Annotated in this window: 51 protein-coding genes (2 of these 51 cut by a window edge); 19 read left to right on the plus strand and 32 right to left on the minus strand. The window is 42.5% G+C overall.

The window, feature by feature from the left end:
* Window positions 1-45, plus strand: the final stretch of a protein-coding gene (locus tag AB8P51_RS05305; protein ID WP_369747744.1) for an inorganic phosphate transporter. It extends 2,247 nt beyond the left edge of the window; the window shows 45 of its 2,292 coding nt (coding positions 2,248-2,292); its start codon lies beyond the left edge, outside the window; its stop codon occupies window positions 43-45.
* 70 nt (window positions 46-115) lie between these two features.
* On the opposite strand, the gene AB8P51_RS05310 is transcribed toward AB8P51_RS05305, so the two are convergent.
* Window positions 116-1,888: a Na/Pi cotransporter family protein gene (locus AB8P51_RS05310; protein WP_369747745.1), complete on the minus strand. Its 1,773-nt coding sequence runs from the start codon at window positions 1,886-1,888 to the stop codon at window positions 116-118.
* 81 nt (window positions 1,889-1,969) lie between these two features.
* On the opposite strand from AB8P51_RS05310, the gene AB8P51_RS05315 reads away from it, so the two are divergent.
* The gene (locus AB8P51_RS05315; protein WP_369747746.1) at window positions 1,970-2,713 is read left to right on the plus strand and encodes a DUF6503 family protein; all 744 of its coding nucleotides are present in this window, start codon (window positions 1,970-1,972) and stop codon (window positions 2,711-2,713) included.
* 117 nt (window positions 2,714-2,830) lie between these two features.
* Window positions 2,831-3,337: a nicotinate-nucleotide adenylyltransferase gene (locus tag AB8P51_RS05320; RefSeq protein WP_369747747.1), complete on the plus strand. Its 507-nt coding sequence runs from the start codon at window positions 2,831-2,833 to the stop codon at window positions 3,335-3,337.
* A 98-nt stretch (window positions 3,338-3,435) separates the two neighbouring features.
* On the opposite strand, the gene nadD is transcribed toward AB8P51_RS05320, so the two are convergent.
* Genes nadD through AB8P51_RS05350 form a run of 6 tightly spaced genes read right to left on the minus strand, consistent with a single transcriptional unit; the run spans window position 3,436 to window position 8,191 of the window.
* On the minus strand, window positions 3,436-4,020 hold the full coding sequence (nadD, locus tag AB8P51_RS05325; protein WP_369747748.1) for a nicotinate (nicotinamide) nucleotide adenylyltransferase: 585 nt from the start codon (window positions 4,018-4,020) through the stop codon (window positions 3,436-3,438).
* Window positions 4,021-4,031: 11 nt separating this feature from the next.
* The gene (gmk, locus tag AB8P51_RS05330; protein ID WP_369747749.1) at window positions 4,032-4,640 is read right to left on the minus strand and encodes a guanylate kinase; all 609 of its coding nucleotides are present in this window, start codon (window positions 4,638-4,640) and stop codon (window positions 4,032-4,034) included.
* Entirely contained in the window at window positions 4,637-5,494 is an 858-nt protein-coding gene (locus AB8P51_RS05335) for a YicC/YloC family endoribonuclease (protein WP_369747750.1), read from the minus strand. The genes gmk and AB8P51_RS05335 overlap by 4 nt, the downstream gene beginning before the upstream one ends.
* Before the next feature lie 60 nt (window positions 5,495-5,554).
* Window positions 5,555-6,367, minus strand: coding sequence for a DUF1080 domain-containing protein (locus AB8P51_RS05340; RefSeq protein ID WP_369747751.1), 813 nt, complete (start codon window positions 6,365-6,367; stop codon window positions 5,555-5,557).
* A gap of 1 nt (window position 6,368) precedes the next feature.
* On the minus strand, window positions 6,369-7,130 hold the full coding sequence (locus tag AB8P51_RS05345) for a DUF1080 domain-containing protein (protein WP_369747752.1): 762 nt from the start codon (window positions 7,128-7,130) through the stop codon (window positions 6,369-6,371).
* 8 nt (window positions 7,131-7,138) lie between these two features.
* A complete protein-coding gene (locus tag AB8P51_RS05350; RefSeq protein ID WP_369747753.1) occupies window positions 7,139-8,191 on the minus strand; it encodes a sugar phosphate isomerase/epimerase family protein in 1,053 nt (350 codons plus the stop codon).
* 135 nt (window positions 8,192-8,326) lie between these two features.
* Between AB8P51_RS05350 and AB8P51_RS05355 the strand changes: the two genes are divergently transcribed.
* Complete coding sequence (locus tag AB8P51_RS05355) at window positions 8,327-10,045, plus strand: GMC oxidoreductase (protein ID WP_369747754.1); 1,719 nt, start codon at window positions 8,327-8,329, stop codon at window positions 10,043-10,045.
* An 11-nt stretch (window positions 10,046-10,056) separates the two neighbouring features.
* The gene (locus AB8P51_RS05360) at window positions 10,057-10,524 is read left to right on the plus strand and encodes an ASCH domain-containing protein (protein ID WP_369747755.1); all 468 of its coding nucleotides are present in this window, start codon (window positions 10,057-10,059) and stop codon (window positions 10,522-10,524) included.
* A gap of 9 nt (window positions 10,525-10,533) precedes the next feature.
* On the opposite strand, the gene AB8P51_RS05365 is transcribed toward AB8P51_RS05360, so the two are convergent.
* From AB8P51_RS05365 to AB8P51_RS05380, 4 genes are read right to left on the minus strand one after another with little or no spacing between them, the layout of a single operon-like run.
* Entirely contained in the window at window positions 10,534-11,670 is a 1,137-nt protein-coding gene (locus AB8P51_RS05365) for a Gfo/Idh/MocA family protein (protein WP_369747756.1), read from the minus strand.
* Between the two features lie 8 nt (window positions 11,671-11,678).
* Window positions 11,679-12,908 carry a nucleoside permease gene (locus tag AB8P51_RS05370; RefSeq protein WP_369747757.1) on the minus strand — a complete coding sequence of 410 codons (1,230 nt, stop codon included), beginning with the start codon at window positions 12,906-12,908 and terminating at the stop codon, window positions 11,679-11,681.
* 18 nt (window positions 12,909-12,926) lie between these two features.
* The gene (locus AB8P51_RS05375; protein WP_369747758.1) at window positions 12,927-13,370 is read right to left on the minus strand and encodes a DinB family protein; all 444 of its coding nucleotides are present in this window, start codon (window positions 13,368-13,370) and stop codon (window positions 12,927-12,929) included.
* 15 nt (window positions 13,371-13,385) lie between these two features.
* On the minus strand, window positions 13,386-14,381 hold the full coding sequence (locus tag AB8P51_RS05380; protein ID WP_369747759.1) for a sugar phosphate isomerase/epimerase family protein: 996 nt from the start codon (window positions 14,379-14,381) through the stop codon (window positions 13,386-13,388).
* Window positions 14,382-14,609: 228 nt separating this feature from the next.
* Between AB8P51_RS05380 and AB8P51_RS05385 the strand changes: the two genes are divergently transcribed.
* Genes AB8P51_RS05385 through AB8P51_RS05395 form a run of 3 tightly spaced genes read left to right on the plus strand, consistent with a single transcriptional unit; the run spans window position 14,610 to window position 17,906 of the window.
* A complete protein-coding gene (locus tag AB8P51_RS05385) occupies window positions 14,610-16,328 on the plus strand; it encodes a GMC oxidoreductase (RefSeq protein ID WP_369747760.1) in 1,719 nt (572 codons plus the stop codon).
* Window positions 16,328-16,975, plus strand: a complete 648-nt coding sequence (locus tag AB8P51_RS05390; protein WP_369747761.1) for a gluconate 2-dehydrogenase subunit 3 family protein — start codon at window positions 16,328-16,330, stop codon at window positions 16,973-16,975. Before AB8P51_RS05385 ends, AB8P51_RS05390 begins: the two co-directional genes overlap by 1 nt.
* A gap of 10 nt (window positions 16,976-16,985) precedes the next feature.
* A complete protein-coding gene (locus AB8P51_RS05395; protein ID WP_369747762.1) occupies window positions 16,986-17,906 on the plus strand; it encodes a hydroxypyruvate isomerase family protein in 921 nt (306 codons plus the stop codon).
* A gap of 351 nt (window positions 17,907-18,257) precedes the next feature.
* Here the strand turns inward: AB8P51_RS05395 and AB8P51_RS05400 are convergent, their stop codons facing one another.
* The 4 genes from AB8P51_RS05400 to AB8P51_RS05415 form a co-directional block, all read right to left on the minus strand.
* The gene (locus AB8P51_RS05400; RefSeq protein ID WP_369747763.1) at window positions 18,258-20,744 is read right to left on the minus strand and encodes a ribonucleoside-diphosphate reductase subunit alpha; all 2,487 of its coding nucleotides are present in this window, start codon (window positions 20,742-20,744) and stop codon (window positions 18,258-18,260) included.
* Between the two features lie 122 nt (window positions 20,745-20,866).
* Window positions 20,867-21,853 carry a ribonucleotide-diphosphate reductase subunit beta gene (locus AB8P51_RS05405; RefSeq protein WP_369747764.1) on the minus strand — a complete coding sequence of 329 codons (987 nt, stop codon included), beginning with the start codon at window positions 21,851-21,853 and terminating at the stop codon, window positions 20,867-20,869.
* A gap of 487 nt (window positions 21,854-22,340) precedes the next feature.
* Entirely contained in the window at window positions 22,341-22,508 is a 168-nt protein-coding gene (locus tag AB8P51_RS05410; protein WP_369747765.1) for a hypothetical protein, read from the minus strand.
* Window positions 22,509-22,647: 139 nt separating this feature from the next.
* Window positions 22,648-23,229, minus strand: a complete 582-nt coding sequence (locus AB8P51_RS05415) for a DUF3109 family protein (RefSeq protein WP_369747766.1) — start codon at window positions 23,227-23,229, stop codon at window positions 22,648-22,650.
* 122 nt (window positions 23,230-23,351) lie between these two features.
* Between AB8P51_RS05415 and AB8P51_RS05420 the strand changes: the two genes are divergently transcribed.
* Genes AB8P51_RS05420 through AB8P51_RS05430 form a run of 3 tightly spaced genes read left to right on the plus strand, consistent with a single transcriptional unit; the run spans window position 23,352 to window position 25,599 of the window.
* Complete coding sequence (locus AB8P51_RS05420) at window positions 23,352-23,927, plus strand: MarC family protein (protein ID WP_369747767.1); 576 nt, start codon at window positions 23,352-23,354, stop codon at window positions 23,925-23,927.
* A gap of 36 nt (window positions 23,928-23,963) precedes the next feature.
* The gene (locus AB8P51_RS05425; protein ID WP_369747769.1) at window positions 23,964-24,164 is read left to right on the plus strand and encodes a hypothetical protein; all 201 of its coding nucleotides are present in this window, start codon (window positions 23,964-23,966) and stop codon (window positions 24,162-24,164) included.
* Window positions 24,165-24,216: 52 nt separating this feature from the next.
* On the plus strand, window positions 24,217-25,599 hold the full coding sequence (locus AB8P51_RS05430) for a hypothetical protein (protein ID WP_369747770.1): 1,383 nt from the start codon (window positions 24,217-24,219) through the stop codon (window positions 25,597-25,599).
* Window positions 25,600-25,616: 17 nt separating this feature from the next.
* Here AB8P51_RS05430 and AB8P51_RS05435 read toward each other — a convergent pair whose 3' ends face one another.
* The 4 genes from AB8P51_RS05435 to AB8P51_RS05450 all read right to left on the minus strand — a co-directional run bounded on the left by AB8P51_RS05435 (window position 25,617) and on the right by AB8P51_RS05450 (window position 29,130).
* Window positions 25,617-27,230: a S41 family peptidase gene (locus AB8P51_RS05435; RefSeq protein ID WP_369747771.1), complete on the minus strand. Its 1,614-nt coding sequence runs from the start codon at window positions 27,228-27,230 to the stop codon at window positions 25,617-25,619.
* A gap of 6 nt (window positions 27,231-27,236) precedes the next feature.
* Window positions 27,237-27,677, minus strand: coding sequence for a cytidine/deoxycytidylate deaminase family protein (locus AB8P51_RS05440; RefSeq protein WP_369747772.1), 441 nt, complete (start codon window positions 27,675-27,677; stop codon window positions 27,237-27,239).
* 125 nt (window positions 27,678-27,802) lie between these two features.
* Window positions 27,803-28,387 (minus strand): HupE/UreJ family protein, encoded by a 585-nt coding sequence (locus AB8P51_RS05445; RefSeq protein ID WP_369747773.1) that lies wholly within the window; start codon window positions 28,385-28,387, stop codon window positions 27,803-27,805.
* Between the two features lie 11 nt (window positions 28,388-28,398).
* A complete protein-coding gene (locus tag AB8P51_RS05450; RefSeq protein WP_369747774.1) occupies window positions 28,399-29,130 on the minus strand; it encodes a TerB family tellurite resistance protein in 732 nt (243 codons plus the stop codon).
* Window positions 29,131-29,251: 121 nt separating this feature from the next.
* On the opposite strand from AB8P51_RS05450, the gene AB8P51_RS05455 reads away from it, so the two are divergent.
* From AB8P51_RS05455 to AB8P51_RS05470, 4 genes are all read left to right on the plus strand, one after another.
* Window positions 29,252-29,662, plus strand: a complete 411-nt coding sequence (locus tag AB8P51_RS05455) for a BrxA/BrxB family bacilliredoxin (protein ID WP_369747775.1) — start codon at window positions 29,252-29,254, stop codon at window positions 29,660-29,662.
* Between the two features lie 62 nt (window positions 29,663-29,724).
* On the plus strand, window positions 29,725-30,462 hold the full coding sequence (locus AB8P51_RS05460; RefSeq protein WP_369747776.1) for a lysophospholipid acyltransferase family protein: 738 nt from the start codon (window positions 29,725-29,727) through the stop codon (window positions 30,460-30,462).
* On the plus strand, window positions 30,459-31,118 hold the full coding sequence (locus AB8P51_RS05465) for an HD domain-containing protein (protein ID WP_369747777.1): 660 nt from the start codon (window positions 30,459-30,461) through the stop codon (window positions 31,116-31,118). Before AB8P51_RS05460 ends, AB8P51_RS05465 begins: the two co-directional genes overlap by 4 nt.
* A 110-nt stretch (window positions 31,119-31,228) precedes the next feature.
* Complete coding sequence (locus AB8P51_RS05470; protein WP_369747778.1) at window positions 31,229-32,653, plus strand: Gfo/Idh/MocA family protein; 1,425 nt, start codon at window positions 31,229-31,231, stop codon at window positions 32,651-32,653.
* Here AB8P51_RS05470 and AB8P51_RS05475 read toward each other — a convergent pair.
* The 7 genes from AB8P51_RS05475 to AB8P51_RS05505 form a co-directional block, all read right to left on the minus strand.
* A complete protein-coding gene (locus tag AB8P51_RS05475) occupies window positions 32,645-33,715 on the minus strand; it encodes a PA0069 family radical SAM protein (protein ID WP_369747779.1) in 1,071 nt (356 codons plus the stop codon). The genes AB8P51_RS05470 and AB8P51_RS05475 overlap by 9 nt on opposite strands.
* 56 nt (window positions 33,716-33,771) lie before the next feature.
* A complete protein-coding gene (locus AB8P51_RS05480) occupies window positions 33,772-35,322 on the minus strand; it encodes a hypothetical protein (RefSeq protein ID WP_369747780.1) in 1,551 nt (516 codons plus the stop codon).
* Window positions 35,323-35,346: 24 nt separating this feature from the next.
* A complete protein-coding gene (locus AB8P51_RS05485) occupies window positions 35,347-36,129 on the minus strand; it encodes an enoyl-CoA hydratase/isomerase family protein (RefSeq protein ID WP_369747781.1) in 783 nt (260 codons plus the stop codon).
* Window positions 36,126-37,550: an ATP-binding protein gene (locus AB8P51_RS05490; protein WP_369747782.1), complete on the minus strand. Its 1,425-nt coding sequence runs from the start codon at window positions 37,548-37,550 to the stop codon at window positions 36,126-36,128. Before AB8P51_RS05490 ends, AB8P51_RS05485 begins: the two co-directional genes overlap by 4 nt.
* A gap of 162 nt (window positions 37,551-37,712) precedes the next feature.
* The gene (locus AB8P51_RS05495) at window positions 37,713-38,264 is read right to left on the minus strand and encodes a CopD family protein (RefSeq protein WP_369748468.1); all 552 of its coding nucleotides are present in this window, start codon (window positions 38,262-38,264) and stop codon (window positions 37,713-37,715) included.
* Window positions 38,265-38,266: 2 nt separating this feature from the next.
* Window positions 38,267-41,392 carry a glycosyl hydrolase gene (locus AB8P51_RS05500; RefSeq protein WP_369747783.1) on the minus strand — a complete coding sequence of 1,042 codons (3,126 nt, stop codon included), beginning with the start codon at window positions 41,390-41,392 and terminating at the stop codon, window positions 38,267-38,269.
* Between the two features lie 90 nt (window positions 41,393-41,482).
* On the minus strand, window positions 41,483-44,614 hold the full coding sequence (locus AB8P51_RS05505) for a glycosyl hydrolase (protein WP_369747784.1): 3,132 nt from the start codon (window positions 44,612-44,614) through the stop codon (window positions 41,483-41,485).
* A 188-nt stretch (window positions 44,615-44,802) separates the two neighbouring features.
* On the opposite strand from AB8P51_RS05505, the gene AB8P51_RS05510 reads away from it, so the two are divergent.
* On the plus strand, window positions 44,803-47,013 hold the full coding sequence (locus AB8P51_RS05510) for a PQQ-binding-like beta-propeller repeat protein (RefSeq protein ID WP_369747785.1): 2,211 nt from the start codon (window positions 44,803-44,805) through the stop codon (window positions 47,011-47,013).
* Between the two features lie 61 nt (window positions 47,014-47,074).
* Here AB8P51_RS05510 and AB8P51_RS05515 read toward each other — a convergent pair whose 3' ends face one another.
* From AB8P51_RS05515 to hemH, 5 genes are all read right to left on the minus strand, one after another.
* A complete protein-coding gene (locus tag AB8P51_RS05515; protein ID WP_369747786.1) occupies window positions 47,075-47,617 on the minus strand; it encodes a porin family protein in 543 nt (180 codons plus the stop codon).
* 207 nt (window positions 47,618-47,824) lie between these two features.
* Window positions 47,825-48,019: a hypothetical protein gene (locus AB8P51_RS05520; protein ID WP_369747787.1), complete on the minus strand. Its 195-nt coding sequence runs from the start codon at window positions 48,017-48,019 to the stop codon at window positions 47,825-47,827.
* Between the two features lie 11 nt (window positions 48,020-48,030).
* The gene (locus AB8P51_RS05525; protein ID WP_369747788.1) at window positions 48,031-48,741 is read right to left on the minus strand and encodes a hypothetical protein; all 711 of its coding nucleotides are present in this window, start codon (window positions 48,739-48,741) and stop codon (window positions 48,031-48,033) included.
* 137 nt (window positions 48,742-48,878) lie between these two features.
* The gene (locus AB8P51_RS05530; RefSeq protein WP_369747789.1) at window positions 48,879-50,270 is read right to left on the minus strand and encodes an MATE family efflux transporter; all 1,392 of its coding nucleotides are present in this window, start codon (window positions 50,268-50,270) and stop codon (window positions 48,879-48,881) included.
* The gene (gene hemH, locus AB8P51_RS05535; protein ID WP_369747790.1) at window positions 50,270-51,301 is read right to left on the minus strand and encodes a ferrochelatase; all 1,032 of its coding nucleotides are present in this window, start codon (window positions 51,299-51,301) and stop codon (window positions 50,270-50,272) included. Before hemH ends, AB8P51_RS05530 begins: the two co-directional genes overlap by 1 nt.
* A 163-nt stretch (window positions 51,302-51,464) precedes the next feature.
* Between hemH and AB8P51_RS05540 the strand changes: the two genes are divergently transcribed.
* Window positions 51,465-52,541 (plus strand): mechanosensitive ion channel family protein, encoded by a 1,077-nt coding sequence (locus AB8P51_RS05540; protein ID WP_369747791.1) that lies wholly within the window; start codon window positions 51,465-51,467, stop codon window positions 52,539-52,541.
* 39 nt (window positions 52,542-52,580) lie between these two features.
* Entirely contained in the window at window positions 52,581-53,126 is a 546-nt protein-coding gene (locus AB8P51_RS05545) for a hypothetical protein (protein ID WP_369747792.1), read from the plus strand.
* Here the strand turns inward: AB8P51_RS05545 and AB8P51_RS05550 are convergent.
* Window positions 53,123-57,229 (minus strand): FG-GAP-like repeat-containing protein, encoded by a 4,107-nt coding sequence (locus AB8P51_RS05550; RefSeq protein ID WP_369747793.1) that lies wholly within the window; start codon window positions 57,227-57,229, stop codon window positions 53,123-53,125. The genes AB8P51_RS05545 and AB8P51_RS05550 overlap by 4 nt on opposite strands.
* 236 nt (window positions 57,230-57,465) lie before the next feature.
* On the opposite strand from AB8P51_RS05550, the gene AB8P51_RS05555 reads away from it, so the two are divergent.
* Window positions 57,466-57,671, plus strand: the 5' end (the start) of a protein-coding gene (locus AB8P51_RS05555) for an N-acetylmuramoyl-L-alanine amidase-like domain-containing protein (RefSeq protein WP_369747794.1). The gene runs 637 nt beyond the window's last position; only the first 206 of its 843 coding nucleotides appear in the window; it begins with the start codon at window positions 57,466-57,468; its stop codon lies off the right edge, out of view.

Genomic DNA, 57,671 nt, shown 5'->3' on the forward strand with positions numbered 1-57,671 from the left:
TCCAACTATGACGACTCGGTTGAACCAGCGAAAATAGAGCAATAGAGATCAATTGCTATCCGGACTTTTTCTTCTCGGTATATTTTCTGATGTTTATGCTGATAGATGTAGTCTTCTAGGAGAACTCTTTTAGAGTTTCCTGATGGTCGTTAACTGGCAAAAACAGGCTGTCCCTTCTGCAATACAACAATTCAGCAACGGTGATCAGGTTATTCAGAACATCCCGGACATTGTCATTGTCATTGACCAAAGAAGAAGCCATATCAGTAGTGATCAAGTTCTTGCGTATCAGTTGATCAATTTGAACATTGTGCTCTGAAAGTTTCTCGTTGGTATTTTTTCTGAGGACCATTAGTTTCTTCTGTAGATCCTCTCCATCATCGCCTGGGATATCATAAATCATCCTAAGGATCTGAACTGCCAGTTTTCTATAGAGATTATACTCCTTTTTCATATACTTGTTTTCGGAGACGAAGTAAGTACTCACATTTCTATTCAATTCCTTTACATCCCTTAAAATCTCTACCATCTTCCTGTTGGCTACCTTTATTTCCAGAATCCTGTTGTTTTGAACCTTAGTAAGCTGTAAAGTGCTTTGGGCATTGGTGGCATAACGGATGATTTCTCCATAGATATTCTTAACCCTACTTAGATATAATGCCCTAACATCTGTCTTAAAATCTTCAATAGATTTCTTAACCACTTTTTTTGCTTTTAAATCGGATTTGACGTCTTCTCTGTGGATGTTTAAAGCGTGGGTCACAATTTGAAATATGGCATTTTGAAACAAGTATTGAGACTCTTTGAGAAGAGAGGCTATGGCCGTTTCAGGGTATTTTAACATTTTCTCATCCAAAAACTTTGGTTCATCTATTTCCCTTTCAGGTTCTGCTTTCTCCGGGACGGACCACATTACAATTTTTGAAATCGGATTGATAAACCAAACCAAAAAAAAGGTATTCAGAACATTAAAAAACGTATGGAATAAGGAAATGGCCACAGGTATCGCAGCAGCACTAAGGTAGGGCGATTCACTGCCTAATCGCTGGGAAACCCAGCTGATAAGGTTTAAAAAGGGATAAAACAGAATCAGCATCCATAATACACCCAACAAATTAAAAATCAGGTGGGCCCTGGCTGTCCTTTTTGCATGGAAATTACCAACAATAGCTGCCAGGTTTGCGGTAATGGTTGTTCCTATATTTTCTCCTAAAACCATGGCAGCAGCCAAATCAAAAGGGATCCAGCCCTCAGCTGTCATCAATAAGGTCAGCGCCATGGTAGCACTTGAAGACTGAACTACAATAGTTAGTAAGGTGCCTATAAATAAGAACAGGAGCACAGAACCAAATCCCAGTTCTGTATAGTTGTTGAGAAACTCAAGTATCCCCGGATTCTGATTGATGTCGGGCATGTTCTCTTTTAAAAACTGCAGCCCGATAAAAAGAACGGCAAAACCTATTATAAATCCTCCCCAGTTTTTTAGTTTTTCTTTTTTCGAGAACATAAAGAGGAAGCCAAAGCCAACCAGGGGCAGGGCTATAGCGCTCATACTCACTTTAAAGCCCAGAAGGGTAATAAGCCAGGCTGTGATGGTCGTTCCTATATTAGCCCCCATAATCACACTTATAGACTCTGTGAGCGTTAAGAGCGAAGCATTGGAGAAGCTCACCACCATCAAAGTAGTTGCAGAGGAAGACTGTATGACGGATGTAATTAAAAACCCTGTTGTGATCCCCAGAAATCGATTAGAGGTCATGGTAGCCAGGATGTTGCGCATTCTATTTCCCGCAAGGAGCAGAAGCGCATCGCTCATCACCTTCATCCCAAAAAGGAAAAGGCCGAGTGAACCTAATAATTGCAATGTCTCAATAAGACCAAATTCCATATATCAAAGAAGCTTAAAACTAAATACCCATGTTTAATTTAAAATAATTTTAGAACTTAGTATTCTTAGAATCTTACTATAATGATACGAATACTTCTGTTCCCTTTATTTTTGTTCATCTTTTTTTCATCCCCCGGGCTATCGGCTCAAGATATTACAGGCAAAGAATTATTGTCTAGAGCTATTGCCTATCACGACCCTGATAATGCCTGGTCGACATTCTCCGGCACTTTGTTCATTACCATGGAAACACCTAATAATAGCGAGCGAAAAAGCGAGGTTACGCTTAATTTTCCTGCTGACTACTTTAAATTGGTGGTGAGAAAAGATGATACTACTACAGAAGAAGTTATTGATAAAGGAGTATGCAGCCTTGTTGTAAATGGAAAAAAAATAAAAAAGCAAGCTGAAGATTCCACCAATAAGGGAGAGCCTTGCGGGCAGACAGAGATGATGAAGAATTACTACACCTACCTCTACGGCCTCCCAATGAAATTAAGGGATAAGGGAGCCATAATAGACCCCGCTGTTGTTAAAAAAACTTTTAAAGGGAAAGAATATCTCACCCTTAAAGTTAACTACGAAGAGAAAGTAGGTAAGGATACCTGGTACTTTTATTTTAACCCTGACAATTACGCTTTGGAAGCGTATCAATTCTTCCACGACGAAGCGGCCAATGACGGGGAATATATCATGTTAGAAACAGATAATTTTGAAACTATAAACGGAATTAAAATTCCTAAAAAGAGAAGCTGGTACACCAATAAGGAAAACCGACTATTAGGTACAGATATCCTTACCCGGGCTAGTCAAAATTCCGAATAGCATCTCTTTTCCCTGTTGGCAGACTGACATAGATCATTTGATATTCTTTATTCCTCAGCTACCTTTATTTTCCTTGAGTACTAAATAGGGTATTTAAACATCTAAATCATTAATACCATGAAAAAAATATTCCTTGGTTTACTAGCTCTTGGATTAACCATCCCAGCCTATACCCAGGACGTAAAGGTTGAAGAGCTCTCTGAAGTGGTCGTTAGACCCATGAACTATAAATACCTGAATGCAGCCGATTCTAAGAGTGCTGCCGTACCAGTAAAAATGCTGGAGCGTGAGGTCGCCCGTTATGATGTAACGGAAGCCGATTTCTATCAGGACGATTTTGATTTTTATACGGTTTCTTTCTTTATCCCTGATGGGAAAATCGTAGCCGTATATGATGATGATGGTACTCTTACCAGAACTATTGAAAAATTTAAAGATATAGCCCTTTCTGACGGAATTAAAACTGCCCTCCTGGAGAGGTTCCCCAACTGGACTGTAACTGACAATGTGTACCGCGTTACTTATAGCGCAAATAAAGGTGCTAAAAAAGTTTATAAGCTTACGCTTAAGAACGGGGACAAAAAAATGAAGGTGAAAATGGACGACAAAGGAACATTCCTTTAGTACATCATAACCATCCTGACTTTATTTAGTAATTATAAAAACGAGGAAAAAAGGCCCTACCCTAAAAAGGCAGGGCCTTTTATTTGTGAAGACCAGTATCAACGGTAAAAGTTCATCTCATCCAGATACTTCCATACGGCCTCAGGTAACAGAGGTCTTATATTTTTTCCTGCATTATGGTTCTTCCTGATAAAGGTGGAGGATATCTCCATTACAGGTGCATCTATCTTATGGATTTTATCATGGCTTTCAAAACGACTTGGAATTGATCCGCCTGATATTCGTGGATATACATACAAATGATAATTTTCCAGAATGGCTTCGTAATTCTTCCACTTGTGGAAGTTTTTGAGATTGTCTTCGCCCATCAGCAGGGAAAAGGTGTATTGCTCCCCGTATTTTTCCTGAAGATACACCAGGGTGTCAATGGTGTAATTGGGTTGTGGCAAATCAAATTCAATAGTACTCGCCTTTAATTTCGGATACTCTGCCACCGCTTCCTGTACCATTTGATACCGGTGGTGATCAGCCAGCAGACTCTGCTTTACTTTAAACGGACTCTGAGGCGTGATGACAAACCAGACCTCTTCCAGATCTGAAAACTCCACCATATGATTGGCGATCACCAGATGACCAATATGGATGGGGTTAAAAGTGCCAAAATATAGTCCGACTTTCTTCATAGATCCGTCACTTATGATTTCTCCTTCCCTTCTTCAATTGACGGTTCAACGCCCAGGTATTCAGCTACCATTTTATGGGCTTCATCAAGGGCGATATCGAGGTCGTAATTTTTGATGACCCTGTCGAATTGAGGGGCCGTTGCCAATTCTACTGATGCCTTGGCTATCCTCATATTGATCTTTTCATCAGACTCTGTACTGCGTTTTTTCAGCCTTATTTTAAGCTCATCTACACTGGGAGGTTTCACAAAAACCGCAAGGGTCTCCTTTGGATATTTTTTCTTTATACGCAATCCCCCCGCTACATCGATATCAAAAATGACATTTTTGCCTTCGGCCCATAATCGTTCCACTTCACTTTTAAGTGTCCCGTAAAAATTATCCCGGTATACTTCTTCCCATTCTAGAAAATCATCGTTCTTAATGTGCTTTTTAAACTCTGAAAGGGTCATAAAATAGTAGTGTTCTCCGTTTTTTTCTTTTCCCCTTCGCGCTCGTGAGGTAGCCGAAACGGAAAATGCCAGGTTGAGTTCAGGCTGGGCCAGCAAGTGCCTGACAATAGTTGTTTTACCACTCCCGGAAGGGGCAGAAAAAATGATGAGCTTACCCCCGCTACTCATAAGACATTAAGCATTTGTTCCTTAATTTTTTCCAGCTCATCTTTCATCTGTACAACGAGCTGCTGCATGGGAGCATAATTGGCTTTAGAACCAATGGTGTTGATCTCCCGCCCAATCTCCTGACTGATAAATCCCAGCTTCTTCCCATTCGAGTCGGCAGACGCCATGGTCTCCTCAAAATAATTTAGGTGGTTTTCCAACCTTACTTTTTCTTCTGTGATATCCAGTTTTTCAAGGTAGTATATCAGTTCCTGCTCAAACCTGTTGGCATCAACCTCCGCTTTGATGTCGGTAACCGCTTTTTCCAACCTGCTGCGAATCGCATTTAGTCGCTCTTCATCAAGGCCATTTACTTCCTTTAACAGCTGGTGCAACTTCTTTAGTCGAGATGCAAAATCACCCTCCAGTATCTTGCCCTCCTCGCTGCGAAACTTCTCAATCTCATTAAGAGCCATTTTTAAAGACTCCACAATAGCCCGGTACTCCTCAGGGTCTATATCATCCCTCTCTGTTTTTAGTGTATCAGGTAATCTTAGCGCCATCTCCATCAGCCTTAGGTCATCCCCATCGGCTATCGCCCTTAGCTGTTTTATATATTGCTTTACCACAGCCTCATTGACCTCTGAAGAAGTCTCATCCCCGGTGATTTCCACATAAAGGTTAAAATCTATCTTTCCCCTTCCCAATGCTGAAGCAATCAACTTGCGTAATTCAAGTTCTTTTTCCCTGTAAGCCTGGGGCATTCTCGCATTCAAATCGAGGGATTTGCTATTAAGCGATTTTAGCTCAACGGTAATTTTCTTCGTGGGCAGCTGTAAAACATGCTTCCCGAATCCTGTCATGGATTGGATCATACTTTAAAATATTTCGGCTAAGGTAATTAATTTCCAACGTCCGAATAAGGGCTTATTCCCCTATTCCTCTAATTCCCGTACCCAGATATTGCGGTAACTCACCCGGCTATTGTCCCCGTGATCCTGCAATTTGATTGGTCCTTTCCCATGAGCTGGATTTTTTGGCCATCCAATATAGGGTGTGGTCCCCTTGATCTCCACATGATCCTGGACCAGTACTCCATTGTGTATTACTGTTATGGTGCCCGACTTGATCTTTAATCCCTTATCGTTGAATTCAGGGGCTCGGTAAATGATATCGTAAGTGTTCCATTCCCCACTTGGTACAGAAGCCATGGCCAAAGGAATATGCTGTTTGTATATGGAAGCTACCTGTCCGTTCACATAGGTGTCATTGTCATTATTATCGAGCACCTGAACTTCGTAAAGCCCCTGTAAGAAAACCCCGCTATTTGCCCTGTTCTGTCCGTCGCGCTGAACTTCGGCCGGGGAACGCCATTCGAGATGCAATTGGACGTCCCCGAAGTTCTTCCGGGTCATGATATCGCCGGTTTTATCCTTCACGGTCATACTCCCATCTTCGTTGAGGTGCCAAACCACTTCCGAGCTGTCCTTGACCATCATCCACTCTTCAAAAGAACTCCCATCGAATAAAACCACTGCATCACTTGGGACTCCATTTTCTGCAAAGGGAATCACTTTAGGTGGAACGGGCTGATATACCTCTGTTTCTTCAGGTGTTGTGGGTTCTTCTCCTGAATATTCTTCATATTCGATCCCCTCTCCTTCACTTAAGTCCCGGTTAATGGGAGTATTATCTTTACATGAAATTACTACTATCAAAATCAGCACTACCAGGCTATATTTCCTCATCTTACAGCTTTTTTATTTTGATGTTTCTGTAGGCCACTACATCGCCATGATCCTGGAGTCCGATCTTTCCGGTATGAAATTTTCCAAAGCCCGGCCAGCCTGCAAATTTTGAAGCTGATACCATCGTATCCCATTCCTGATTATCAAGCGGAAATGTCACCACATCAATCCCATTTAGTTTTACACTCCCTTTGTGCTCACTGTAATTCACTGTGATCACACAGCTATTCCATTCGCCTGCGGGTTTGGTCACATCCTCCGATGGGGCTACCATATCGTACAATGCCCCTGCCTGGTGGGTATCCCCATTTTTAGCATCCGGATGCCTTTGATTGTCCAATACCTGGATCTCGGGTCCTGTTTCATAAGGTTGTCCGTAGGCCGCATCTTCCTTAATGCCCCAGAAGATCCCACTATTGGCTCCTTCATTAACGCGCCATTCAAGGGATAAAACAAAATCGGTATAGCCTTCTTTGGTAACGATATTATAACTTTCCCCTTTTGGACGATCAGAGGGGGGATAAAAAACCATGGCGCCTTCTTCTATTTTCCAGTGCTCGGCCATACCATCTTTCAGGTATGCCTTCCATGCATCAAAGGAGGTTCCATCAAACAATACCTCCCATTCCTCTTCCCCTTTTGTTTCATTCGTGGCCAGTTCCATAATTTCTTCACTGTTTTGCTTATCCGATTTTGCTTTTTCCTTACACTGGACAAGGCTTAGACTGGCGATCACCAGCAATACGTATTGAATTTTCATCATTTTGAGTATTAAATTCCTAATATTTTCCGGAGCATGGCTTTGTCTGTCTCCCCTCCTGCAAAGTCATCAAAAGTCTTTTGCGTTGCCTCGATTATATGATCCTGGATAAAAATTGCACCTTCTCTTGCCCCTTGTTCCGGACTTTTGATACAACACTCCCATTCCATCACAGCCCAGACATCGCAGCCGTACTGTGTGAGTTTGGAAAAGATCGTCTTAAAATCAATCTGGCCATCTCCCAGAGAGCGATATCGCCCTGCACGATCACCCCAGTCGTTATAGCCTCCAAATGCACCTTTCTTTCCCGTAGGGTTGAATTCTGAATCCTTTACGTGAAACGACCTTATAAATTCGTGGTAATGGTCTATGTAGGTGAGATAGTCGAGCTGCTGTAATACAAAATGGCTGGGATCGTAAAGTATATTTACCCTTTTGTGGTTGCCCGTTGCTTTAAGAAATCGTTCAAAGGTATCTCCATCATGAAGGTCTTCCCCGGGATGGATCTCATAGCACACATCAACCCCTTCTTCTTCAAAATGATCAAGTATGGGGAGCCAGCGCTTGGCCAGTTCCTCAAAGCCGAGTTCCACCAATCCATTAGGACGCTGAGGCCAGGGATGCCAGGTATGCCATAACAAGGCCCCTGAAAATGTTGCATGGGCCTTGATGCCCAGTCTCCTGCTCGCCGTAGCCGCTTTTTTTACTACGTCTACAGCCCATTCTGTTCTGGCTTTCGGGTTATTCTTCACCTCATCCGGCGCAAAATTATCAAACATGAGGTCATAGGCAGGGTGAACGGCTACCAACTGACCCTGAAGGTGGGTTGAAAGCTCTGTAATCTCAAGACCGTATGAATTGATTTTCCCCTTGAGTTCGTCACAATAATCCTGACTTGAGGCTGCCTTGTCGAGATCAATTAAAAAATGTTCCCAGGTTGGAATTTGTATTCCCTTATAACCCAGGTCTGCTGCCCATTTACACATTCCGTCAAGGGAGTTAAATGGTGGCTTACTGTCTACAAACTGGGCGAGGAATACTGCCGGTCCTTTTATCGTTTTCATTGTTAGGTTTTTATTTGAATATTGAAAAATCGGGTTTAGTCCCTTTCGGATTTTAGCCCTATATTTATTTGATAAAACTTAGAATAATCTCCTTAGGGGCTTATGTTCTAAATATAGGAAATACCGCAGAAATAAATGGATAATACACCTCAGAATCCACAAAACCAATTTGACGCCATAGTGGTTGGAACCGGGATCACCGGAGGATGGGCTGCTAAAGAACTTTGTGAAGGTGGACTAAAAACCCTGGTGCTGGAAAGGGGCCGGATGGTAGAGCATATCAAGGACTATCCTACTATGAACATGGATCCCTGGGATTTGCCCAACAATAATGAACTTTCCCGGGAAGACAAAAAAAAATACAACAAGCAAAATCGTGTTGGCTGGGCACCGAAGGAAGACAACAAGCACTTCTTTGTCAATGATCTCGAACACCCCTATCAGGAAACCAAGAGATTCGACTGGATAAGGGGGTACCATGTTGGTGGTCGTTCCATTACATGGGGACGTCAGAGTTATCGATGGAGCAATCTTGATTTTGAAGCCAACCTAAAGGAAGGGATAGCGGTAGACTGGCCGGTGCGTTACGCCGATATCAGTCCATGGTACGACAAGGTGGAATCCTATATAGGAGTAAGCGGAGAAGCCCTGGGACTAAAGCATTTGCCGGATGGCCGGTTTCAACCTCCGATGGACCTCACTTGTCCAGAGGAAGATTTAAAAAAGGCCATGGCAGAAAAGTTTGAAGATGAGAGGGTACTCACCATAGGGCGGGTAGCTCATATCACTGATAAAGATTCGCAAAAGGAAGGCAGGAATCCCTGCCAGTATCGCAACCGATGCTCGAGAGGTTGTCCTTTCGGAGGCTATTTCAGCAGTAATTCCACTACGCTTCCAGCCGCTGAAAAGACCGGGAACATGACGCTCAGACCTAATTCAATCGTCTATGAAATCATCTATGACGATCAAAGTAAAAAGGCGACAGGCGTGCGAATCGTAGATGCAGAAACAAATGAAAAATTAGAATTTCACGCCAAAGTGATCTTTTTATGTGCCTCCGCCATGGCCAGTGTGGGCATTCTTCTACAGTCTAAATCTGATCGATTTCCCAACGGAATAGGAAATGATTACGACCAGGTAGGACGAAATATCATGGACCATCATTACCAGCTCGGGGCTACAGCTTCTGTTGAGGGTTACCTCGATAAATTTTACAAGGGAAGAAGACCTAATGGCTTTTATATTCCCCGCTTTGTAAATCTGAATAACAAGTCGAGAAAAAGGGATTACCTACGTGGTTTTGGATATCAGGGAGGAGCCAGCAGAACCGACTGGCAGGTTTCGGTTGCTGAGATGCAATACGGAAAGGAACTCAAGGAAAATATCCTTAAACCGGGACCCTGGCAAATTGGCGTTACCGGATTTGGGGAGATGCTGCCCTATCACGATAACCGGGTTACTCTAAGTGCAACGGAAAAAGATAAATGGGGTCTTCCGCAACTCGATTTTGATGTGGAATTTAAGGATAATGAATACAAGATGAGGGAGGATATCATCAGGCAAGTTGTGCTGATGTTTGAGGCAGCCGGATTTAAAAATATACAATCCTACGAAAATGAAACCGGTCCGGGTCTTGGGATTCATGAAATGGGTGGCGCCAGAATGGGATGGAATCCACGTACCTCAGTTGTGAACAAGCACAATCAGGTGCACGCCGTACCCAACGTCTATATAACCGATGGGGCTTTTATGACCTCCGCAAGTTGTGTAAATCCATCCCTAACCTATATGGCATTCACGGCAAGAGCAGCTAATCATGCCGTTGAGCAATTTAATAAAGGAATGTTCTCCTAACCTACGATAATATGAAGAATGCATCAGCGAGAAACCTTTGGGGCGACTTTTTAGACAAGCATCTGGAATACGCCTTTGCTAAGGACCCTGTAGTCACTCATTTTTGTGATAACGAAAAAGACGCCAATACGTGTTTAAAACTGGTGCTGAAGGGTGTAAAACGCGCAACTTCTCACTCCCTTTTAGGCTTGCAATACCGAAAAGAACCCCTGCCAAAAATTGGAGATTTTACCATTATTACTGACTGGGATGGAAATGCCCGCTGTATTGTAAGGACGGTAGCCGTAAAGCTAAAACCCTTTTTCAGTATAAGGGAATCTTACGCCAAACTGGAGGGCGAAGGTGACAAATCCCTGGATTACTGGAAGAAAACCCACTGGGACTACTACACCAGGGAACTGGAGCCCTTTGGTCGAGTTCCCCGTGAGAGTATGATTGTGGTCTGTGAGATCTTTGAAAAAGTCTTCGAACGCAAGTAACCGGAGTAATTAATCCAGGTCTACCCAGACGTTTCCTCCTTTGTGAGACTCTACTGTAGCCTCTATAAAATTCAGCCCGCGTACCCCGTCGGTCATCGTAGGGAATTCCCCGTCGTTGTATTTCTCTCCTCTAATTGCCCTGGCAACCCCAAGATAAATGTTAGCCATGGAGTCGAAGATTCCCTCAGGATGCCCCGGAGGTAGTTTGGTGCCATCGAGGGATAATTTGCTGTTGTACGCATGGCCGGGTTTATACACCTGCATGGGTTCGGTATCGCTTATTTTATATAAAACGTTAGGGTTTTCCTGTTCCCACAGTAGTCCGAACTTATCTCCGTAAATCCGAATAGCCAGGCCGTTCTCTTCTCCTGTTGCTACCTGACTCGCCCTTATCACCCCTTTAATATGCTCCCCGATCCGAATCAGGGCCGTGCCGTCAACATCCATTTGGTTATCGCTGTAGAGATAGTTAAAATCGCAGAGCAGCGACTTGATCTTTAGTCCGGTTGTATATTCAACAAGATTAAAAGCATGTACTCCTATATCTCCCATACAGGAGCTGATACCTGCTTTCTTTGGATCGAGTCGCCATACAGTAGAGCGTTTGGCCTTATCATGAATAATGGTATTGATCCATCCCTGGTAATATCGAGCGTCTACTTTGTGTATTTTTCCCAATTCCCCAGCTTTGATCATCTCCCTCATTTGTCTTACCATTGGGTAACCGGTATAAGTGTGGGTTACTGCGAACACTGTACCTGCTTTCTTGTGAGCTTCTCTGAGAATCTTGGCCTCTTCGTAAGTGGTCGTCATAGGTTTTTCACAAATGACATGAAATCCGTTGTCGAGCAGTTTTTTGGCCATCGGAAAATGCAAAAAATTCGGGGTAAGGATGGCACAGACCTGGATCCGTTCCTCTTGGGGAAGTTTCAACTCTTCTTCCACAAGGGTATCAAAGTCCTTATAGATACGGTTTGTGGGTACATCTATCTCTTTAGCAAAAGCCAGATTCTCTTCAAAATTGGCATTAAACACCGCTCCGGTGATTGCGTAATTGTCATTTATAAAAGAAGCAACCCTGTGTAAAACTCCAATCAGGGAATCGCCTCCTCCTCCTAATATTCCTAACCTTATTTTTTTTGGCATTTCAGTTTTTATTTTTTGTATTCGATGATTTCATTCTTAAAAAATATGGCAAAAAGGGCCATAACCACAAAGGCAAAGATCGCAGGGAAAGTCCAGATATTTGTCCAGTCGTGGACATTCTCTGAGACAAGATACATATCGGAAATCTTACCTGCCACCCAGAATCCAATGAGCATCCCAAAGCCGTATGTTGCCAGGGTAATCAACCCTTGTGCTGCACTTTTAAATTTCTCACCCGCCTTAGAATCCGTATAGATCTGACCGGACACAAAAAAGAAATCATAACATATTCCGTGCAAGGCTATTCCCAGGATGAGCATAAAGGCGAGGTCACCTGCGTTGCCGTAGGCAAAGAGAAAATAACGAATGGTCCATGCCAGCATTCCGGCGATAATGGTCATCTTAAATCCGAATCGTTTAAAAAAGAAAGGCAGGAGTAACATAAACAATACCTCCGAAGCCTGCCCCAGAGTCATTTTCCCCGTAGGATTTTCCATCCCGATCTCGGCCAGGAACGGATTCGCATTCTGGTAGTAAAAAGCTAGTGGGATGCAGATCAATACTGAAGAGATAAAAAAGATCAGGAAATTTCGATCTTTAAGTAATTTAAGGGCATCGAGACCAAGGATCGTTGAAATATTTACATTGCCTTCTTTAATAGAAGTTGGGGGTGTTTTTGGCAGGGTAAAACTAAATAATCCCAAGAGGGCAGAAGCAATGGCAACCATCAGGAAGGTATTTTTCAACATCCCATCGGCTCTTGCCTCGGCAGAATCCCAAAGGAAAACATAGCTTATAATAAGTCCGGCCACAATCCATCCTATAGTTCCAAAAACTCTTACAAAAGCAAACTCCTTGGCCGGATCCTTCATTTGATTGAACGAAATGGAATTCACCAGGGCCAGGGTAGGCATATAGATAATCATATATCCCAGGACATAGGGGTAAAAAACCGCAAAATCCCCGGCGGTGTACATCTGATACATCAACAAAGCCCCCAGGAGGTGTAAGACACCGAGGATTCGTTCTGCATTGAAATACCGATCGGCGATAAGGCCTATTATAAAGGGTGCAATGATAGCTCCCCAGGATTGCGTAGAGAATGCCATGGCTATCTCTCCCCCACTTGCTTTTAAGTTATCTCCCAGGAATGTACCCAGGGTAACAAACCATCCGCCCCAGATAAAGAATTCCAGGAACATCATAAAAGACAATTGTATTTTGATTTTGGTGTTCATTCGGTTTAGATTAGATAATTATCGTTTGTAAAATACGTAGTCCAGAGAAACCGGTTCAAGGCCATTCGCCCTGAAATCTGCCAGTATCTGAGCACGATGGTGTGTTGAGTGGTTTATTATATGGAAAAGCATATCCTGTATTGTGTTTGTAAACAGACGGCCTTCTATGTTCTGGTAATCAATCCTGGTTTCATAATCATCTGTGTTCGTGATGATTTCAAAAGTATTGCGTTGATTTTCGTAGTGAATTTCCTCCCAGGTTTTAAGCGGGTGTTCATCCCAGGCTCCAAATTCAGATTCCAATCCATTAATCCTGGCATTCCAAATTTGATGCGCATTGAGAATATGACTGAATAGCCTCATGCTTTCCTTTGGTACTTCCTTCAGATCACTGCAGGCCTCGATAAGTTGTTTATTACAGAAAAAATTGTAATCAAAAAGCTCATTAAAGAATTCCTCCATAGGTATTTCTCGATATTATGATAATTCGGATGCCGATTTCAGCATCAGAGCTTTGGTAGCCATTATTCCTTCCATTTCGCCCAGTTCGTTCCCTTCGTACTCCACGCCAATATAACCCGTATATCCGGCATCTTTGACAATCTGTAGCATTTTAGTATAATCAATCTCGGTTTCATTCCCCCCCTCGTCAAAATTGTGTGATTTTGCGCTCACGGCTTTGGCGAAAGGCATCAGTTCACTTACTCCCTTGTAGAGGTCGTACATTTCTGCACAGCCACTGCCATAATCTGCCGGATCATTCCTTCGGATACAGAAATTTCCAAAATCGGGGAGGGTACCGCAATTGTCCATATTTACTTTCGTCATAACTTCAGCAAGCATCGCAGCATTGGAAGATAATCCTCCGTGATTTTCCACAAGTATATTTATATTTTTATCCTTGGCATAGCTCGCTAATTGCGATAAGCCGTCAACAGAATTTGCCATCCAGGTTTCAGGTTCGGTGCTGCCTGCCAGATTTACCCGAATAGCATGGCATCCCATGGCATTTGCCGCATCTACCCATTTGTGGTGATTCTCAACGGCCTTTTTTCGTTCGGCTGCATCCGAAGTAGCGAGATCGCCCTGCCCGTCTATCATGATCAGCACATTTTCGAGACCGTGTTTTTCCGCTTCTGAATTAGAACGGTCAACAAAGGCAGCCATTGCTTCGGCACTGTAATTTGCTGCACTGAGTTCCTTATCGTATAATTGACTCACATATTCAAGCCCTGCAAAGCCCCATTCCTTTGCTTTGGCAGCAAAATCATAGGGGTCTAATTTCCCATCCCATATCATTCTGTGAACAGACCATTGGGCCAGGGACAGTTTAAAAAACGGGCCCTCTATTTCTTTGATCTCCTGCATGGCTTCAGAAGCCTCTTTTTTTGCTTCCTTGCAACTATAAACGCCAATAACTGACAAGCCCAGACCTGCAACGGCTGTTTTCGTTACGAATTTTCTTCTTTTCATGATTGTAGTACTAAAGGGTTAAAAGCAAATCAAGCCGGATAATAATTTCCAACCAATCATTTCGATTCTGCACAGGACGGATAAAACTCCTGTATCGAAATAATTGATAATTCTTATTTATGATAACTAATCCTGTTTTTTAACACGGATTCCTCAATAATAAGGCCGTTTAAATGTAGAAAATTAATTTAATATTTAATACATTTAGCCTTCAAACTATAGAATTAGATGAGTAAATTTTATTACAATGAGGAACAGGATTCCTATGATGCCATAGTAGTTGGAACTGGAATAAGCGGAGGCTGGGCCGCCAAGGAATTATGTGAGAATGGTTTAAAGACGCTTGTTTTGGAACGCGGACGGATGGTAAAGCACCGGGAAGATTACCCCACTGCCAACATGGATACCTGGGACTTTCCCAATAATGGTGAGTTACCCCCCGAAGAAGCAGCCAAACAGTTTAAACAGGCACGAACAGGGTACACTGTCAAAGCTCCTCATAATTTTTGGTTTGTCAATGATCTGGAACACCCTTATAACGAGACAAAGCGATTTGATTGGATGCGTGGTTATCACGTCGGAGGAAGATCGCTGCTCTGGGGGCGACACAGCTATCGGTGGAGTGATCTCGACTTTGAGGCCAACAAGAAAGATGGGATTGCCGTTGACTGGCCCGTTCGCTATAAAGACATTGCCCCATGGTACACCAAGGTAGAGACTTATGTGGGAATATCAGGTGAAGCCTTAGGACTTCCCCAGTTACCCGACAGTGTTTTTGAGCCCATGATGGAACTCAACTGTGTGGAACAACACGTTAGAGAAAAAGTAGCAGAGAATTTCGATGGCAGAGTTATCACCGCCGGACGAGTGGCACATATCAACAGTAGTAAGAAATTTGAAGGAGACGGAAGGAGCAAATGTCAATACAGAAATCGCTGTATCAGAGGCTGTCCTTTCGGGGCTTATTTTAGCAGTAATTCATCTACTCTTCCTGCAGCCGAGGCAACGGGAAATATGACTTTAAGACCTGATTCTATTGTTCATGAGGTGATGTATGACCCTGATACTAAAAAAGCAACAGGAGTAAAAGTCATCGATAGAGTAACCAAAGAAACATTTGAATTTAAGGCAAAGGTAATCTTCCTATGTGCCTCTTCAATTGCTTCTACAGCCATCCTCCTACAATCCAGGTCGGATCGTTTTCCCAATGGAATGGGGAATGACTCCGATCAGCTGGGGAGGAATATCATGGACCACCATCTTGGTGTAGGTGCTGCCGGAAAATATGACGGATTTGAGGATAAATTTTACAAAGGGAGGAAGCCAAATGGTATTTACGTTCCCCGATTCCGAAATCTCGGTGGCAGCTCTAACATGAAGTCCTTTAAAAGAGGATACGGCTACCAGGGCAGTGGAAGCAGGGGCAACTGGGATGAAGTAGTATCGGAGCTATCACACGGAAAAGACCTGAAAGAGGCCATCCTTAAACCAGGAGGGTGGACATTCGGAATGGGAGGCTTTGGAGAAGTCCTGCCTTATGAAGAGAACCGAATGACCATGGATTACGACAAGTTAGATCAATGGGGACTCCCTACGGTAACTTTCGATGCTGAATTTCAGGAAAATGAATGGAATATGCGGGAGGATATGAAAGAGCAGGCCTATGAAATGCTCACCAAGGCAGGGTTGAGGGATGTTCAGACTTTTGACAGACCAGGCGCTCTTGGTCTGGGAATCCATGAAATGGGAACTGCAAGAATGGGACGCGATCCCAAAACTTCTGTTCTAAACGGATACAACCAGGTACATGATGTAAAGAATGTTTATGTCACTGATGGGGCCTTTATGACCTCAGCTGCCTGTGTCAACCCTTCATTAACTTATATGGCCTTTACGGCCCGCGCTGCGAATCACGCTGCAGAACAACTTAAAAAAGGACTCTTATAATGGATAGAAGAATCGCATTAAAAAATATGGGGCTGGCCTTAGGGTACACCATTGCCACACCAACCTTATTATCCCTTGTTCAGGGGTGTAACGATGTTAAAACAGTAGATTGGACACCCGACTTTTTTACAAAGGAAGAAGGTGACGTTTTAATTAAGCTGGTTGATATTATCTTACCGAAAACCGATACACCTTCTGCTTCAGAAGTCAATGTACATGTCTTTATTGACAGGTTTACGAATGAGATCATGGAAGAATTGCAGCAAGATATGACGAAGTTATCCCTGAATAAATTTATACAGAAAGCGTTGACGGAGGCTGGGAAGGAAAAAGCGGAAGATCTAACTACAGAAGATCTGGAACCTGTCTTAGCAAAAACATTACAGATCTCAGAGGAAGAGATGATTGAAAACGAAGAACTGATGATCAAGAATACATCAGCCGCTGCAAAAGGAGAAAATGAGGCAGTGCCTGATGAGGTAATGAGATATTCCTTTTCTAAAAACCTTCGGGATATGACTATCTGGGGATATAAAACCTCGGAGTATGTAGGGGAAAATGTTCTGGCCTATCTTCCCGTTCCAGGAGAATATATTGGTTGTGGAGACCTTGACGAACTCACAGGAGGAAAGGACTGGTCACTTTAAATAAACCCGATTGAGAAGAAGGTATTTCATACAAAAAACGGCTTTAGCTAGCGGAACCCTGTCCATGACAGGGTTTTCTGTCTTTGGGCATACATCCAGGAAATCACCCGCTCATCATTTTCAGCTGAATTACGCTCCACATATTGGGATGTTCAGAGAAAGTGCAGGTGAAGACCCCATTGCCCAGCTTCATTTTATGGCTGATGAGGGATTTACCGCATTTGAGGATAATGAGATGGCTCAGCGTTCGGTGAGTATGCAAAAAGCCATGGCCGCGGTGATGAAAGAAAGAGGACTAAGTATGGGAGTGTTTGTGGCTCACAAAATCTATTGGGATTCGCCTAACCTTGCGTCAGGTGATAAAGATAAACGAGAGGAATTTCTGGAGCATATACGAAATGCCGTTGAAGTTGCAAAACGAGTTGGAGCCAAATGGATGACAGTAGTTCCCGGACACAGGGATCTCAACCTTCAAATGGGGTATCAGACATCCCATGTCATAACTACCTTAAAACAAGCATCTGCCATTCTGGAACCACACGGACTGATCATGGTTTTAGAACCACTGAATTTTCGAGATCATCCGGGCTTATTTTTAACAGATAGTCCTCAGGCTTATCAGATCTGTAAGGCCGTAGATTCGCCATCGTGTAAGATACTTTTCGATATCTATCACCAACAAATTCAGGAAGGAAATTTAATCCCAAATATCGAGGCCTGCTGGGATGAGATCGCATATTTCCAATTAGGCGATAATCCGGGGAGAAAAGAACCAACCAGTGGTGAAATCAATTACAAAAATGTTCTGAAATTTATTAACGATAAAGGTTATAAAGGAATACTGGGCATGGAACACGGAAATTCACTGGAAGGAAAGGCCGGCGAGAGAGCCGTAATAGATGCCTATAAAAAGGTAGATCCTGTTTCCTGATCTGAATCGAGTTTCCTCCTCTATATATTCGTCATTTTTTCAATTAATCCCGTTTTGATATATTGTAAACATCTGAAATACAACATTATCCCGTATATATAAAAGAAGGATGATGCGTTATGGAATACCATGTTTTACTTCTCTTTATTTATATTGCCCTGCTACTCCTGGGCAAAAGCATTATTTTACCCCGTAAAGAACATTAAATAAGTCGAGAACCCAATTCAAATATTATACCCCAGACGCCTTTATGGGGGTAAGGACATCCAGGGTATAATTCAATAAACACTATTCAAGTACCTGAAGCATGAGTGTTCTCTGTTCATGGTCTATCTTGAAAAAATTAAGCAATCAGGAACCGCACATCAGGCAATCATCATCTGCTTCACCTTCTTTGGCCTGCGCGATTAATGCTTTCATTTCTTCGGGGGTCATCGGTTCTACATCTACTTCTGCTCCCTGAACCGGAGAAGTCTTTACCTGAATAGCTACTGCAGCCTTGGGATCGGGAGTTGTAGCTGCCAATACTTCTGCTTCTGCAGCTATACTAACCGGCACTTCTTTCTTTTTCGTATTATCCAGGGTAAACTTAATGGCGTCTACTGCGGCCTTGGTTCTCAGATAATACATTCCTGTTTTCAGTCCACTCTTCCAGGCGTAAAAGTGCATGGAGGTCAGTTTTGAATAATTCGCATTTTCCATGAATAGGTTCAGAGACTGACTCTGGTCGATGAAATAGCCGCGATGTCTGGACATGTCAATAATGTCCTTCATACTCAATTCCCAAACCGTTTTATACAGCTCTTTTATGTCTTCTGGGATTCCTTTGATGTGCTGAATAGAACCATTGGCCCGCATCAGTTCCTGCTTGAGGTTTTCATTCCATAGGCCCAATTCAACGAGATCTTCCAAAAGGTGTTTATTCACTACGATAAATTCCCCGGAGAGAACCCTTCTGGTATAGATATTTGATGTATAAGGCTCAAAACATTCGTTGTTTCCAAGAATCTGAGAAGTTGAGGCTGTGGGCATAGGCGCTACAAGGAGTGAATTTCGAACTCCGTGTTTTTTTACATTCTTACGCAATTTATCCCAATCCCAGCGACCGGATAATTCCTCGTCCTTAATCCCCCAAAGGTTGTGTTGAAATTCTCCTTTGGAAATTGGAGAACCTTTATAGGTAGAATAAGGCCCTTCTTCCTTGGCTGCTTCCATAGATGCTGTAACGGCAGCGAAATAAAGCGTTTCGAAGATATCCTGATTTAATTTCTTCGCCTCATCACTGGTAAACGGAAGACGGAGTGTAATAAAGGTATCCGCAAGGCCCTGAACACCCAGACCAATAGGCCTGTGTCTCATATTGGAATTTTCAGCTTCTTTGATCGGATAATAGTTTCGGTCAATAACCCTGTTGAGGTTTTTTGTTACCCGTTTTGTTACCCTGAACAGCTCTTTGTGATCAAAACTTCCATTCTTGATGAACATCGGCAAGGCAATAGAAGCCAGATTACATACAGCCACCTCATCTGGGGAGGTGTACTCCATAATTTCTGTACACAGATTAGAAGATCTGATGGTACCCAGGTTTTTCTGGTTACTCTTGCGATTGGCAGCATCCTTATAGAGCATATAAGGAGTTCCTGTCTCTATTTGAGATTCAAGTATTTTTTCCCATAATTCTCTTGCGCGAATGGTTTTCCTTCCTTTCCCGTCGTTCTCATATTGAAGATATAATTCTTCAAATTCCTCGCTGTGATGAGTGAAAAGACCAGGACATTCATTAGGGCACATCAGCGTCCAGTTCCCATCCGTTTCCACACGTTTCATGAATAAATCCGGGATCCACATCGCATAGAACAGATCACGTGCCCGCATTTCTTCTTTTCCGTGGTTCTTTTTTAATTCCAGGAACTCGAAGATATCAGCATGCCATGGTTCCACGTAGATTGCGAAGCTGCCTTTTCTTTTACCACCTCCCTGATCTACATATCTCGCCGTATCGTTAAATACTCGTAGCATAGGGACAATACCGTTTGAAGTTCCATTAGTTCCTGCAATATATGAACCTGTTGCCCTGATGTTGTGAATAGACAGTCCTATTCCCCCTGCAGATTGCGATATCTTTGCCGTATTCTTAAGGGTGTCATAGATTCCGTCAATACTGTCATCCTTCATGGCCAGCAGAAAGCAGGAAGACATCTGAGGTTTAGGAGTTCCCGAATTAAAGAGCGTAGGGGTTGCATGGGTAAAGAACTTTTTTGACATGAGCTCGTAGGTCTCAATTGCCGAATCAAGGTCGTTAAGATGAATTCCCACTGCAACTCTCATCAGCATATGCTGGGGTCGTTCAGCTATCTTTCCATTTAGTTTTAAAAGGTATGATCGTTCCAATGTTTTAAAACCGAAATAATCGTAGCCAAAATCACGGTTGTAAATAATGGTGGAATCTAGTTTCTCTGCATTTTCTGAAATTACATTGAATACTTCCTCTGAAAGCAGTGGCGCTTTCTTTCCTGTTCTGGGATTTACGTATTCATAGAGATCCTTCATGGTCTCGGAGAATGACTTTTTGGTGTTTTTATGCAGGTTGGATACGGAAATACGCGCAGCAAGTTTTGCGTAATCGGGGTGAGCCGTTGTAAGTGTTGCGGCTATCTCTGCTGCCAGGTTATCGAGTTCTGAAGTGGTTACCCCGTCATAGAGTCCTTCTATCACTCTCATGGCAACTTTTACAGGATCTACAAGATCGTTAAGGCCATAACACAATTTTCGAACCCTGGCCGTGATCTTGTCGAACATCATTGGTTCTTTTCTACCGTCTCTTTTTACTACATACATTTTGCTACGCTTATTAGATTAAAATATTAGGGTTGGCTTGAGTTCTTTATTAAAAATTTAACACTTTAAAAATTGGGCATAAAAAACCCTGTATTATCAGGGTTTTTTAAACCACAATTTATTTAGAAGTCGGCATCAAAGCTGATTTTCTGTGCGTCTGTATCTTTTTCCTTGTTCAGGACTCCGGCTTTCTGATATTCGGATACCCTCTTTTCAAAGAAATTGGTTTTCCCCTGTAGGGAAATCATATCCATAAAATCAAATGGGTTGGTGGAGTTATAGACTTTCTCACATTCCAACTCGACGAGCAGACGATCCGTTACAAACTCAAGGTACTGTGTCATGAGTTTGGCATTCATCCCAATAAGACTAACAGGAAGTGATTCAGTAATAAACTCTCTTTCGATATTAAGTGCGTCTACAATGATCTCCTTAATTCTCTCTTTGGGAACCTTATTGACAAGATGTTTGTTGTGTAAGTGTACAGCATAATCGCAGTGCATTCCTTCGTCCCTGGAGATCAATTCATTAGAAAATGTAAGTCCGGGCATAAGACCTCTCTTCTTTAACCAGAAAATGGAGCAAAACGCACCTGAGAAGAAGATACCCTCAACAGCTGCAAAAGCGATCAAGCGTTCTGCGAAGCTGGGAGAATCGATCCATTTCAGGGCCCAATCTGCTTTTTTCTTGATTGCCGGAAAATTCTCAAGCGCTTTAAACAGGATGTTTTTTTCCTTCTCATCTTTTACATAGGTATCTATCAGTAATGAGTAGGTTTCAGAATGGATGTTCTCCATCATGATCTGGAAGCCGTAGAAGAACTTTGCTTCCGTATACTGCACTTCATTGACAAAATTTTCGGCAAGATTTTCGTTGACTATTCCATCAGAGGCTGCAAAAAAGGCAAGGATATGTTTTACGAAGTATTTTTCATCATCGCTGAGTTTATTATTCCAATCAGCCAAATCCTGGTGAAGGTCAATTTCCTCAGCAGTCCAGAAACACGCCTCACATTTCTTATACCACTCCCATAGATCCTGATGTTTTATTGGGAAGATTACAAATCGATCTTCATTTTCTTCTAAAATGGGCTCCAGGGCTTTTGACATTTTTCCGTTCTTTTAAAGTTATTATATGAGTGTATAAGTGCTTTGTGCTGAGACCAACAAAGATTGGAAAATGTTATTAAATTGTAAAGTCGGTTTGGGGAGAAGGCGGTCAAAGTTTTTAACACAACATGTTGAAATCTAGGCTCGATAGTGGTGTTTACTGCCCTTAGCCCAACAAGAAATTTTGTATAAATATTTTAGCTTTTTGTCTAAATGAAAATAGACCAAAAAGTATTTTATTATATACTGTTGAGTGCTACGTATTTATAATTTAATGAAGAAATTTCTGCAATAGTCTTCAGATCCGGGATATTTCTGCTTTGTTCACATTAAGTAAGCAGGCTTCTGAATTTTGCAAATTGCATTCATTGTGCATAAAACAAAGTGATGCATTTATTGCCTAAGAAAATTTTGAAATAAGGATATTGTACAGAAGATCCTGTGGTAGTACTTTGAAGTTATTAAAGTAACCGGACTCTGATTCGACTTACTTACGGTCTGTATTCAGTGCCGTAGTTTCATCCAGAAGAGGATCCTGGAGTTGTTCCTCCACAGCTACTTTTTTGCTGTCAACTTCCCGTTCATTATTTTCGGATAAAGCCGCAAGGAAGAGTACAAACACGAACAAAAGAAACAAGAGAACACACTTTCTCATGGTGGTAATTGGTTGATTTCTATTTCCTTTCAGGTAAATCGTATTAGACAGACTTTACCTTAGGGACCGGAAAGCTATACAAAGTTGAGCCTCAGGGAAAAAATATTCCTTTAACGGTGCTAAAAAATCTATGAAATACCTACTTGTTTCGTGAAGACTTGTGCTCACTAGCGATTTCCTCTAATTCGGCATACCAGTTTTCGCCAAATTTGCGGACTAGAGCATCCCGTACAAATTTATAAATCGGCACCTGCAAACTTTCTCCCAAGTCACAGGCCGGATCACAGAGTTGCCATTTGTGATAGTTTACTGCAGTAAGATTTGTGTATTCCGTGACCCTGACGGGGTAAAGGTGACATGAAACCGGTTTTTTCCAGGTAGTAACTCCCTTATTATACGCTTCTTCCAGGCCACATTTAGCGATACCTTTCTTATCAAAAACCGTGTAGGCACATTCCTGTTTCCCGATCAGGGGTGTTTCCCACTCCCCGTCCTCACCAATTACATAATGGCCTTGCTCCTCTATGGCTTCTATCCCTTCCTGCCGAAGAAATGGCTTTACTTTGGGATAGATGTCCCTTAGGATCTGCGTCTCTTTTTCCTCCAGTGGTGCCCCTGCATCACCATCAACACAACACGCTCCTTTGCAGGCGGTAAGATTACAGACAAAATCATTCTCTATGATCTCCTCTGACACCAGTGTTTTACCTAACTGAAACATATTCGTCTAATTAGCGCCAAAGATACCTCAATAAGCCCAAAACTCCTTAAGAATATTCAATCAAACCTTCTTATTGTCGCTAAAATATATAGTACTTTTGCACCACTTTTAAAGCAATTAAAATGCACTTGAATTTCAGAGAAATAGCAACAGCCAGCATCATACTTTTTGCTGTTATTGACATTGTTGGAAGTATCCCCATTATTATCAACCTACGGAAAAAAGTAGGACATATCCATTCTGAAAAAGCTTCCATCATTGCAGCATGCATTATGGTTGCTTTCCTATTTGTTGGTGAAGAAATTCTTAATCTTATTCGAATAGATGTATACTCCTTTGCCGTAGCGGGAGCTTTTATTATATTCTTCCTCGCTATAGAAATGATCCTTGGGATAACTCTATACAGAGACGATGAGCCCGAAACAGCATCCGTGGTACCCATAGCATTTCCACTGATAGCAGGAGCGGGAACCATGACAGCTCTTCTTGCATTGAGGGCCGAATTTTACGTAGAAAACATCATAGTGGCGATCATAATCAATATCATTTTTGTATACCTGGTCTTAAAGTCGTCCTCAAAAATTGAACGCATTCTGGGGAAAGGCGGACTCGGTGTTATTCGTAAGGTCTTTGGGGTGATCCTGCTTGCCATTGCTGTAAAATTGTTTGCCACAAACATCAATCAATTGTTTCAATAGACATACTAAATTTGAAAACATAAAGAATCTCGAGATATGAATAAAACGGTAACTGTTGTTCTGATCATACTGGCTCTGGCCCTTATTGTTTACAATGTCACCATTGTAGATTTTAATGACCCCCTTGGAGAACAGAGCATCATAGCGGTAATAGGCATTGTTGCTTCGCTTTGTGCTATTATTCTCCTTCTAATTTTACTGACGTCTAAAAAAATCCAGGAAAAGGTGGATGATTAATTGGAGCTCTTCCTTAACAGAAGTTGTTCTCTGATTTTCATACTTTACAGGGATGAAACGATTTCTGTTCTTGTACATCCTTTGCGCCTGCCTGTGGGGAAACGCTCAACCTCATCAGGAAGAAACCGGAGTACTGACTGATTCGATTCCGGTAACTGGTGCTGCAGGCGAGTCTTTTGCAGCATATCTTCCAACTGGTTATCAAAATAACCAACCCTCTCCAATCGTTTTTATTTTTGATCCTGCCGGGAGGGGAAAAACCGGGATTCAACCCTTTATTTCAATCGCGGAGAAATACGGATATATCCTTATCTGTTCCAACAATTCCAGAAACGGCCCATACGCCCCTAATCTGGAAATTGCAGACCGACTCTTTAAAACCGTTTTTGCAAAATATAATGTAAATAGCGATCGTATTTATACCGCCGGATTTTCGGGTGGGTCGCGTCTGGCGGGAACAATTGCCGTATTGAGCGGTGCCATTCAGGGCGTTATCGCATGTGGCGCAGGCTTTGCCCAGTACCCTCTTTATTTCCCAAGCAAAAACAGTCATTTTTCCTACCTCGGGATCGTTGGAAATAAGGACATGAACTACCGCGAAATGCACAAAACCAAAGAATGGTTAGAATCACTTCAGATCTCTAACGAACTGATTGTTTTTGAAGGGGAACACCAATGGCCGCCGCCTGAGGTTATCCTACGTGCATTTAATTGGCTCGAAGAAGAAGCTTTCCGAAAAGGAATCAAAAAAGAAAATAAGCTGCAGAGAAACGAAAATTTCAGCGAGGTCCTTAGCAGGGCGATTGATTTTGAAAAGGAAGATAAACGGGTAGACGCTGCCAGGGAATTAAACCGGTTGATAAAGTATTATCCCGATCTGATCGCTACAGACAGTCTTAAAAAGCGATTAAAAAAATTAAAGCGCGCTAAGAGTTATCGAAAGGAAAAGGCTCTCCTTAACAACGTAGCCACGTTGGAAGATACTTTAAACCACAAAATGAAGCAGAAATTTGCTCTTGAATTGTCTCTTGGGCATAGTCCGGATAAGTTTCAATGGTGGAAGGAAACCATACGGGAACTAAATGAAAAATACAGCTCACATAAAGAAACGGAATATCAACTGATGGCCTTTAGGTTGAAGCGTTCACTATTCGCTATGGCAGGAGAATCTATGGACTCCTTTTTACGCGAAAATAAAGTGAAGGAGCAGGAATATACAGAAGAACTGCTTTTGGTAATTGCGCCTGACAGTCCGTACACACACTACCAATTAGCCAGGAAATACGCTGCATGGAATAAAAATCCTTCAGCCCTGGATCATTTGGAAAGGGTTTTACAGCTGGGATGGACCGATAAAGATTTTATAAGAAATACTGTAGAATTCCAGCAAATTAAAAAACTTAAGGATTTTCAGGATCTCTTAAACCGTTATTAATCCAATCTTGTCCTGATTTACTCCTTTAGCAAACGCTTTTCGGCTTGCCAGGTAGGTGAGTCGAGATCAATCACTTTTTGTAGCATATAATCAATCTCGCCTTTGATCTTAGCGCTGATATTAGGAGAAAATAGCTGCTCTGCCAAAGCGGCTTTTAAATACAATTTAATGCGCTTATCGTATTGATAAAAATCCATACTGATGTTGTTAGACAAGGCAAAGTCTACAAACTTTTCAAACAGGATGTCATCAACTCTGAATTTATTTACGAAATCGAATTCGGTATAGTCCTTATACCGCTGCCTGTCCTCCTCAAGATGTTCGAAGATAAATCGGGAAATAAAGCCCAGACTCTCCATACTCTTGATTGTTTCTTCTTCTATATTTCCGATGGGAACAAACACATCGGGAATAATACCACCGCCCCCATAAACGGTTTTTCCTTTAGGGGTAGTATATTTTAGTGAATCGGCCACTTTTATGCTGTCTGCTGAAACCAGTTCCCCGCTTTCATACCGCTCCTCAAATCGCTCATAATAATCTTCACTTCCGTTTTGGTAATCGCGCTGAATCGACCTGCCGGTTGGGGTATAGTAGCGTGAAACCGTTAACCGAACAGCCGAGCCATCTCCCAGGGCCATTTCCCTTTGCACTAAGCCCTTTCCAAATGACCTGCGGCCCACGATGGTGCCTACATCATTATCCTGCAATGCTCCGGCAATGATCTCACTGGCAGATGCCGATCGCTCATTGATCAGAACATAAACGGGTTTGTCCTCAAAAGAGCCCTTCTCGGTGGCATACATCTTATCAATCTTCCCTTTTTTATTTTTGGTAAAAAGTATAAGTTTCCCATCTTTCAGGAATTCGTCTGCGAGCTGTTCTGCAATTCCCAGATAGCCGCCGGGATTATCTCTAAGGTCGAGGGTTAATTTCCTGGCACCTTTTTTTTGTAAAGACCTCAAGGCGTTTTTAAATTCTTTGTAAGTGCTTTCAGCGAATCTGTTGATCTTGATGTATCCCATATCGGGTGATAGCATATAGTAAGATTCAACACTTTTAATAGGAACCCGGTCTCTCCTTAGGGTAACATCAAAGAAACGATCCTCTTTTTTCCTGTAGACCTTTAAATTTACCGTTGTTCCACTTTCTCCTTTAAGTGTTCCCACTATCTTCCTGCTGGGGAGGTTTTTCCCGTAGAGCGTATCCCCATCGGCAACTAAAATACGATCTCCGGCTTCTATCCCCTTTAAAAAACTAGGCCCATTCTCAACAGTTCTGATCACGGTAATTGTATCCCGATACATATAGAAATTGATCCCAATCCCAACGAAATCTCCTTTCATATTTTCTGAAACCTGGGATAGTTCTTCCCTGGGGATATAGACTGAATGCGGATCTAATTTTTCCAGGATGTTATTTACGGTAACATCAACTATACTATCAGTATTGATCTCATCAACATACTCATAATCAATGTAGTCTATGAGTCGGTTGAGTTTATCTTTCTTTGAATTTGTAGTAAAGAGTTTTTCCGGGGAATCATTAAAATGAAGCTTTCCTCCAATTAAGATACCCAGTGCCAGTGCCAGTGCTATGACTGCAGGCCATATGTAATGATATTTCTTCATCTTCTCCTATACATTTTCTTCTAATATATGCGGCAGATGTTCCAGTGCCACTCCGGCCCGCTCCAAAAATTCTAAACCTGAACCATCCTTGTAAGCGATCTGATATACTACACGTTTTATGCCAGACTGGTGTATCAGTTTACTGCATTCCCTACACGGTGACAGCGTGATGTATAAAGTGGCTCCTTCGCACGACTGGGTAGAGGAAGCTACCTTCGAAATTGCATTGGCCTCAGCATGCAGGACATACCATTTTGTATATCCTTCATCATCTTCACAGAAATTTTCAAATCCCGTGGGAGTCCCGTTGTATCCATCTGAGATAATCATACGGTCTTTTACTATAATGGCTCCAACCTGTTTCCTCTCACAATAGGAAAGTTTCCCCCACTCGTGTGCCATTCTCAAATAGGCCTTGTCGTATTTTAGCTGCTTTTTTTTAGTCACGTCTTCACGGGTCTATTTCCAGTGTCTCGGGCTCACAGGCACTAAGATACCGGCTTTAAGAGAGTTCAACAACCAATTATGGTTAATATTTAATTAAAACCGATAAGGTGCGTCTTTACAGTTCATTAGCCCGGCCAGGTATCTAATATCATGGGGATTGTAATTAAAATGACAATTGCAGTCGTTCCGATAACAAAATACTTTCTGGGCAACTTCAATCCTATTTCCAATAAAGCCGCTACAATCAAAACCATCAATATTACAATCAACTGAGAAATTTCGATTCCTGTAGCAAATCCAAGTAACGGGCTAAACTTTTCCTCTTCCCCGGCCATGAGCATATTAAAATAATTAGAAAATCCAAAGCCGTGAATGAGCCCGAAAAATCCGGTTGCTATTATCTGAAGTTGAAAACTCAGTTTATTGCGTTTCTTTAAACTATCCCTCAGGTTAAATAGTGCTGTAGCGACAATTGTTACCGGTATCAGGAATTCGATCCAGGCTGCCTCAACCTCAACTATCTTATAGACCGATAAGGCCAGTGACAAACAATGCGCAATAGTAAATACGGTGACCAGGGTCAGGATTTGTTTCCACATTCTGAAGGTGAAGGGAATTACCAGGGCCATCAGAAATAAAATATGGTCGTAGGCAGACAAGTCCAGAACATGCCCCAGTCCCAATTTTATATAAAACCAAAAAATATCCATGCTTTCAGATGTTACATCCCCCTTTCGGACTGAATTTGCTCATAAGCCTTCTGTACCTCCTTAAACTTCTCCTCAGCACCTTTTTTGATGGCCTCATTTTCGGTATTTACCCTGTCTGGATGATACTTTTTTGCCATCGTCCTGTAGGCTTTTTTTACCTCATCATCAGAAGCCTTTTTATCGATCTCCAATATTTTATATGCGTTGTCTGCCATTTTAACAAACATGGCCTTAATACTTTCATAGTCGGTCCTGCCAATTCTTAGATAGCCTGCAATTTCTCTGATCTTGTCGATCTCGGGTTGCTTGATTGACCCATCAGACCCTGCGATACCAAATAAGAAATGCAGCAGCTGAAGACGGACTTCATATCGTGTCCTCTGGTTGAGAAATGTACAGATCCTCTGAGCCGAAATCTCACGCTTTTTGATTACTTCATTAAAGGTTCTGAAAATTGCATTAGCTTTCTCTTTTCCATAAGTGCTGAGAAAATACTGGCGAACGTAATCCAGTTCACGCTGACTAACCTGTCCGTCTGCCTTGATAACCAATGAACACAGAGAGAGGAGGTTTATTTCAAAATCGGCCGGACTAACTTTTTGGCGGGAAAAGTCTTCAAAAATCGACCTTGCCCTGGGGCCGGAACCCATATTATCCATAAAGCTTCCAACCAGAAATCCTATAATAGCTCCCGGAAGGCGAAATAAAAAATAGCCTAATATAGCTGCGATCCAACGAATCATGCCAGAAAAAATTTTGGCAAAGATAGGGTTTAACGACTAATAACTTCGGCAGTCTTAAGAAAGCTTTGGCTTATAATTTCCCCACATTCCCTATCTTTGTGGCCAATAAAAAATAAAGACTATGTATCCCGCAGAATTAGTAAAACCTATGAGAGAAGACCTGTCATCAGCAGGCTTTGAAGAATTATATACAGCAGAAGCCGTTAAAAAGGCAATTGAAAAAGATGGAACTACCCTGGTGGTCGTAAACTCCGTTTGCGGATGTGCGGCGGCCAACGCGAGACCTGCGGCGAAATTAAGCCTTAGGAATGATAAAAAACCAGACCATCTGATCACAGTATTCGCCGGAGTTGACACCGAAGCAGTAGATGCAGCGAGAAACCTGATGATTCCCTTCCCTCCTTCGTCACCTAGCATGGCACTGTTCAAGGATGGTGAACTGGTTCACATGATTGAAAGACATCATATTGAAGGCAGACCTGCAGAAATGATAGCAGAGAATCTTACAGAAGCATATAATGAATTTTGTTAGATCAATTCAGATTTAATATTTGAACCGCACTATACCAGGTGCGGTTTTTTTATTTTTGTGCTATGCGAAAACTACTGGCTTACCCCTTAACAACTCTGTACTTCCTTGTTTTTGGAATTAGCCTGCTTGTATTCCATCCCATCCAGTGGATATGCTTTAACTGGTTTGGCTATCATGCCCATCAAAAAAGTGTGAGCTATCTCAATCTGGTATTGATGTGGTGTACCTACCTGCTTGGAACTCGTTACACCTTTATAAATAATGAGGACATCCCTGATGGTATACCCCTGATCATTGTTTCCAATCACCAGAGTATGAACGATATTCCCCCTATAATCTGGTATATGAGGAAGCACCATCCTAAGTTTGTCAGCAAAATTGAATTAGGAAAAGGTATTCCCAGCGTTTCATATAACCTGAGGCATGGGGGTTCTGCTTTGATTGACCGGAAAGACAGTAAACAAGCTTTGATGGCTATTGCAAAACTGGGAAAATACATTGAAAAACATAAGAGGAGTGCTGTGATCTTTCCCGAAGGTACCCGTAGCCGAACAGGACATCCTAAAAAATTTCAACCCACTGGCCTTAAAGTGCTAATGAAACAAGCTCCTTCGGCCCTTATAGTGCCCATCAGTATTAATAACTCATGGAAAATGCTTCGATACGGAAAGTTCCCCTACGGAATTGGGTCGCATTTGATCTTCAAAGTCCATCCCCCAATACAAAATACCGGAGATCCCGATGTACTAATAGCCAAAGCCGAAGAAGTAATCACCAGTGATATCAGGATTAGCGAATGACCAATACAGAACTTGTTGAGGCAACCATTGATTTTGTAAAGGAAACACTACTTGATGCAGAAGCCGGACACGACTGGTTTCATACTCAGCGGGTCTTTAAGAATGCCCTTCTGATATCTAAAGATGAAAAAGTTGATGTTCTTGTAGTGAGTTTGGGGGCGCTGCTTCACGATATCGCCGATTCTAAATTCCACAAGGGAGACGAAACTGTAGGACCCCGGATGGCAAGGGAATTTCTCGGTTCCTTGGAAATCGAAAAGAAAACAATAGAACAGGTATGCTATATTATTGAACACATCTCTTTTAAAAATACCATTGGGAAGAAAAAAAATACCAGGCACCCTCTGGAACTTCAGGTAGTCCAGGATGCAGACCGCCTGGATGCTCTTGGGGCTATAGGGATCGCGAGAGCATTCCACTATGGAGGTTTTAAAAACAGAAAGCTTTATGATCCTGATATTCCCCCAGATCTGAACATGACTAAATCGACTTATAAAAAGTCGGAGAGTCCTACCATCAATCATTTTTACGAAAAGCTGTTGTTGCTCAAAGACAAAATGAATACTGTAACCGGAAAAAGAATTGCGTCACAACGACACGACTTCCTACTTAATTTTCTGGAGCAATTCTATGCAGAATGGAATGGTGACAGGTGAAACAGTTCGGAGTTCATCCCCATTGTCTTATCCTTCAGGGTAGGCTATCCAGATTATTTTATTGCCTCCGTTTTTTTGTATCTTCCGATGTATTTTAAAACGAAAAATTCATGCAAAGACGAAAATTTATAAAAAACGTAACGGCATCTTCAGCTGTATTTTCTATAGTCCCTAGTTATGTGCTCGGTAAAGAACATGTTCCTCCCAGCGACACCTTGTATGTGGGCGCCTTCGGCGTTGGAGGAAGAGGTTCCGGGGTTATAAGAGGATTACAGGAAACCGGGAAGGTAAAATTTGTATCATTTTGTGATGTAGATGACAGGAGGGCAGCTCAAACTTATGAATTCTTTCCGGATGTAAAACGTTACAAGGATTTTCGCAAGGTCTACGATAAGCAGCTCAAGGATATGGATGCTATAATGGTTGCCACACCCGACCATACACATGCTACCATTGCCTTACCATTTATGCGGGCTAAAAAACATGCGTATGTGGAAAAACCACTCACCCATAATATTGCTGAAGCACGTATGATGACACAGGTTGCACGTGAAAATGGCATTGTTACTCAGATGGGAAACCAGGGAGCATCGAGTGATGGCAGCAGACAAGCCAAAGAGTGGATAAATTCGGGAGTTATCGGTACCGTAGAGCGGGTAGATTGCTGGACAAACCGTCCTGTATGGCCTCAAGGCTTACCGCTGCCACAGGGGAAAGATGAAATTCCCGATGGCCTCGATTGGGACTTGTGGCTGGGACCAGCTGCAAAAAGAGATTATAACAACGCCTATTTACCTTTTAAATGGCGTGGCTGGTGGGACTTTGGTACCGGGGCATTAGGTGATATGGGATGCCATATCATGGAAACACCTTTCGGTGTACTCGATCTGGGTTATCCCACAGAGGCTGAAGCGAGTTGTACCACCAATTGGGTTGGGGATTTTGTGGAAGCCGACTATAGTGCTTCCTGTCCTGCCTCCTCTATTGTCCGACTTAAGTTTAATGCTCCTAATCATGGTAAAATAGACCTTAACTGGTACGATGGCGGCATTATGCCCGATCTTCCCGATGAACTAAAAGATGAAGAGTCGATTGGCGATACTGGCGGAGGAACTGTTTTTTACGGAACGAAGGGTATCCTAGTCTGTGACGTTTATTCTCGAAATGCCCGATTGTTACCTTCCGAAATGATGGGACTTTTTTCTCCACCTCCACCTAGCTTAGCAAGAGTTGAGGGCAGTACAGGAGGGCATCAGCGAAATTGGGTTGAAGGTTGTCTGCTTGGTACTGGAACTTCTTCCAGTTTCGATCGTTCAGGTCCCCTTACTGAAGCTGTACTCATGGGAAATCTGGCCATCAAAGCCTTTCAGTATAAAGAATTAAAAGAAGGTAAACAATTGGGCGACTGGGATCCGTACCAGTATCCGGGCAGAAGAAAGATCATGTGGGATGGTGATGCTATGAGGGTGACGAATTTTGAGAAGGCCAACGAGTGGGTCAGGGGAACTTATCGCAAAGGCTGGGAGTTAAAATAGCTTTAGCTGTCCTTCTTTGTATTGCTCGTGTAAGGTTGTATTTAATTCCGGGAAATTCTTTTCCTTAAAATACTTTTGTTTAGCAATTCGGGCCACATTCTTTAGGTTCTTTGCCAGAGGACCTTCACCTCTATTGCGGATACCGAATCTGCTATCGTTAAGGCTGCCCCCGTGGCAACTTCTGACCTGATTGAGTACTTTTTCGGCCTTATCAGGCATGGTTCTCCTGATCCAATCAGAAAAAAGAATTCCGATGGCCCCGTTTAAACGTACAACCGTATATGCAAAAGAACGGGCCCCGCATTCCGAGACTGTTTTCGCCAGAGACATTAATTCATGACTGTTTATTCCCGGGATCAGAGGTGCCAGCATTGCATTGACGGGAATCTGATTTTCAGACAATACCCGGATGGTTTTAAGGCGTCTCGACAATGTTGCAGTCCTGGGCTCTAAAAGTCGCCTCGTATCCTCGGAAAGTGAAGTAACCGAAATATGCACACCTATAAGACCGTGTTTGTTTAGTTGAATGAGCAAATCGAGGTCTCGAAGCAGCAAGGCATTTTTTGTTATAATCCCCACCGGATGTCTGTACTTTAAGAAAATCTTCAAACATGCTCTTGTAATCTCAAATTTTTGTTCTGCCGGCTGATAACAATCTGTATTTCCGGATAGAACAATAGTTTTTGCCTTCCAGGCCTTGCTTTTTAATTTTGATTCAAGCAATGCAGGGGCATTTTCCTTGATCAATATTTTTCTTTCGAAATCGAGACCAGCACTGTAGCCCCAATATTCATGTGTATTTCGCGCATAGCAATAAATACAGCCATGTTCACATCCCTGATATGGGTTCATGGAGTAGGACATTCCGACATCCGGACTTGTCACTTTATTGACTATGGTTTTAGGAAATACAGGGAGGTATGTTGTTTTATTGCTATCTGCCAACTCCCCTTCTTTGAGACAGAATTCGAGGAAATCGTCTCGCCATTCTGAATGCAGTGCTTCAAACTTATTATGGGAATTCTGTTGTGCACCCCTGCCCTTAAGATGTTTGGAATTCATTTGTATTGGATAATATCCAAATATATGGATTATTTCCAATACACAATAAAGATGGTTTAGTCTATTGCAACATTGACCAACTGTTTCTTGGTGCCTCTTTTCGCATAGAAAAGAACCTTCCCTTTCAGTTCGTTTTTCAGGGGATTCGAAACCATCAGAGGAAGACGTGCGTCCTTCGAATCGATGATTTTTTCATAGCTCATCTTCCCTTGTTCATCGAGTTGGATGACAAAAACATTTCGGTTCCTGCTCAGACCCTGTTTAAAGATGATCCGTTCGTTATTCAATAACTGAGGGTTCTCTGCAGCCGTACTGATGAAGAAATATGTCCTTCCATTTTTAGTAAGAGAACTATAGGAAGCGTAGGATCCGTCACCCTGGGTTACTTCGGACTTATTGATATTCCTGGCCCAGACCATATTTCCCTGGTCATCTATCTTGGCACTTACTATATCGTTGTGATGAAAGCGTTCCACTCTCAGCCTGCCTCCACTTGAATTTGCCTGGACGCTTTGTGTTACAAAGTATTCCTCTGCATTAAAAAGAATTGAATTATCAGGGGTAACCACTACATTTTTAAAGACGAGGTTTTTTATTTCCTTATCGTATTCCTGTCCAAACTTATCAAACATAAATTGTTCTGAGAATGGATTGTATTTCGATGTTTTCACCTGTAAAGATATGGGGTCGACCTTGAAATAGGAAAGGCCATTATATCGATTATCCTTACGATTGGCATAGAAGCCAACGCAGATCAAATCTCCATTATGGAGGATGGGCGTCAGTGATTCTGAATATTTTCCGGGTGAATCAAAATTCTGAGTGGATATCCCTGTTTTGTTAAGCTTAATAAGTTCGTATTGAAATTTTCGTTCCAGAGCCGTAAAGCGGCGTTTTTTAAAATAGGCCTTCCCAATAATATAGACCTGATCGAGATCTCTGGAAACGGCAACACGCTCAAAGGCATAGTTTTTTTCTTCAACTTCAGATGAAAAGTCCTGATACAAAGCTTGTTTGAGACCTGAAGTAAAAAGGTAAATATCGTGGCGGTTGTCCTTACCTTTTTTATAATGTGTGCTGATCACAAAAGAGCTCTTATCTTCCGGAAATAGAACAGTTGTTGTAAAACCGGAATTAAATTTTCTGTTGTAATAATTTTTGTCGAGCGGATTCTTTACCGGGGCAGATCGGAATGTCAAAAGTTTTTCCTTCGTAAAGGAAAAGGGGTCAACCGGACTTCTGTGAACCCAGTATTCGTATTCTTCCGTCTCATAATTATAATCCAGAAAAAGCAAATACAATTGTCCGTTTCTGAAATAGCCGTTGACGAATTCGGATCCTTTTAACTTGTAATTGTATTCCGATTTTAACTGGAGGTTTTCATCGTAATGCTCTATTATAAAACCTTTCGGTTTTATAATCATACCTGAATAATAGGCTCTTACCAAAAGTGTTCCGCCCTGCCCATCATCTTCGATAGTCAGGAGGTTGGAATACTTGTACCGATCATTATATTTTTCTCCAAAAGTATAATCAACGGGAAATTCTTGTGCCCCTACAAGCCATCCCACGCAAAGCAGTACGATAAGCAGGATTCGTTTTTGCATATGGTTTTATTTGAATGAAATTACTCAGGATCCCGGAAAAGAAGCTTTTCTTTTTTCCAGAAAGGCTGAGGTACCTTCCTTAAAATCATCGGTACCAAAACATTTTCCAAAGGCTTCGATTTCTACATCAAAACCATGAGCATCATTCTTAAAACCCGCATTTATCGCTTTTATTGCCTGCCTGATCGCCATCGGGGAGTTTTTTGCGATCTTTTTTGCAATGTCTTTACAATGGTCAATCAATTCTTCTAAAGAGGCAATGTGGTTTACAAGTCCAAATTCTATAGCTCGTTCTACATCGATCATCCCTCCGGTCATAATCATTTCCATTGCCCTTCCTTTCCCAATTAGTTGCGGAAGTCGCTGCGTACCTCCATATCCGGGAATTACGCCTAATGATACTTCTGGCAGTCCCATTCTAGCATTGTGGCTGGCTATTCTGAAATGACAGGACATGGCCAATTCCAGTCCGCCTCCCAGAGCAAAACCGTTAATTGCGGCAATTACCGGCTTCGAAAGATTCTCAACAAAGTCGAATAACAATTCCTGTCCCTGAGCAGCCAGCTGACCTCCCTGTTTGGTGTTAAAATGGGAAAATTCCGAAATATCTGCCCCGGCGACAAATGCCTTTTCCCCGGCACCTGTAAGGATAATAACCCTTGCTTTTTTGTCCTTTTCCAGCGCCTTAAATGCAAGGTGGAGTTCTTTGATGGTTGCGGTGTTAAGTGCATTTAACTTTTTAGGCCGGTTGATTGTTACAACAGCAATGTTGTCTTCTATCTCAACGAGAATATTATTATAGCTCATATCTCTGTATTATGATTTGCTTTTGGAAACCTCACCGTAAAAACAGAGCCTTTGCCCGGTTGCGACGTGAGTGATATAGTTCCCTTATACGTTTCTACAATATTTTTTACCATTCCCAATCCAAGACCCATTCCACTGGATTTGGTTGTAAATTTAGGTTCAAAGACCTTTTCTTTAACTTCATCTGAGATCCCTACGCCATTGTCTGCCACAGCGATCTTAACATAATCTCCATCCGAAGTAACGGAAACGAGGATTCGGGGAGATTCAACATCCGGCACTGCCTGGATGGCATTCTTCACCAGGTTGGTAACCACCCTTATCAATTGAGTCCGGTCTAATTTCGCAATAATTTTCTCTTCTTCAGAGATAAAATGGATGTAATTCTCATTGAATATATCCAGAGCTAGTTTTACCGTTGACACTACATTCAGGGTCTCATTCTGCTGGGCAGGCATCTCTGCAAAATTGGAAAAAGCAGCTGCTATACTGCTCATGGTGTCAATTTGCTGTATAAGGGTCTTGGAAAACTCCTCAATTTTTGTTCTGGCGTCGGGTTTAGTAGGATCAAATTTTCGCTGAAAGCTCTGGACAGTTAGCCGCAGCGGTGTAAGTGGGTTTTTTATCTCATGAGCTACCTGCTTAGCCATTTCCCTCCATGCCTGTTCCCTTTCACTTCGCGCTAATTTGGCCGCACTTTGTTCTAACTGATCAATCATGCTATTGTAGGAATCAATGAGCTTATTGATTTCCTCACTGGGGTTTTTTACATAAATCTTTTCATTCCGCTTTGTAAGGTTGGTCTGGTGTAATTTCTCAGAAATAGTTTCAAGTGAACGAGTTATGTATTTCGAAATAAAGTAGGCTAGAATAATAGCAATAAAAAACATGACAAGGTATACCCCCCCAAGCCTGAATAGGAACTCACGCAATTCCATGCTATTAAAGGAATTGTCTTCATAATATGGCAAATTTAATATACCTATCGGTTTATATTTTGGGTCGGTAATGTAGGTGTACGATGCCTGGTACTTACTCCCGGCAGCTAAATTATCCTCAACCAGGCGCTTATTCGGGCTTGCTTTCAGCCCGTTTAGAACTTCTGCATCCAGACAAAGTGATATAGAATCGTTATAGAATTTGGGCCTGGAGCTTTTTATCAATTGCCCTTCAAGATCGTAGATATTAAAATTTACATTCTGCACATCAGCAATACGGTAAATTTCATCCTTGAAGATCAGGCCTAGATTTTCAGTGATAACGGGATAGGTTGTTTCCTGTAAAGTATAAGCAATACTCTGTTTTACCTGTTCTTCTTTCCGTTCCAGCCTTTCCTGATGGTAATCCCTGGACTGCTCCCTGTATTGATAGATTGTTACTCCGGCGATTAGCACCGACGCAATCAAGACTAAAAATATCATGGTGACAAAAATCCTGGACCGAAGGGAGAACTTTTTGAACAATGCGTTTTAATTTGCTACTAAAGATAGCAATAATCAGTCCATAAATTGAGCTGGACGAAAGCATACAACATGTATCTGATTGATTCCTCGATTATTTTACTTGTAGCCCGGGAAAAAAGATCATGCGTTGGGGTTTTTATCACGGATCCTTTTGTAAAGTCTTATCCCCAGCATAAGCAAAATGACCAGAACAAAAATTCCGACAACTCCGTAGATCCAGTTAAATGCACTTTTGAGAATTACAAGAAAGGTCACTGCGAACAGGACAAGAGTTGCTCCTTCATTCCAAATTCTCATGAAATTTGAAGTATACCTCACTTCATCCCGCTGCAACTGAAGAAACATATGATGCGTTTTAAAATGATAAGCGAATAGCAAAACAACAAAAAGCAATTTAACATGCATCCATGCCTGAATTATCCAACCCGGCATCAGGATAAGTAACCAGACGGCAAAAAGGGTACATAAAATGGCCGAAGGCCAGGTAATGATATACCATAATCTTTTGGTCATTAGCTTAAATTGCTCAGTTAAGATTTGACGATCGGGTTCCGGTTTTTCCTGGGCCTCAATATGGTAGACAAATAGCCTGGGAATATAGAATAAACCTGCAAACCAGGTGACTACAAAAATGAGATGCAGCGCTTTAATATAATTGTAATACTCCCCCATGTTCAATTCAATTGTATCGCGCCAATCCCGGCGCCCCATAAAACTTTATTGTACTCGGGAATAGCTTCTTCAGAGAGTTGTTCGCCTCTTTTCTTGAGTACATTCCATTGTAAATCAAGTTCTTTTTTACGATCTCTGGAACCCTGGTTGATCTTTGGAATTACACTATTGCTCTGGTCGATCAGGAAAATATATTCTGCGGTAAATTTATTGGGGAAATTTTCAACATCGTCATATGCCTGTGACTTTCGTTGTACCATGTCCTCATCCCAGGATTTAAGCTCATTCAGCAACTCCTGACCCGATTTTCTTATCGATACCTCCAGGGAGGGTAGCAAGTCCTTGAGTTGTTCTTGCACCTTATAAAGCTGATTCACCATAAGATGCATATCGTTGAGCTTGTCTTCCATTTCTGTCATAAAGGAATCGAATTCTTCATACTGCGCAGGAGTCACATCAAAGCCCGGGGTAGGTAGAATGTTCCCTGAGGTCACAACTGATTCACCCCCCATTGTAAGTTTGATCTCATAACTTCCTGGTGGAGCCTTATGTCCTCTAAAACCCGCTTCCATATATACTCCTGGTATCCCCTCTAAAATCGGATACTTCAAATCCCATACAAATCTGTTCAGGCCCTGATCATATGATAAAACCGGCTTAGGAGGTGGACCTCCTCCATTGTGTTCCTGGTAGGTAGAGTCTTTTACCGAACTAAACGAGCGTATGAGTTTCCCACTGGAATTCCTGATTTCCATTTTTAAAGGAATGTTCTTATCTACAATAGGTAAATCATAATAGATTACCATACCGTTGGCCGGATTCACTCCTTCAAAGGGTTGAGATCCCTTGAATGATTTTGAATTACCGTTCAGCGGACTCCCCCATGAGGCATTCAGCGCATCTTCCGGCTGATAAATTTTTATCAATGAAGTACTGGGTTTGTATTGCGCAAGAATGGCAAGATCATCCAGGATCCAGAAGGATCGACCAGATGTAGCCACTACCAGATCTCTTTGATGTACCTTCAGGTCTGTAATGGGCGTTTTGGGCAGATTGAGTTGAAACGGTTCCCAGGAGGAACCATCGTTCCAACTAATATATATCCCTTTTTCGGTGCCAGCGTATAAGAGTCCCTTCCTGTCTGCATCTTCTCTTACAACCCTGGTAAAGGAACCATAAGGAATTCCCGAACTGATATTGGTCCATGTTTTCCCATAATTCTCAGTTTTATACAAGCCCGGAGTATAGTCGTTGAATTTGTATCGGGTTGTCGCAATATATGCTGTCCCCGGACTATGGGGAGACACCTCAATTGCATTTATGAGACATTCCTTTAACCCCTTTGGAGTAACATTTTGCCAGGTATTTCCCCCATCCCTTGTGATATGAACAAGACCATCGTCACTGCCTGTCCAGTAAACGCCTTTTTCGTGAGGAGATTCGATCATATAGGAAATGGTGCCGTAATTCTCGGCACCAACGGCTTCAACCGTATAAGGTCCGCCTCCTTTTCCCTGTTTTTCATCCATATTCCTTGTAAGATCAGGCGAGACCTCTTCCCAGCTAAGACCCATATCCCTTGTTCTGAGCACCATTTGTGCACAATGGAAAAAAGTGTTGGGCTCGTGTTGTGAACGAATAATAGGTGCATTCCAGTTAAAAAGGTATTTCATATCCCTTGCTGCCATTCCAAGATATTGTATAGGAGCTGCCAGCACTTTAGTACGCGATTTGGTCTCGGTATCAAGAAGGTCTATATATCCTAAATAGCTGCCCCCCATGACATATCGTGGATTCTCCGGGTCAAATGCCAGAAATGCACTTTCGCCGCCCGCCGAGCTGGTCCAGTCTTCTTCACTAATACCTCCACTGGATAGTGAAAGATGTGGAATCCGAACCGAAGAGTTGTCTTGTTGCCCTCCGTAAATATTATATGGAAACAAGCGATCGGTATTGATCCGATAAAACTGGGCAGTTGGCATAATATCCTGGGTAGTCCAGGATTTTCCAGTGTCGAAAGAAATGGCAGCACCACCATCATTGGCAATAACCATATTCTTCGAATTCGCCGGGTTAATCCATAAGTCGTGATAATCTCCATGAGTGCCTGTGATCTCCTCCCAGGTTTTTCCGCCATCGATAGATCGCAACGCCTGAGCGCTCATCACGTAAACCACGTTTTCATTATTTGGGTCTGCAAATACTTCAATATAATACCAGGCGCGCTGTACCAGTCTGTTATCTCCACTAACCATATTCCAGGATGCCCCTGCGTTGGCAGAAACGAAAAGTCCGCCCAGATCCTTGTCCGAATCGCTTTCAATTAAAGCGTAGACTTTATCCGGATTGGCCTGACTAACAGCAATGGCCATCTTACCTTTTTCTTCAGGTAATCCATTATGAATTTTGTGCCAGGAGTCACCTCCGTCAGTGGATTTGTAGAGTCCACTCCCTTCCCCTCCGCTGATCACAATTTCAGGTTTTCTCTGATGATGCCACATACTGGCATAGAGCACTTCCGGAGTGGATGATACCATTGAAAGTTCGTTGCATCCGGTAAGTTCATTTACGAAAAGTATATTCTTCCATGATTTTCCGCCATCTGTACTTCTGTATATTCCCCTTTCCTTATTAGGGCCGTATAAAGCTCCCTGGGCAGCCACATACACGATATCGGGATTGGTAGGGTGAATAACAATACGTGCGATATGCTGTGTTTTCTCCAGGCCTGTTTTTGACCATGTTTTTCCTGCGTCCGTCGATTTGTATACTCCATCTCCATATGAGGTCATAACTCCCCTAACGGCGTGTTCTCCCATTCCACAATACAGAATATTGGGGTTTGAGGGAGACACAGCCACAGCCCCAACAGAACCCATCTCAAAATATCCGTCAGAAATATTTTCCCATCTGGCTCCGGCATCAGTGGTTTTCCATAAACCACCCCCCGTTGTTCCCATGTAATAGGTAAGCGGGTCACCAATGACCCCAGTTGCAGAAACTGATCGACCTCCCCTGAAAGGTCCAATATTCCGGTACTTCAGAGTCTGGAAATAGGACTCTGCTGTTTGTGCAGTAAGTCCTGCAGTAATCAATACTAAAAAGAAGCAAATGATACGTGATTTCATCTTGTTATGTGGGGTTTAAAAAATGTATTCGAGCACGAAAGAGAACATTAAAGGCCCTGAAGCATTGCTTAGGGCCTTTTTAATAGGATTCTATTCCTCAATAAACAGGTAGTTTAATTGCATGGCATTAAATGCTTCATTAAATGCCTTGATCTCATCGCTTACCAAAGTATTGAACTGACTCAGTTGCTTTTCAATTTCAGTTGTAAGTTGATTCTTAACAGCTATGTCCTGATCTGTAGGATGAAAATCATCAATAGAAACCAGGCTGTTTAAGTGAGCCAGTTTGTTGGTGAGTTTAATTGGAAAATTCAAGGGGTCCTGACCGCTTCTATTCTGAGTCTGATAGAGTGCTTTTTCCACCTCAGCAAAATCGGACTTCATCTTCGAAGCCTTCTCAACAAGTTCTTTAGTTGCTTCATTCCCCTTGTATTGTGCCATAAACGCATCCAGTTGTTCAGTGATCTTCCTGATTTTTTTGATGGAACCATGGGCCTTGTCTACAGTGCTATTGATATCCGAAATGAAATCGTATTGTTTCTGCATATCAGCCACTGTAGCTTCAGCTCTGGGATCGGGGAGAATTTTAAACGACTGTGTCTGAGTGTTGCCATTGACTGTCAGGTGTACCTGATAAGAACCAGGAACAGCTTTTGGGCCGTTAAGGCTGGCCCACCAAAAGATCATTCCTTTAAAATCCTGGGCTCCTTTTCCTCTGGTGTCCCAGACATGCGTGTTTCCTCCGGTTTTAGCTTTGAGTTTTTTGTCATTTTCCTTAGCAAAAGAACTAAAACCTGCCAGGGTATCTCCGGACATAGTGGTGTAGGTAATTGCTACGCTGTCCTTCTCTGACAGATCCTTTATATAAAAATGAGTGATCACCCCATTAGGATGATTTTGCCCGGCTGTTTTGGAAGGACTCCTGCTAGTACCTCCTTTGGTCCGGTACGAATCCTTTGGCTTATATAATATTGTATTATCAGAATTTTTGCCTTCATTCAACTGATGCAGCACAGTGAGGTCATCTATGATCCACAGACTTCGTCCCTGTGTGGCTACTATCAGGTTATTTTCTTTGACAGCGAGATCAGTTACAGGTACTATGGGCAAATTGAGCTGGAAGGGTTTCCAGCTACGGCCGTCATTAAAGGAAATATACATCCCCGTTTCGGTACCTGCATATAACAAGCCTTTCCTTTTAGGATCTTCTCTGACCACTCTGGTAAAATGCTCATTTGCAATTCCACTGGTAATCTTTTGCCAACTCTTCCCATAGTCAGTAGTTTTATATAAATAAGGCTGAAAATCGCCAAGTTTATAACGGGTCGCGGCGACATAACATGTCCCTTCATCAAAAGCCGAGGGTTCTATGCTGTTTACCATAGACCAATCCGGCATATTGGTTGGAGTTACATTCTCCCAGCTTCCTCCACCGTCTTTGGAAACGTGGATAAGGCCATCGTCACTTCCAACCCATAACAGTCCTTCTTTAAGTGGACTTTCATTGGCCGCAAAAATGGTACAATAGTATTCTACTCCTGTATTGTCCTGGGTGATAGGCCCCCCGCTGGAGACTAATTTATCAGGATCATTACGTGTAAGATCTCCGCTGAGGAGTTCCCATGATTGTCCTTCATTAGTACTTAAATGTACATGATTGGAAAAAGTGTAAAGTTTCTTAGGATCGTGTTTACTGAAAATGATGGGGAAATTCCATTGAAAGCGGTACTTCATGCCTTCTGCCCCATAACCCATTGGATTATCAGGCCAGACATTGATCCCCCTGACAGTGTTGGCATCGTGGTTGACCCTTGTGAGGAAACCTCCGTAACTGCCTCCGTATACGATATCATTATTTGTTGGATCAACCGCAATATGTGCTGATTCGCCACCTGCCGTTGATTCCCAATCATCTTCACCTATGGTTCGACCAGAACTCCTGTGGTTAATTCGAATAGTGGAATTGTCCTGTTGAGCCGCATAAATTCGATAAGGGAACGCATTATCCGTGGTAACCCTGTAGAATTGGGCGGTAGGCTGATTGTAGTATGTGCTCCAGGTAAGTCCGCCATCATAAGATATCTGTGCGCCGCCATCATCTCCTATGATCATTCGCTTTGGATTTTCCGGGGCGATCCAAAGATCGTGGTGATCCCCATGTGGGGCATTAAATGTATTAAAGCTTTTTCCCCCATCTGTAGATCTGTGATAACGTACATTGAGGACATAGACCATGTCTTCATTCTCGGTATCTGCATAAACCCGGGTGTAGTACCAGGCACGCTGACGCAGTTTTCGTTCAGAATTTACCTGACTCCATTTTTTTCCACCATCTTCAGACCTGTAAAGTCCACCCTTATCTTTGTTTTCCACAATTGCCCAGACCCTGTCAGGATTTACAGGAGAAACGGCGACCCCGATGATTCCCAGGGTATCTTTGGGAAACCCTTCATTCTTTGAAATTTCTGTCCAACTTTCCCCACTGTCTGTACTCTTCCATAAGGCAGAGCCATCACCACCGCTACTCAGGCTATAAGGTGTCCTTTGTGCACGCCATGTTGACGCATAGATAATCCTTGGGTTCTTGGGGTCGAGAATAAGATCAACTGCCCCGGCCTGATCATTGACAAATAGTGTCTTTTTCCAGGTGGTGCCGCCATCTTCACTTTTATAGATTCCCCTGTCCTGGGAAGGCTTATAGATATCTCCCAGAACTGCGACATAGACAATATCCGGATTGTCAGGGTGAATACGGATTCTGGGTACGTGCCTGCTATTCTTTAGCCCTATCGATTTCCATGTTTTACCGGCATCGACTGATTTCCAGACCCCATAACCAGAGGATACATTCCCTCTAAGGGTCTTTTCTCCCCCTCCTACATAAATTACATTGGGGTCACTTTTAGCAACTTCTACTGCACCGATACTCCCTCCAAAGAAACCGTCTGAAATATTCTCCCAGGTTCTTCCTCCATCTGTTGTCTTCCAAACTCCGCCTCCGGTGGCTCCGAAATAGAAAAGATTGGGTTGTCCGGGTACGCCGGTCACTGCGGCGGATCTTCCTCCCCTGAATGGCCCTACCAGACGGTATTCCAAACTCGAGTACAGCTCTTCTGGAAAGGGATCAGCAACTGTAGCTTTGGAACGTCTTTGAGCATTTAGGGTTACGAAGAATAGAAAAAAGGCCATTGCTAAGGCCTGAGCGAAAATCTTTGGTTTCATATTGATAAGTATTCTAGTTAGTGGAAGCTAAATGTACCAAAAAAGAAGGAAACCCTGAACCTCATTTTTATAAGGATTCTCCTTCGATATTTGAAGGTTTAAATGCGATTCATTGAGAATATTTATTATTTCACAGGCATTTAAAACTTTTGTTATTCTTTGTACCTTTTACCATATAGATCAGCTTAATGATGAAGCTACATACCTCAATTCCCTCTCGGATTCAGATGATTTTTTCGATTTTCATTTGTTTCCTTTCCTGTAATCGCAATGATATTCAGACCCTTAGAAATGAAATTGTCCAAACTGATCCGGATTTTAAAAACTGGTCTCATTACCTGGGCGATCCTGCTCGTACCCATTATTCTGTCCTGGATGAAATTGATACTGCCAATGTTCATTTACTAAAACCGGTCTGGCAGTATAAGAGTGGAACCATAGATTCTGAAAGCCGCAGCCAGATACAAACAAATCCCCTGATTATCAACGATATTCTCTATGGAATAACCCCAAAGAATTCCCTCTTTGCAATTGAAGCAGGTTCGGGAAAATTCCTTTGGCAATTTAATCCGGAACTTGAAGATGAAAGCGGACTGGGATTAAGTCGGGGAGTTTCTGTCTGGATTGATAATAAATCCCAGAAAGGAAGGCTCTTTTACGCTTCAGGATATACCCTTTTCGCAATCGATTTGGAAAATGGGAAGTTAATTCCTGAATTTGGGGAACAGGGGCGTATTGATCTTCGCAGGGGTTTAGACCGGGACCCTACTACCATTCCGATGGTCCTTACAACCCCGGGGGCTGTTTACAAAGATTTACTCATTCTGGGTGGACGCACTTCAGAATCCCCGGGTGCGGCACCAGGGCATATCAGGGCATATGATGTGAAGACCGGTAAAATGGAATGGATCTTCCATACCATTCCCTATCCGGGAGAATTTGGCTATGACACCTGGCCATCTGAAGCTTACAAATCATCAGGAGGAGCAAATAGCTGGGCCGGGATGGCACTGGATGAAAAAAGGGGGATTGTTTATGTCCCTACTGGTTCGGCTGCATTCGACTGGTATGGGGGAGATCGCATAGGAGATAATCTATTTGCGAATTGTCTTATAGCTCTTGATGCAGAAACCGGCGAGCGAATCTGGCATTTTCAAATGGTGAAACACGACCTTTGGGACAGGGATTTGCCTGCCCCACCGAATCTTTTTGAAATAGAAAGGAATGGTAAGCTTGTTCCTGCCGTTGCACAGATTACTAAAAGTGGACATGTGTTCGTTTTTAATCGCCTTACTGGAGAACCTCTGTTTCCGCTTGAAGAAAAATCCTATCCAAATACACCTCTGGAGGGGGATCAAGCTGCGGCAACTCAGATACTCCCTTTAAAACCCATGCCTTTTGCCAGGCAAATATTGAAGGAAGAAGATTTGTACGCCCCGGAACAACCGGCATTTGTTGACGATTTTATAGATAAGGCCCAGAACATAACTCCTCCAACGGTGAGAGAAAAACTCGCCCAGGTTACTTCGGCAGGACAATTTATTCCCATTGATACCCGGGGAGTCATCCTTTATCCCGGAGCAGATGGAGGGGGAGAATGGGGCGGAGCCGCTCTTGATCCCACTACCGGTATCATGTATGTCAACAGCAATGAAATGGCATGGATCGTAAGAATGGCCAAATTGGGTGAAAAAGATGGAAAGCCACTCAGTGCAGGGGAAACACTTACCCAGATCCATTGTGTTCGGTGTCATGGTGGCGCCTTACAGGGAATGGGAGAAATCCCAGCGCTTCAAAACATAAAAATAAAGCTGGATACGGCCGCCATCAAAGGGGTGATATCTAAAGGAAAAGGTGCAATGCCCGCTATGCCCAACCTTTCAGAAAGAGAAATATCACAGATTAGTGCTTTTCTTACAGGGATGGAAGAAAATACTAATTCAGAGGACCATAGAACAGAAAATAAAATTAAAAGCAGATATGCCATGGTTGGCTTCGGGCGATTTAAAGATAGCAGAGGTTATCCGGTGATGAAACCACCATGGGGAACTTTGAATGCGATAGACCTCAATTCAGGGGAATACCTCTGGTCAATACCCCTGGGCCATGAAGAGAGCCTGAATGACCCTGAATATCCTGTGTCAGGAGTGGAAAATTACGGTGGCCCTGTGATCACTGCAGGTGGTATATTATTTATTGCAGCCACAAAGGATGAAAAGTTCAGAGCTTTTCATATGCGGTCAGGAGAATTATTATGGGAAACCGATCTGCCTGCAGGGGGCTATGCTACGCCAGCTACTTATGAAGTTAACGGAAAGCAATATGTGGTGATTGCATGTGGCGGGGGGAAAATGGGAACTAAATCAGGAGCCACCTATGTCTCTTTCGCCCTCCCTTAGATTTGTTTAAATAAAAAACGGGGGAATAATCCCCCGTTTAAAAACTTATTCTGCTTTAGAATTAAAAACGATATCCTACTCCTATTTGAAATCCCTTCGTTTTAAGCGAGATGTCTTCAAAACCTGGCTCTTCCTCGGCGATATTCGAAAGTCCAAGATTGTAGCGAGCATCGGCAAAGAAGCCACCAACAACCTCAAAGGCTGCGCCAAAGTTAAGGCCAAAGTTTGTTCCTTTTAATCCATCGGTACCACCTTCAGCATCGACCAATATCCCCACTTGAGGTCCTGCCTGAATGTTAAATCCCTCAACGAGGTAATACTTCAACATCAGCGGGACATTCACATAACTAACATCAGCGTCTTTCGCACCTTCCATGGAATAAAGCAATTCAGGCTGAAAGTGCATTTTCTCCGAAAGACCTACATCTATAAGGCCTCCAAGGTAAATGCTCGTCGCTCCGTCGGGTGAAGCGCCTTCGGAATCGAAGGAAATTTTAAGATTGGAGAAATTTGCACCCGCCTTAACTCCAAAGGTAATGCCCTGGCCAAAAGCATTCATTCCGAACGCAACCAGGATTAACATAATGATCATGTTTTTTTTCATGTAACACAACAAATTTAGATTGTTTATACAGGAGTAAAATTATACTATTTTTCAATTGAAAATTAAAAATAATACAGGTTCAATATCGCCTTAAAATTACACCTTATCCCCTCTAATTCTAAGCTATCTAACGCACTAAAAAAATCGAGGAAAAAGCCTCAGGAGTTTCCCCCTGAAGCTTGTCTTAGTCCAAAATCAGAATTTGGGTCAGGGGCCTTTTTTTACAGAACCCGATAACTTTATTAATATCAGAGTTAATAAGGCCAGCATTAATACCGCGCTTAGAACAATTTCGTAGGTTTCCATCGAATCCACCCCATTTTTGGCAAAGTAAATTATCCCACCGGTGAATATGATCACAAACAAAATGGTCCTGGGTGTTGTTAGCTTGTAATTTTTCATAGTATTCTGTTTTAGTACCATCCCATACAACTTCCAAATTCATAGGCTGCTATTGCTGCACCGATCACTCCCAGAGCGCGGGAAGCAATCTTTTTAATGGCTTTTTTGGCGATTGCCTCAGTAACATTCCCCTTCATAAAGTCGACCACCACATCAATCCCTACAGCAACAATAAGGCAATCTACCCAGTCCTTTTTTGCTTCTTCAAGCGTCTCCCCCTGGAAGGCATATCCCACGGTTCCAAAAGCATTTACAAAGTTGCTGGCTACTGCCATTTTCTCATTGTTTTCTGCTGCCAGAATCATCAAGCCCACAAGTGCGATCCTCGGATCCTCTGTATCTTCAAATTCCTGTCTGAGGTATTCTTCATCTACATTGTAGGACTTTAAAAGTGCCTTTGTCCCATTGACTACGGGCCGTAAAACTGTACGGGCTTCCTTCTCCAGCGCTATTGATCTTTCCTCTTTTATAATTCCTTTCTCAGAAAGCACTTCGGGATATTTATCCATCAATCCATTAATTTCAGCTGTAGTCTTGATCACAATGTCTTCGAATTGTGATATTGCATCATTTTTTTCGAGTTCCTTGTAATCCCCTTCCTGGGACTGACAGCTTCCAAATACAATGGTACCTACTACCAAAATGGCCTTAAGGTTTAATACACTCCTGAGCGAATCAACCCGCTTTATCAATTTTAACTGCAACATTTTTAACTGTGTCATCTTTCATCATATTAATTCAACATTTCATTTACACATACGTTGCGCTTCGTATTTGACGCAAAGTAAGATTGGAACACGAAATCACCTTGCAGCAATATCTATTTCCAGAAAAGCTTCTGATAAATCAGATTATGTTGTTAAGTAGTATCTCCTGTTCTAAGTGAAGTTTTCACTTCCTGGCGAAGGAAATAGCCCGTGACTATCGTAGAAAGGGTGTCGGCTATTGGAAATGACAACCATACGCCCAGTTCCCCCAGGTAGTTTGGGAGAATAAGAATAAGTGGAATAAAAAAGAAGCCTTGCCTAGTCAGTGTCAGCAAGAGAGCGGGCACAGCTTTTCCCACCGCCTGAAAATAGGCTGCTCCTATAAGCTGAATTGCAATGATGGGCGTGGCCCCGAATACCCATCGCATGGCAGCCGGCGTATTTTCGAGGACAAAAATATTACTTGCAAGTTCATCAGGTGACATGTCTGTTCGACTGCTGAGAAATAAGCCGGTGATCTCTGCCGGAAATACCATCAGACCGATAAAAACTACCGTGGCAACAATGGCGGCATACATTATTGCCGTATTAATGGATTCTTTTACCCTTTTGAATTTCTGTGCGCCGTAATTATATCCGGCGATTGGCAGGAAGCCCTGGGTAACTCCAAAAACCGGGAAAAGTGCAAACATCAGCATACGCCCAATTATGGCGTAGACAGCTACCATAGATTCCCCTCCGAGATCAAAAAGGATATTGTTCATAAGAAGGTAAGTAACACTGGTCACGGCCTGTCTCGACAGGGTTACAAATCCAAGAGATCCTATTTCCTTTAAGATGGGAAGGTCGAGTCCGAAATCAACAGACTTTATTTTAAGTTCAGAATTTCTGGAAAGGAAAAAGTAGAAGATATAACCAAAACACAATAGGTAACCTCCTGTAGTTGCCCAGGCGGCACCTTCCATCCCCCAGTCGAAAATGTAAATAAAGACGTAATCCATCAGAAGATTTCCCACTGACGGGATAATCATGGCGATCATGGCGAATTTGGGCTTCCCCTCTGCTCTGATGACGGTATTACCCATCATACACAGCGCCAGAAATGGCACTCCGTAGAGAACAATGGTATAGTAGATCTTCGCCGGTTTAAATATGGCTCCTTTCCCTCCAAAGGCCGGGATAAGTCCGTCTGCAAAGTACAGGCCAAATCCCACCATGGTGATGGTAACCAGCAGAGTGAGGGTTATCTGATTTCCGAAAGTCTTTAAGGCTTTTGCCTTATTGTCAGCACCCAGGGCCCGGGAAATAATACTGCTTCCCCCTATCCCGATGGCCATCCCAAGGGCTGCGATAAAAAAAGATACCGGCAATACTACATTGATTGCTGCGATCGCAATTGAACCGATCCAGTTTCCCACAAAAATGGTATCCACCAGGATGTTCAGGGACATCACTAGAATACCTATGGAGGCAGGTACCGCTTGTTTGATCAGGAGTCTCCCGATTGATTCTGTGCCCAAATCATCCGAAGAGACTCTTGCCATCAGACGGGAAGCAAGTGTTTTGTTTGCCAGTCGTTGATCCAGGACGCCATCAGTGCAACCCAGTCGTCTCGTTCATTAAGACAGGGAATATGTTTGTAATGTTCTCCCCCGGCTTCTTCGAACTGTTCTTTGCCTTCCATAGCAATCTCCTCGAGGGTTTCAAGACAATCACTGACAAAGGCCGGTGTGATCACAGCCAGCTTCTTTTTTCCTTCTTTGGCCAATCGTTCGAATTCGAAATCAGTATAGGGTTTTAACCATGGGTCTCCTGCAAGGCGCGACTGGAAAGATGAGCTCACCTTTTCTTTCTCTAACCCAAGTGCCTCTATTACCAGATCTGTGGTTTTATAACATTGGTGTCGGTAACAAGTATGGTGAGCCACTGAATTTATATTACAGCAACTTCCGTCTATCTTGCAATGAAAACGAGTGGGATCCGACTTCCGGATGTGGCGTTCAGGGATACCGTGATAGGAAAAAAGCACGTGATCGTATTCAAAATCCTTCAAGCCTTCAGCGATGCTCGCAGAAAGCACTTTAATATATTCGGGATTGTGATAAAACGCCGGAAGCGTTGTGACCTTCATGGAAGGGAAATATTTCTGCTGATCTTCCAGAGTCTTCACCACCACGGTTTCGTAGGAAGACATAGCATAATGTGGATATAAAGGCACGAGCAAAACCTCATCCACTCCTTGCTCGTCGAGTTCCTGCAGGGCATTTTTTATACTCATCGATCCATATCGCATTCCAAGCGCTATGGGGAGGTCTGTATTCTTGCGTACTTTTTTTGTAAATCGTTCTGAAATTACAATTAGGGGAGAACCTTCCTCCCACCATATTTTCTGATAGGCTTTGGCCGACTTTCGGGGACGGGTTTGTAAAATAATCCCCCTAACCAGCAGATTCCGCAATAGAAGTGGCACGTCTATGACCCGTTCATCCATTAGGAATTCGTCCAGATAGGGTTTAACATCCTTTGCGGTTGGACTGTCGGGTGATCCTAAATTTACTAATAGTACTCCTTTCAAAACACAATTTTTTTTATCCCCCAAAAATACTACATGTACCTCAACTGACCAGCGCTGGGGGCAATACTTTGCCTATGTTGAAATAGAGATTGCTAATTTCGTATGGTATTACCCCGAATGTTCCTTATTTTACTCCTGTCACTCAAAATCCATTTAAAATCTGATGCAAGAAGAATTTCTGAAAATACCTTCCAACCAATCCCTGCTATACGTTTTTGGGGGCCTGTTATTGATGGTCCTCATCTACTTATTCACCATCATGGTGCTAAGGAAGATTGGCAAAGACCCCAATTACCTGCTTCCACCGGAAACAGTTAAAAAAATATCCCTGCCTCTGTTCTTAATCCTTCTATCCTTTCTGATTCGAATGGGTTCATTGAGAGAATTATTGGGCCTGGAGGATTTTGGCGCCTGGTTTAGAAAGGTAAGTACCCTCCTCTTTATTGTTTCATTTACCTGGCTTCTGATAAGGATTATCAAATTAATCAAGCAATTGGTAATCAGGAATTACGATGTGCATTCTCCCAATAACCTCAAGGCGAGAAAAGTATATACCCAGTTCACTATTCTGGAACGAATTTTAATTTTTCTAATCATCATTATGGCCACCGGGGTTGCTCTGATGAGTTTTGAAGAAATTCGGGAGATCGGGATCAGTATTTTTGCTTCCGCAGGTGTTGCCGGTATAATCATTGGTTTTTCAGCACAAAAAATGATTGGAGCCATCCTCGCCGGCATTCAGATCGCCATCGCCCAGCCCATCAAGATCGATGACGTTGTAGTTGTAGAAGGTGAGTGGGGGCGCATTGAACAGATCACCCTTACCTATGTTGTGGTAGCTATCTGGGATAAAAGGCGACTGGTGCTTCCGACCACCTATTTTATTGAAAAACCATTTCAAAACTGGACAAAAACAACGGCCGATATTCTGGGCACGGTTTTTCTTTACACAGATTACAAAGTCCCCTTTGAAAAATTAAGGGAAGAACTCAAGCGTATCCTTGAGAGTACAGATCTATGGGACGGTAAAGTTCAGAATATTCAAGTGACTAATGCCACTGGCTCCCATGTGGAAGTACGTGCCCTGATGAGCGCCAAAGATTCTCCTACTGCATGGGACCTCAGGGTACTTGTAAGAGAAAAATTGATCACTTATTTACAAGAAAATTATCCTGAAAGTCTCCCACACTCACGGGTATTTTTAAAAGATGAAAGAAAAAAAGAATTAGACAAGAATTGATCATCTTCCAATTTGACAATTTCTAAACCCTTTTCGACCATGTCTACCGAGACACTTTTAGAGCAAAAGTTACTTCGTTCTCATAAAAAAGAGATGATTGTCTTTTTGAATAAACATCCCGAATGTTTTGATGAGGCTGTAGAGCTTGCTATTCAGAATAAGCAACCCTATTCATGGAGGGCAGCCTGGGTACTTTGGAGTTATATCTCGAAAAATGATATCAGAATAAAGAATCACATTCCTAAACTGATAAAAGCTATTAAGAATAAAGAAGACGGACACCAGCGAGAATTGCTGAAGATCCTCCTTGAAATGAATTTGAATGAGGAAGAGGAAGGATATTTATTTGATCTCTGTGTTTCATTATGGGAGGATGTTGAAAAAAAACCATCGATCAGATATACTGCCTTTAAGTTTATCATTAAAATGGCAAAAAAACATCCTGAGCTTAGCAATGAAATTCTGTTGTTGGCTCAGGATAAGTATTTGAACTCTTTGTCTCCGGGAGTACACAGGTCTATTAAAAAAATGATAACAAATACTATTGCTTTAAACCACAATAAAGGTCAACAGTCTCTAACTTAGTCTAACACTATTACTTTTACAGAACTGGTATTCTTTTCATTTTTTAGCACGACCAGGTAAACGCCTTTACTTAATGAAGCCAGGGATATCCTTTCTTTACCTGCAAAAGCTCGAACCAGCTGCCCGGATTGCGTATAAACTTCAATAATACTTTTATCAGTACTTGACGGAATGTTCAGGGTGCTTGAAGTTGGATTCGGATAAGCCAGGATTTGATCATTAAAATTAATGTGTTGGTTGTATTCTCCTTCACAAGGCAGAGCAGAAGTCACATTGAGTAAATCTCCGTTCTCAACTGTTGTTATGATCACATTACTGTTATAGGTTCCTTTTACCTCATCATTAATTTTCAATACATAAGGTGGAGTTCCTTTATTTACCTCTATGGTTGCTTTATAGGAAAGTCCCACACTTTCTATTTTGGAAGAAGCATTCAATTGGGAGACCTCCTGAATGTTGACATCATAGCATTGCTCAAAATCTGCGTAATCTTTTACCCTAAGGCAGAGCGAATAGCTTCCCGGTTGCAGATCCCCTACGACTATTTCGCGGGTAAAATCATACTGCTGTCCATTGATCTCAAGGATATAGTTGTAATAATCCTGGGCATTAATTGTGATGCTTCCATCGTTCTGATCGTAACAGCTTTCCCCATTGGTTTTAACCAGAAAGTTATTGGGTGCAATTGAAACCCTTCCATTGAAATAGTCCTCCGCCAGGGTAAAAGCCTCATTCCCGATCTTATCTCCCAGTATCCTCCCCGGGATATCATCAATTGGCGGGTGGATTCCTCCCCATATTCTCGAGAGACTGGTTTGGTCTGATGCATCGCGGTAGGTGGCCCATTGCAAACTGAAGTTTTCACTAGGGCCCTGTTCGAAAACCAGAAAATCATTTTGTTCTATATCAAAAACCCCTATCCCACCGGGAAAAAACGGATCTCCTGTAAGTCTGGTCAATACCTCTGCCGCAGCTCTTGAAAATGTAGAATGTCCGGAGACATAGCCTGCAAAAGGAGGTGTCACAAAGGTTGGACGCTGGTAGGGCCACCAGTGGGTTCCAAGAATCCAGTCAACCCCGGCAATATCTGCAGTGGGGTCTGTGATAAAGTCGGGTCCCTTCCATGCATATATTTTGATCTTGCCCACATTTGCCCCTCCGGGTCCTGCCAGTGGGTCTCCGGTTTCTATCAATTCTATTCTTCCGGGAATAAGAGGTAATCCATGGGGATCGAAGCTGGGTAAAGAACTGTCTGTACTCTGGCCTTTAGATGCCATGTAACGAATGGCCGAAATAGGTCGGATATAGTCGTAATACCCTTTTATCCCCCAGGTATTCACAGCAGCATCGTGCATAGCACCTCCCAGGGCCATATAAGATTTTACATCCCATTCCAGGTCGTCTACCACATCGCCCCTGCCGGCAATTTGTTTAATTGTCTCAGGATGGTCATTTACATAATTCAAAATGGTAAACCAATGGCCCGGTGGCGTCTCGGACTCAGGGCCATCTGCCCAGAACTCGGCAAGGACTCTGGCGTAATCAGCCCGTTTTACCAATTGTTGCTCATAGGGCTGACCAGTAACCGGATTCACAGTATGTCCGGTGCCCATATCGCCCCCTTCCATAAAGTCATAGAAAGTCTGGTATTCCTCAAAGTTAGCAGGGAACAAAGAAAGGTCAACATTGCCTGTATTTCCAGGTGAAATATCAATCAAGGTGGGGTCTGATGGATCTAAATGCGACGACCAGGAAGCAACCAGAGCAAAATGCCATTTGTAGGGGTCCTGGATCCCATCCAGAGCTGAATTCTGAATATTCACCGGCGGACCGGGATCATTGTATATATAACTGTCAAACCCATTATTCAGAATTTGCAGATCGGAAGAATTCAGGGCAAAGGGTTTCACCTGTCCCCATTCGGGGCCGAGGAATTCAGGTACGCTCCCAGTAATAGGATTCCCGCTTTGATCAACAAAACTTTCAAATGCCAGGGGTTGCCAGCGATTGGGATCTGCCAGATCATAGGTTTCTTCATACCGGTCTAAAGCAAGAGGTTCATTTACGGGTTGATAATATTCATTTTCATAATCATCTTTTTCGTTGGAACCATCTTCATAGCCATATTCTATTAGCCTGGCCCCGAAATAATTCCCCAAAGCGGCGTACGACCCTGAACTGTAATCCGTACTTGTAAAAGAGCTGTCAAAGCCCAGATGGGTGAATAGTTCTTCAAACCGTTGAAGCGCAAAAGTGGCACCGGGTGAATTAGTAAATCTGTAAACCAGCAACCTGTAGAGAGCATAACTCATCATAACCTCGCGGGCCATTTCTACATCCTCAGGTGCTTCAATTCCATCAAAACTGCAGGAATATCCATTTTGCGTTTTACCCAGAAAAATGGTTTCAGCGGTGTTATCAAACAAGGCCCAGGAATCGTACATAGCCAGGGAGCTGTGGTATAAATTTCTCGCGTGTACAGGCGGTCTGGCAAAATCGTTTCGAATTGCCGCGAGCAGGGCTTCATTCCATTGCCTGGCCACGGAAAGATGTGCAAATTCATCAGCCCTGCTTCCCCCAATACCGTTCTGGTCATTATTCTCAACCGGATTGGTATTCTCAACCAGAGTTATCATCTGATTAGGAGATATATTTTCAAAGCGGTCCTTTATTCTACTGGGCCAGACCACTTCAATATAATCGATAACTTCCGCCTCCCCCACACCAACAAACTCATAAAGGCTATTCTGGCTGATAAAACCTTCTCCACAAAGGGTGTATCTGTATTGTACTTCGCCGGCCACTCCAATTTTTATATAAGAGCCAACTCCCATTCGATTACTTTCTGTCCCCTGCAGTTTAATTTTAATCCAGTTATTTGAAGTTGTGGATTGATTTTCCCAGATGTTAATAGCCTGATCCTCCACATTTACGACCACAATATCAGCTAAACCATCATTTTGAATATCTCCAATAGCATTGCCATAGCTGGCAGCTGTATCATCGGTAAAACCAGCAGACGGACTATCCAGAAAATTGCCGCTTCCATCGTTTTCAAAATAGGCTGATGAAGCCCTGCCGTCAGATCCGTCGAGGTCACTCACCACATGAATATCCAGATCCTGGTCATTCTCTCCATCCAAAAATACAGATCCCCATGCGAAGCTATTAAAACGGGTGCCGTTCGTTGAAGCAATATTTGTAAATGTCCCATCTCCGTTATTTCTCAGAAATGCATTGCCAAATACACTGGTTGAAAAGTTTCTCGGATACTTATTTGTAACATATATATCTAACCATCCGTCGTTATCTACATCGCCCACCGTGGCAGACATCCCGTCCATATCCAAATCCATACCAGAGGCGATGCTTACGTCATTGAATGTTCCGTCCCCATTGTTTCTGTATAAAACATTTGGTATTTCCTCTTTATCATTGGCCAGAAAAATATCCTGAAATCCGTCACGATCATAGTCGATAAATACGGCACTTTGGGTTAACAGAGGATCCATGGTTAATCCTGCAGCCATGGTAATATCTGTAAATGTTCCATCGCCTTCGTTTCGATAAAGGAGATTATGCTCTACGAAGTCATTATCCCGGACAATCAGTAAAAGATCTAAATCTCCATCATTATCAATATCACCCCAGAGATTACCCCAAAAAGGAAGGGGCAGGGGAGCAATCCCAGAAGAACTTTTAATATCTGTAAATGTATTATCCCCTTCGTTTCGATAAAACCAACAAGGGCCCTGGTCACTATTGGCAAAAAAGTCGAGATCGCCATCATTATCAAAATCTACCCAGGTAACCTGTCTGGCATCAATTCCACCGCTATTTATCGGCAGATTCTGGACTTCAAACTGGCCTCCGGTATTTCTAAGAAATTGGAAATCCCGTGTAGTAGAAGACGGAATGGAAATATCATCCCATCCATCATTGTCATAATCAGCAAAAGAGACCCCCGGGCCAAAAAAAGTAGATACATCGCCGTAAATCACTTCCTGATCTAGCAGTTGTGATTGGACATCCTGAAAGTAGGCCTGTCCCTGCGCATAATAACACCAGCAAGCCAGCATAAACGAAATTCCAATATTCCTCATCAAACTATTACCATTCCATTCCGAAGGCGCAATAATACTGATAACATATGAGTCTTACAATTCATGGCTCATACTTTAGATATAGGAGTAAATTATACGGACAATCGCAGGTTTAGTGTCAAATCAACATCACATTTCACTACAATCTATAATGTAGAATAAACTATTACTAACTTTACCTTATTATTAATTGATAATCTAATTGCTTCTTTCTAAGAATATTTAATTCACAAATAGTGAGATCAACAATAATTTTCTTTTTTGTTTTTCAATTTACTGCATCAGTTTGTGCGCAAACGATCAGTTGTTCTCCCCAAAACAGGAAATCGGTAGAGGAAAAAATTCAGGAAATCAAAGGTTTTTCATTTGATCAGTTGGGGGAAGAGCTCGTAGCTATCGGGAACACCTTTATCGGAACTCCTTATGTGGCTCAGACCCTGGA

The sequence above is a fragment of the Muriicola sp. SD30 genome, from assembly GCF_041205185.1.
In the GTDB taxonomy this organism is placed as follows: Bacteria; Bacteroidota; Bacteroidia; order Flavobacteriales; family Flavobacteriaceae; genus Muriicola.

Excerpts from the sequence above, each read along its gene's own strand:
- AB8P51_RS05310 (WP_369747745.1), bottom strand. The coding sequence starts at position 1,888 with ATGGAATTTGGTCTTATTGAGACATTGCAATTATTAGGTTCACTCGGC.
- AB8P51_RS05315 (WP_369747746.1), top strand. The coding sequence starts at position 1,970 with ATGATACGAATACTTCTGTTCCCTTTATTTTTGTTCATCTTTTTTTCA.
- AB8P51_RS05320 (WP_369747747.1), top strand. The coding sequence starts at position 2,831 with ATGAAAAAAATATTCCTTGGTTTACTAGCTCTTGGATTAACCATCCCA.
- nadD (WP_369747748.1), bottom strand. The coding sequence starts at position 4,020 with ATGAAGAAAGTCGGACTATATTTTGGCACTTTTAACCCCATCCATATT.
- gmk (WP_369747749.1), bottom strand. The coding sequence starts at position 4,640 with ATGAGTAGCGGGGGTAAGCTCATCATTTTTTCTGCCCCTTCCGGGAGT.
- AB8P51_RS05335 (WP_369747750.1), bottom strand. The coding sequence starts at position 5,494 with ATGATCCAATCCATGACAGGATTCGGGAAGCATGTTTTACAGCTGCCC.
- AB8P51_RS05340 (WP_369747751.1), bottom strand. The coding sequence starts at position 6,367 with ATGAGGAAATATAGCCTGGTAGTGCTGATTTTGATAGTAGTAATTTCA.
- AB8P51_RS05345 (WP_369747752.1), bottom strand. The coding sequence starts at position 7,130 with ATGATGAAAATTCAATACGTATTGCTGGTGATCGCCAGTCTAAGCCTT.
- AB8P51_RS05350 (WP_369747753.1), bottom strand. The coding sequence starts at position 8,191 with ATGAAAACGATAAAAGGACCGGCAGTATTCCTCGCCCAGTTTGTAGAC.
- AB8P51_RS05355 (WP_369747754.1), top strand. The coding sequence starts at position 8,327 with ATGGATAATACACCTCAGAATCCACAAAACCAATTTGACGCCATAGTG.
- AB8P51_RS05360 (WP_369747755.1), top strand. The coding sequence starts at position 10,057 with ATGAAGAATGCATCAGCGAGAAACCTTTGGGGCGACTTTTTAGACAAG.
- AB8P51_RS05365 (WP_369747756.1), bottom strand. The coding sequence starts at position 11,670 with ATGCCAAAAAAAATAAGGTTAGGAATATTAGGAGGAGGAGGCGATTCC.
- AB8P51_RS05370 (WP_369747757.1), bottom strand. The coding sequence starts at position 12,908 with ATGAACACCAAAATCAAAATACAATTGTCTTTTATGATGTTCCTGGAA.
- AB8P51_RS05375 (WP_369747758.1), bottom strand. The coding sequence starts at position 13,370 with ATGGAGGAATTCTTTAATGAGCTTTTTGATTACAATTTTTTCTGTAAT.
- AB8P51_RS05380 (WP_369747759.1), bottom strand. The coding sequence starts at position 14,381 with ATGAAAAGAAGAAAATTCGTAACGAAAACAGCCGTTGCAGGTCTGGGC.
- AB8P51_RS05385 (WP_369747760.1), top strand. The coding sequence starts at position 14,610 with ATGAGTAAATTTTATTACAATGAGGAACAGGATTCCTATGATGCCATA.
- AB8P51_RS05390 (WP_369747761.1), top strand. The coding sequence starts at position 16,328 with ATGGATAGAAGAATCGCATTAAAAAATATGGGGCTGGCCTTAGGGTAC.
- AB8P51_RS05400 (WP_369747763.1), bottom strand. The coding sequence starts at position 20,744 with ATGTATGTAGTAAAAAGAGACGGTAGAAAAGAACCAATGATGTTCGAC.
- AB8P51_RS05405 (WP_369747764.1), bottom strand. The coding sequence starts at position 21,853 with ATGTCAAAAGCCCTGGAGCCCATTTTAGAAGAAAATGAAGATCGATTT.
- AB8P51_RS05410 (WP_369747765.1), bottom strand. The coding sequence starts at position 22,508 with ATGAGAAAGTGTGTTCTCTTGTTTCTTTTGTTCGTGTTTGTACTCTTC.
- AB8P51_RS05415 (WP_369747766.1), bottom strand. The coding sequence starts at position 23,229 with ATGTTTCAGTTAGGTAAAACACTGGTGTCAGAGGAGATCATAGAGAAT.
- AB8P51_RS05420 (WP_369747767.1), top strand. The coding sequence starts at position 23,352 with ATGCACTTGAATTTCAGAGAAATAGCAACAGCCAGCATCATACTTTTT.
- AB8P51_RS05425 (WP_369747769.1), top strand. The coding sequence starts at position 23,964 with ATGAATAAAACGGTAACTGTTGTTCTGATCATACTGGCTCTGGCCCTT.
- AB8P51_RS05430 (WP_369747770.1), top strand. The coding sequence starts at position 24,217 with ATGAAACGATTTCTGTTCTTGTACATCCTTTGCGCCTGCCTGTGGGGA.
- AB8P51_RS05435 (WP_369747771.1), bottom strand. The coding sequence starts at position 27,230 with ATGAAGAAATATCATTACATATGGCCTGCAGTCATAGCACTGGCACTG.
- AB8P51_RS05445 (WP_369747773.1), bottom strand. The coding sequence starts at position 28,387 with ATGGATATTTTTTGGTTTTATATAAAATTGGGACTGGGGCATGTTCTG.
- AB8P51_RS05450 (WP_369747774.1), bottom strand. The coding sequence starts at position 29,130 with ATGATTCGTTGGATCGCAGCTATATTAGGCTATTTTTTATTTCGCCTT.
- AB8P51_RS05455 (WP_369747775.1), top strand. The coding sequence starts at position 29,252 with ATGTATCCCGCAGAATTAGTAAAACCTATGAGAGAAGACCTGTCATCA.
- AB8P51_RS05460 (WP_369747776.1), top strand. The coding sequence starts at position 29,725 with ATGCGAAAACTACTGGCTTACCCCTTAACAACTCTGTACTTCCTTGTT.
- AB8P51_RS05465 (WP_369747777.1), top strand. The coding sequence starts at position 30,459 with ATGACCAATACAGAACTTGTTGAGGCAACCATTGATTTTGTAAAGGAA.
- AB8P51_RS05470 (WP_369747778.1), top strand. The coding sequence starts at position 31,229 with ATGCAAAGACGAAAATTTATAAAAAACGTAACGGCATCTTCAGCTGTA.
- AB8P51_RS05475 (WP_369747779.1), bottom strand. The coding sequence starts at position 33,715 with ATGAATTCCAAACATCTTAAGGGCAGGGGTGCACAACAGAATTCCCAT.
- AB8P51_RS05480 (WP_369747780.1), bottom strand. The coding sequence starts at position 35,322 with ATGCAAAAACGAATCCTGCTTATCGTACTGCTTTGCGTGGGATGGCTT.
- AB8P51_RS05485 (WP_369747781.1), bottom strand. The coding sequence starts at position 36,129 with ATGAGCTATAATAATATTCTCGTTGAGATAGAAGACAACATTGCTGTT.
- AB8P51_RS05490 (WP_369747782.1), bottom strand. The coding sequence starts at position 37,550 with ATGATATTTTTAGTCTTGATTGCGTCGGTGCTAATCGCCGGAGTAACA.
- AB8P51_RS05495 (WP_369748468.1), bottom strand. The coding sequence starts at position 38,264 with ATGGGGGAGTATTACAATTATATTAAAGCGCTGCATCTCATTTTTGTA.
- AB8P51_RS05500 (WP_369747783.1), bottom strand. The coding sequence starts at position 41,392 with ATGAAATCACGTATCATTTGCTTCTTTTTAGTATTGATTACTGCAGGA.
- AB8P51_RS05505 (WP_369747784.1), bottom strand. The coding sequence starts at position 44,614 with ATGAAACCAAAGATTTTCGCTCAGGCCTTAGCAATGGCCTTTTTTCTA.
- AB8P51_RS05510 (WP_369747785.1), top strand. The coding sequence starts at position 44,803 with ATGATGAAGCTACATACCTCAATTCCCTCTCGGATTCAGATGATTTTT.
- AB8P51_RS05515 (WP_369747786.1), bottom strand. The coding sequence starts at position 47,617 with ATGAAAAAAAACATGATCATTATGTTAATCCTGGTTGCGTTCGGAATG.
- AB8P51_RS05520 (WP_369747787.1), bottom strand. The coding sequence starts at position 48,019 with ATGAAAAATTACAAGCTAACAACACCCAGGACCATTTTGTTTGTGATC.
- AB8P51_RS05525 (WP_369747788.1), bottom strand. The coding sequence starts at position 48,741 with ATGACACAGTTAAAAATGTTGCAGTTAAAATTGATAAAGCGGGTTGAT.
- AB8P51_RS05530 (WP_369747789.1), bottom strand. The coding sequence starts at position 50,270 with ATGGCAAGAGTCTCTTCGGATGATTTGGGCACAGAATCAATCGGGAGA.
- AB8P51_RS05540 (WP_369747791.1), top strand. The coding sequence starts at position 51,465 with ATGCAAGAAGAATTTCTGAAAATACCTTCCAACCAATCCCTGCTATAC.
- AB8P51_RS05545 (WP_369747792.1), top strand. The coding sequence starts at position 52,581 with ATGTCTACCGAGACACTTTTAGAGCAAAAGTTACTTCGTTCTCATAAA.
- AB8P51_RS05550 (WP_369747793.1), bottom strand. The coding sequence starts at position 57,229 with ATGAGGAATATTGGAATTTCGTTTATGCTGGCTTGCTGGTGTTATTAT.